This window comes from Bradyrhizobium sp. C9 (genome assembly GCF_002532045.1).
Lineage (GTDB): Bacteria > Pseudomonadota > Alphaproteobacteria > Rhizobiales > Xanthobacteraceae > Bradyrhizobium.
This window is the reverse complement of sequence record NZ_NWTG01000016.1, coordinates 114,133-170,325: the sequence shown is the minus strand read 5'-3', so window position 1 is coordinate 170,325 and position 56,193 is coordinate 114,133. Positions and strand designations below refer to the sequence as shown.

Genomic DNA, 56,193 nt, shown 5'->3' with positions numbered 1-56,193 from the left:
CATCTCGCCCTTGGTGATTCCGCACTTCACGGTAGGGCTCGGCTTTCTCATCCTCGCGGCCCAAGTCGGCCTGAGCCGCGGTTTTGCGGTCGTCGTGATCTGCCACGTCATCCTGGTGCTGCCGTTCGTGCTGCGCAGCGTTTACGTGTCGCTGAGGAATCTCGATCAGAGCTACGAACACGCTGCCGCGAGCCTCGGCGCCGGACCGCTTCGTGTCCTGACCACCGTCACCCTGCCGCTGCTGCTGCCTGGGCTCGTCAGCGGCTGGCTGTTCGCGGCGATCCTTTCGTTCAACGAGTTCACGGCCTCGCTGTTCGTGACCTCGCAGCGAACCCAAACGCTTCCGGTCGCGATGTACAATTACGTACGCGAGTTCGCCGATCCGTCGATGGCGGCATTGTCGGTCATGTATATCGTCGGCACTGCGGCCCTGATCGCCTTTGCCAATGCGTTCCTCGGGCTCGGCAAGGTTCTCAATATCGAGCAGTCTCACTAGGGAGCACGGATCTTGAAGCCGTCTGCGAGTGCTGAAGGTGAACACACGGCGGTCTATTTCGACACCGTGACCAAGCGATTTGATGATGTCGCGGCCCTGAACGCCGTTACGCTCGGTGTTGGCCGTAGCGAGTTCGTGACACTGCTTGGTCCGTCAGGTTGCGGCAAGACCACGCTGCTCAAGCTGGCTGCGGGCTTTCTGGGGCCGGACGGCGGTTCGATTTCGATCGAAGGCAAGCGCGTGAATGACATTCCGACCTACCGGCGCGGCATCGGCATGATGTTTCAGAACTACGCGCTGTTTCCGCATATGAGCGTGGCGGATAATGTCGCCTACGGCCTGAAGACGCGGCGCGTCCCCAAGGCAGACAGGGACAAGCGCGTCGCCGATGCGCTGGCGCTGGTCAAGCTGAAGGGCATGGAGAACCGCAAGCCCCGGCAATTATCCGGTGGCCAGCAGCAGCGCGTTGCGCTGGCGCGCGCACTCGTCATCAACCCGACCGTGCTGCTGCTCGACGAGCCCTTCTCGGCGCTCGACAAGAGCCTGCGGACCTCGATGCAGGTGGAGCTGCGGGAAATTCAGCGCAGGCTGGGTCTGACCACGATCTTCGTGACGCACGACCAAGGCGAAGCCTTGAGCATGTCCGATCGCGTGGCTGTGATGTCCGAGGGCCGTATCAGGCAACTCGGTAGCCCTGTCGACGTGTATCGCAGCCCAGCGGATCCGTTCGTGGCCAGCTTTGTCGGCGACAACAACAGGCTGCGCGGCCAGTTCGTGAGCATGCAGGCCAAGCAAGCCATCGTCGCGCTTGGCGATGCCCTGGTGAGGGTGCCGGGCGAGAGCCTGTCCGGGCTCGAGAAGTCGGCGGCGGTTGACCTGTTCGTCCGCCCCGAGCAGTTCGATGTTGTGGCGCCCGAGGAGCCATGCACTATCAAGGGCAGCGTTGTGGCCCAGATTTACCAGGGTGGCCACGTCGATCTTCAGATCGAGTGCTCTGGAGGTGCCGGGGAGCGGTTGCTGGTGCGATCCCCAGGCGAGCAGGCCGTCCTGCGTTGGCCAATGGGAGCACCTGTCGGCGTTGCCATTCAGGCAGATCAGTGCTCGGCGTTTCCCGCCGCCTGATCGCGATCGTCTTTCACAGCGGCGTGAGGGTGAAGGAATCAGGCTTGCGCTATATTGTGAGGCTTGGCTTGGCGGCGCCTGCCTTGTTGTTTCCTGCGGCGTTATCGTCACCGCCGTCACCTGGTGTCTGGTCGCGCAACTCTGGAGAGAATGCTTGAGTCAATCACAATCGATCACGGCGGCCGAGGCGATCAGCACGTATATCGAGGCAAAGGACCGAAACCGGCCTGAGCTCATGAAGCGTGCATTCGTGCAGGAGTGTGAGCTTCAGATGCAGCTCCTGACCGACGCAATCTCGTTTCCAAGCTCCGCTCACGGATTGGAGAGCGTAACCGATGTTCTCGTACGGAACTTTGGATTGCAGTATGAGAATGTGCGCACCTTCTGCCTGTCGCGCCCGGAGTCCAATCGCCTTCCACGGTTTCAATGCGACTGGCTGGTGGGGATGTCAAACAAGTCCGAGGGCGACGTACGCGTCGGATGCGGTGAGTACATTTGGGATTTTGATGCCGCCGGAGACGGTCGCGTCAAGCGGCTGCTCATCAAGATTGAGTTCATGTGCGTGCTGCCGGCGAGCTATCAGACGCCTGTCCTGCAGTGGCTTTCGGCCATCCCCTATCCCTGGACGTCATGCAGCGAGGCGGGCACAGGTTTGCCTTCGATCGATGCTTTGACGCCGATCGCTCAATTTCTTCAGCGCGGCGCGCGCAACTGACTTCGGCAGCGGGGCGCTGGACGGCGGGCTATCGAATTCAGGCTTCGATGGCGGACGATGGTATCGGCCACCGTCCGCCTGCGTCGTTACTGCGAGACCAACTCGCAGCCGCCCTCGCCGAGCGGGCGGAAGGCCTGCTCGGCGGGTATCGTCGCGACGATGTCGTAGTAGTCCCATCGCCGGCTCGAGGCCGCCGGTGTCTTGACGCGCGCCAGGTACATGTCGTGCACGAACTGGCCATCGGCGCGCACCGCGCCGCGAGCGAACGCGTCGGCAACCGGCAATTCGCGAATCTTGGCCGCGACAGCGAGGCCATCGTCGGAATTTGCGGCCTGCACCGCACGCAAATAGTGACGCACGGCTGAATAGACGCCGGCCTGGGTCATGGTCGGCATCCGTCCAACCTTCTCAAAGAACTTGTTGGCCCAGGCGCGCGACTCGGCATCGCGATCCCAGTAATATGCGGTGACGAACTGCAGGTTCTGTGCGGCCGCAAGGCCCATCGCGTCGACGTCGGTGAGGAACACGGTCGGTGCCACCAATGCCTGGCCTCGTGTGATGCCGAACTCGGCGGCCTGCTTCACCGAGTTGGTCATGTCGGCGCCGGCGTTGGCCAGCGCGATCACCTTGGCGCCGGACGCCTGCGCCTGCAGCAGCACCGAACTGAAGTCGGCGGTGTTGAGCGGGTGGCGCACCTCGCCGATCACCTTGCCGCCGCCGTTCTCGACCGCGCGGCGCATGTCGGCGGCGAAGGCGTGGCCGAACGAATAGTCCACCGTGATCAGGAACCAGCTGTCGAGCTTCTGCGCGGTGAGCGCCCGCGCGAGGCCGTAACCGTTGGTATAGCTCGTGTAGACCCACTGGAACGAGGTCCGGGTGCAGGCCTTGCCGGTGAAGTCCGACGAGGCCGACGCATTCAGCACGATCTTGTTGCGTTCCTTGGCGAGAGCGGTCACCGCGAAGCCGACGCCGGAATTGGAAATGTCGGCAACGGCATCGACTTTCTCCGTGTCGAACCAGCGCCGCACGATGCCAAGTCCGATGTCCGGCTTGTTCTGGTGGTCGGCCGAGACGATCTCGACCGGCACGCCGCCGATGCTGTTGCCGAATTCCTCCGCCGCCATCCTCGCTGCGACGACCGAGCCTTCGCCGCCGAGGTCGGCATAGGCGCCGGAGCGGTCGTTGAGGACGCCGATGCGGATCACATTGTCGGACATCGCGGCGTGCGCGACGTGAAGATGCAGCAGCGTCGCGGTCATTGCCGCGCATAGGGTCCTGAGAGTGGTTGTCATGGTCGGGTGCTCCTCCGGGGGCGTCTAGTTTGCCGTTCGGCTTTGTTGCGTGATACGCAACTTGCTGGCGCATCGATGTGCAGAACGAGCAGAATTGTCTGCAGTTTCAACATCGGACGCAACGAAAATTGCTTGTAAGGCAATTTTTGTTGACAAGGAAGCAAATTCAGAAGAGGTTCGGAGCAATGAAGACGCAGGACGAGACGCTGGCGAGGCTTGGAGCACGCATTCGCTCGCTGCGGGAGGAGCGTGGCATGAAGCTGAAGGATCTGGCCGACAGCACTGGGCTGTCCGACGCCTTCGTGTCGCGTCTCGAGCGCGGGCAGGTGTCGAGCTCCGTTGCCAACCTGATCCAGATCGCACAGGCGCTCGACATCGGCGTCAGCGAGTTGTTCGCCGCGCCGCAGGACCAGTCGCGCAGCCACGTTACGCTGCATCGCCATGGCGACGAGGGCGAAGACCAGAGCATCCCGAGCACCGGCTATCGCTGGCGATTGTTCGCAGGCGGCATGCCGAACGATGACCTGGAGGTGTTTCACCTCTCGTTCCCGCGCAAGAACCGGATGGACCTCATGGTTTCTCATCCGGGACAGGAATACTGCTACGTGATCAGCGGTCGCATCCGCTTCCACGTCGGCGCCGAGGTGTTCGATCTTTCGCCCGGTGAAGGCATTTTCCTCAATTCCGAGCTGCCGCACCGCGCCGACAACATCAGCGAGGACGAAGCGCGCATCCTGATGGTGGTCGCGAAGTCGCCGCAGAAGGCCGAGCATTTCGACTGGTGGCGCGTGCCGAGCGCCGCCGTCCCGCCTCGATCACCCAAGAGCAAGCCCCAAGGAGACTGATCCATGCAGACCGCAACCGCGACCGGCAGGCACCTGCCGTATGAGGCGAAGCACATCGACGATGTCGAGTGGGAGACCATCCGTTGGCCGGGCGAGACCGGCAAGATGCTGTTCCACCCGCGGCCGGAGCGGCCGACCGAGCCGAACGCGGGCATCCTGCGGCTCGAGCCAGGCGCGCATCATCCGATCCACAATCACGAGTTCGCACAGGTCTGGTACATCCTGAGCGGCGAATTCAGGATCGACGACAATGTGTACACGGCGGGCACGATGATCTTTCATCCGGACCCGCATTTCGAAGGCAAGTTCGAGACCGCGACCGGCGGCGATATCCTGATCGTGCAATATCCCGGTCCAAGCACCGGCGGGCGGCCGATCTATGCGGGGCGCTTCAACATGGAGCAGCGTCGCGACATCGCCGAAGAACGCACCGATCTCTGATCGATCGACCCAATGGGACGGCAGGCCATGGCGCTGATCACCTATCTCACCACCATTCGCTTCGGTTTCGGCGAGGCGGACGCGCTCGGCGATGAGATCGCAGCGCTCGGTATCCGTCGGCCGATGCTCGTCACCGACCGCGGCATTGTCGCGGCCGGCCTGGCGGAGCGCGTGACCGCCCCGCTCGGCACTGTGCCTGTCGTGTTCGACGCGACGCCGCCGAACCCGACCGAGCGTGCGACGCTGCAGGCGCTCGCACGCTATCGCGAGGCCGGATGCGACGGCCTCGTCGCGCTCGGCGGCGGCTCGCCGATCGATCTCGCCAAGGCGGTGGCGCTGCTCGCCACCCATGAAGGCCCGCTGGCGCAATATGCCGCGATCGATGGCGGTGTCGCGCGGATCACCGCCGCCGTTGCGCCGGTGATCGCGATTCCGACCACGGCCGGCACCGGAAGCGAGGTCGGCCGCGCGGCCCTCATCACGCTCGAGGATGGCCGTAAGGTCGGCCTGATCAGTCCGCATCTCATCCCGGCGCGGGCGATCTGCGATCCGTTGCTGACGCTCGGCCTGCCGCCTGCACTGACGGCCGCGACCGGCATGGACGCACTGTCGCACTGCGTTGAGACCTATCTGTCGCCGCGTTTCAATCCACCGGCGGATGCGATCGCCCTCGACGGCGCGGCGCGCATCGTCGGCCATCTCAAGCAGGCCGTGACGGCAGGCGATGACCGCGATGCCCGCGCCGAAGTGATGATGGGCGCGCTGCAGGGCGGCCTGTGCTTCCAGAAAGGCCTCGGCGCGGTGCACGGGTTGTCGCACGCGCTTGGCAGCCTCGCGTCGCCGAGCCTGCATCACGGCACACTGAACGCCGTGCTGATGCCTGCCGTGATGCGCTACAATCGCCCGGCGATCGCGGCCAAGCTACCGCGGCTGAGGCTGGCGCTCGGTCTGACCGAAGATGCCGACATCGCCGCGTTCTTCGCTACGCTCAATGCCGAGCTCAATCTGCCGCGCGGCCTGTGCGCCATGGGTGTGCCCACCTCGGTACTGGACGACATGGCGGAGAAGGCGGCGAAGGATCATTCCACCGCCACCAATCCGCTTCCTGTGGATGCCGACGGCTACCGCGCCATTTTCCGGGCGGCCTGGGAGTGAGTTGGCCGCAGCGAGTTGCGCATAGCAGCGGTCCGGCCCCTTCACCGCGTAGCGCGGTCTCGGGCGCGCACCGTTATCAAGACAGCTTTGCCGCTGACGAGGCAGGATGGTCCTGCTGACCACGGCCGACCCAGTTCGTGACGTCCCACAGAACGAGCCGCCGGCGGGGTGCTTCTGGAGTTTCCCGCTCTGTGTTATGCCTTTCGGCTGCGGGGCTGCGCTTCCTTCGAATACGCAAGCCTTGACCCGTCGGTATCGGTCGGGTCCAGTGCGGTAGGCGCGAGGCGTTACCGAAGGCACATGGCTACTCATATCCGATCGAGGCAAGCGTGAAATGATTCCGGCTCAGCCTGCTTCCTTTGCGTATCCCATGGATCGGTTAGCTGGCCGCCTGGCGGGCGTGGGTGGCATCAAGATTGCGGCGATCGGATCTTCGACCACTGCCGGGGAGGGCGGCATCGTCCCATATACGCAGCGACTTGAGACGGCTTTGCGGGCCCGTCACCCCGGTCGCCATTTCGATGTGCTTAACCGCGGCGTCGGTGGAGAAGAAGCGCCCGACGAACTGCGCCGCATCGACAGGGACGTCATTGCAGAACGGCCATCGGTCGTGATCTGGCAGGTCGGCACCAATGCGGCGTGGAAGAAGCAGGACCTGAATGCGACGGCCAAGGCTATCCGCGATGGCGTCGCGCGCCTGGCTGAAAGCTTCTCCGATATCGTGCTCATGGACCTTCAGTATCTGCCCGCCGTGCTCACGGACGACAAGATCGAGGGGGCGCGCGAAATGGTACGGCTTATCGAAGAGGCGGCGTTCGGCGCGAGCGTTCCCGTAAATCTCTTCAAGCGCTTTGATCTCATGCGTCAATGGCATGAGACCGAGAAGATCTCCTTCGACCGGATGGTCGACCCATCAGACCCAGATCGGCTGCACCAGAGCGACTGGTGCACGGTACGCGTGGCGGAGGCGCTGGCGGACGCCATGGTGCTGGCAGCAGCCAAGGCTATCCCATGCTGTCAATCTTGATATTGCCGAGGAGCGAGATATGAGCGCGCCGCGGAACGGAGATCCAGGCGCCGCGCACCGCGACGTGATCCATTGGCTGACGAGCGAAACGCACGATCAGCGCTTCATCGACAATATCTTCGCTGAGCTGTGTGTCCGACTGCGGCGCGCAGGAATTCCTGTCAAACGTGCGGCACTCCACGTCTTGATGCAGCACCCCCAATGGCGCGGCGCCCGGATTTTCTGGGCCGACGGGATGCGCGAGGCAACAATTACTCGGATCGACTACGATGTCGGGGAGCGGCCCGAATACATCGGCAGCCCAGTGCAGGAAATTCATAACGGTGCCGCCGAGGTGCGAGAGCACCTTGAGGGCGATCCTTCGCGAGGCCGCAAGCATCCAATCTATGACGGGTGGCGGTCGGAGGGCCTGACCGACTACGTGGCGTGGCCGATGTTCCACACGCTCGGCAAGCGGCACGTCGCGGCCTTTGCGACCGACCGTCCCGGTGGCTTCGACCCGGCCGATATCGCAAGCCTGTCAGCACTGTTGCCAATCTTGGCTCTCGTCAGCGAAATCCGCATCAAGAACAGGCTGGCGAGAACATTGCTCGAGACCTATGTCGGCACGCATGCCGGTGAGCTGATCCTGGCGGGGGCCACGAGGCGCGGTAGCGGGACGACCGTCCACGCCGCCGTCATGATCTGTGATTTGCGTGATTTTACCAAGATCTCCGACAATTGGCCGCGCGATGATGTCATTGATATTCTGAACGACTACTTCGATGCGATGTCGGAGCCAATCGCGCGGCATGGAGGCGAAATCCTGAAATTCATGGGCGACGGCTTGCTCGCCATCTTTCCGCTCAGCGCGCCACGGGCCTGCGAAAATCTGCTGCACGCCCTGTCTGAAGCGCGCCAGGCGATGGCCGCCTTGAACGAAAAGCACAAGGAGACCGGGCGTATGCCGCTCAACTACGGCATCGGCGTGCACGTCGGAGACGTCATGTTCGGCAACATTGGATCGCGCACCCGGCTCGACTTCACCGTCATCGGCCCTGCCGTGAACATGGCGGCTCGCCTCGAAGCACTCACCAAGCAACTGGGGAGAACGGTGCTGCTGTCTCGGTCGTTCGTCGACCTCGTTGAAAGTAATTTCGGTCTTGAACGTGTCGGGGAATATCCGGTGCGCGGGTTTAGCGACCCTGTCGAGCTTTTCACCTATCACGGCTGAGGGCGCCGGATGCGCGACTGTCGGTTCCTGCAGTCGCACAAGGTGTGCCATCGGGAGCTTTGCGCCGCCGGTGCGATCACCGAAACGCCGATCCAGAGGTCGGACGAGGGGCCACCTCGCGCCCTTTCAGACGCACCGCCGTCATGTCGTGGTGCCCGAGCGCCGTGTAGGCGGGCGCCTCGCCGAAGCGAACGACCTTCATGATCAGGCTCCTGGCCGCAGCACGACGCGGTTGCGCGATGATCCGATCACGGCGGCGTAGGCCGCCTTCGTCTCAGCAAGCGGGTAGATCGAGGACGGGATGATCGGATAGGGGCGCAGGAAGCCGCCGGCGAACCCTGGCAGCGCGCTGCGTAGCAGCTCTGCGCTTTCGATCGTGGAGAACGCAAGGGTGTCGACGCCGAGATAAGTGTGCCGTCCGCGATAGAATTCCAGGATGTTGAATTTGACGGTCTGGTTGATCGTGGCAATCAGGATCTGCCGCCCGGCCTTGGCAAGCGAATGATGCGCATCGTCGAAATAGGGATCGCCGACCGTGTTGAAGACGATATCGGCACCGTGGCCGTCGGTTAGTTCGCGCACACGTTCGGCGACGTCGGCGGTCGAGGAATTGATGATCTCGATCGGGGCGTTGGCGTGGCCTTCGTAAGGTTCATCCTTGCGCACCACGCCGATCACCCTGGCGCCTTGCCAGGTCGCAAGCTGGACCGCAGCCTGCCCGACCTTGCCGTTGACGCCCATGATGAGGACATGTTCACCGGGTTTCGGCGCGCCGGCCCGGCGAAAGCCTTCGATGGCCGTCACGAACGGTACGCCGATCCCTGCAGCCTCATCCATCGAAATTCCGTCCGGCTTTTCGACCACGGCTGCGGCTTCGACGACGACATGGCTGGCGTGCGTACCGTCGCGGCGGATTCCGAGGTCGCCCGACGAGCCGAACACGGCCTTTCCGATCAATGCGTCCGGCCCTTCGACCACCCGCCCGGAGAAATCACGGCCCGGGGTTCTCGGGAACACCGCATAGGGCATCAGTCCCGTGGCGGCCTTGACGTCCGACGGGTTGACGCCCGCAGCTTCGATCGCAACCACGACTTCGTGCGGCGCCCGCGTGAGCGAACGTCTCTCGATGGACGGCGCGATCGCCGCCGCATCGGCGGCTTTGGCATTGAGCCGTACGCAGGTCGCCTCGATCACGACATCCACCCCCGATCTGGTGATGGCACTCATAGCTCGCTCCTCATGACATTCATAGCTCGCTCGTAAGCCTGGATCGTCTTCGTGGGCAAGGGCAGGCCGACGATCCGCCTGCTGTCCGTGGCGACCGCGCCTCCGAGATCGTTGACGATGCAGGCTCTGGCTTGGCCGCGCAGCACCTTGTGCCCCTTATCATGGCGGGCGCTGGCGCCGCTTCATTCGACACCGGTATCACGGCGGCCCGCAGCAAATTCTGAAGGTCTCTTTCAGCGCCGCCGATGCCCGCTGGGGTCGTCCGCACACAAAATGGCCCTCGGTTCTGTTGGAAAATCGAGTCGTTCCTGAAGTGGAGATCGAGCCGTTTTCAAGGTGTCCGGACAAGGCCTTGATCGAATGGTGGGCCCGGCAGGACTCGAACCTGCAACCAAACCGCATTGATTCTTCTGAACCTTTTTGGGGCATTCGCGCGCGTTTGCCGCCCTTAATGGGATGGTTTCTGGAGCGAAACTGCCGTGGTTCGCCCAGCTTTCTACGTAGAAGGCAGCGGCTGATTTGGTGCTCGAGTTCAGCGCTTTGCTTGATCGTGGGTTCGCATTCCACTCTCTCCACCGCCCCACGCCCGCGCTTGGTCTGTGTGTCAGCTCATGGTGGCCAACTCGTTCATTAGCGAACGAAGGTTTCTGATTCGGCTCTGGTGGGCCGCATCAGTCCGCGACCTTATCGAAGTCGCACGCCATGAGTGCGGTTTCGGCCAGGCTGACGATGTCCACCCGCAGATCCGTGGTGGTCCCCTGACCGATAATGCCTTGCAGCGTCAGTTCTCCGCTGAGTGCTTCGATCATCCGTTTCATACGTCGCTGGTACTTGATGCTCGAGCATTCGTCGTCGTGTCTGAACATGTCGCAGGCTGCAATTTTGCGCTTTATCGGTGAATCGCCAGGGCCAAAATGAGATGTCCAACACGGACATGGATTCCCGAAAAGGTGCTGTCGGACCATATTGGGAGTGATTTTGGGACATGACCGATCGGGATCTCTGGCTGGTACCGTCGGCCGGTCGGGGCAAGTTCGCTGCAGCGTCAGTCCTTGAGCAGCCGCCGCAACAGCTTGCCGGCCGGAGAGCGCGGCAATTCGGTAACAAAGCTGACATCGCGCGGTACCTTGTAAGGCGCCATGTTCTGGCGCGCCCATGCCACGAGCTGCGCGGTGTCCAGTTCGGCACGCGGGACCAGGACGACGAAGGCCTTGACCACCTCACCCTTGGTAGCGTCGGGCGCGCCGATCACGGCCGACGCCGCAACATCGGGGTGCTTGTTCAAAATCGATTCGACCTCTTCCGGGAAGACGCTGTAGCCGGAAACCTTGATCATCTCCTTGAACCGTCCCATGAAGGTCAGATAGCCCTCGGCATCGATGCGACCCATGTCGCCGGTGTGCAGCCAGCCGTTGCGCAGCGCCTCCGCGGTTGCATCGGGACGATTGCGGTAGCCCTTGAAGACGCCCGGGCCGCGGATCACGATTTCGCCCGGGACGCCCGCTGGCTTGTCTGCGCCGGAGTCGGGATCGACGATCCGGATCTCGTTGCCGGGCACCGGCCTGCCATGGGTACCCCAACGTATTGCGTTGCGCGGCATGAAGGTGTCGACCGTGTGGGTCTCGGTCAGCCCATACGCCGCTTCGAAGCTCTCGCAGTTCGGCGCGACGGCCTGCCATTGCCTGGCAAGCGCCTCGGTCCAGTCGATGCCGAAACTGGTCACGGGATTGACGCGGAGGCTCCTCAGCCCGAAGTCGGAAATGTTCGGGAGCTGCGTGATCGCGACGTTCATCGGCGCCACGCTGTACCACCAGCTCACCTGATAGCGGTCGATCGCCTGTGCGGTCACCAGTGGATCGAACCGGTACAGCAGCACGGACGTCGCGCCGGCATAGACCGGTGCATTCACGCCCATCACCATGCCGGCGATATGATAAAGCGGCGCGATCGAGAGCAGGACATCATCGGCGCCGATCCCGTTGCAGTTCACAGTCGCGGCCGTCTTGAAGATGACGTTTCGATAGGACAGCATCGCCCCTTTGGGCCGGCCGGTGCTGCCTGACGTGTAGATCATCAGCGCGGTATCGTTCATGTCGATCGCGACATCGCGGGGCGACGCGCCGCTCGCCGCGACGGAGAGGAAGTCCTCAACTTCGCCGGCCGCATCGGCCGGCTCGGAGCCGGATGCGAGCAGTTCATCCGGGACGCCGATCGGCGGCCGCTCGGGCAGCAGGTCCGGGTAGCGGACCACGAAAACATGCTCGAGCTTTGTCTTGTCGCGGACCTGACCTACGATCGGCAATAGCGGTTCGGCCGCAACGATCACGCGCGCGCCGAGATCGTCGAGCTGGTAGGCGAGCTCGTGCTCCTTGTTCAGCGCCCCGCAGGGCGAGGCAATGGCGCCGATCTTCTGGATGCCGAATTGCGCCATCAGGTATTGCGGACAATTGTTCATGAACAGTGCGACCGGCTCGCCTTTGGCGACGCCGAGCTGTTGCAGGCGCGCCGCGAATGCATCACTCGCGCGGTCGAGCTCGAGGAACGTGATGGCGCGGCCATACCAGATGCAGGCCGGTTTCTCCGGCCGCTCACGGGCGTGCCTCCGCAGCATTTCGTGCAGCGGTCGTTCGAGGTTGTCGTTGGAAGCGCTCATGGTCGTTGTCGCCAGGTTCATGTGCTCAAATCGAGACGGAAAGGTGCAAACGGGCCGTTTCGGGAGTTATATTAGGACATTGGTACGCTCGGCTTGCCTGATCCGGCTCCTGCGTGCAGGACAGGCGGGAAAAGCGCTGCGATCCCCGCCGGGTGGTTGCGGCGAAGTCTGGTTATTCGGATTGAGCGAGCGATCTGCATGAGGAATACCAAGATGCGATCCTATCCGCGTCGCGTCAACTTCGAGAGCGGGGACGTCGAGTTTCGGTTGATGGGGCCTGCCGACGAGGCCGCCGTCCTGAAATTTGCCAACGCGCTTGCCGTGCACGACATGTTGTTCCTGCCACGGAATATCCGCGAGCCGAAGGTGCTCTCGGCATGGATCAAGGAGATCGAGCGCGGCTCGATCGTCAGCCTGCTGGTGGTCAAGGATGACATCGTGGTGGGGTGCGGCACGATCGTGCGGGACCCCATGTCGTGGTCGGCCCATGTCGGCGAGATCAGGACCGTGATCTCCTCGCCTGTGCGCGGCACCGGCATCGGACGGGCTCTTTCCAACGAGGCGTTTGACCTCGCGCTGTCGATGGGCCTGGAACGCCTAACCGTGCAGATGACGTCCGACCAGACCCGCGCGATCGCGATTTTCGAAGCGCTCGGCTTCCGTGCCGAGGCGCTGCTGCGCGATCAGGTGAAGGACCTCGAGGGCAAGACGCACGACATCGTCGTGCTTGGCGTCAACGTGGCGGACGTGCAGAAGCTCGAAACGGGCGGATCGTCCGGAGCGATCGACTAGCACAGGGAACTACCCGAGGAACGGCTTCGTCATCCTCGCGCCGCCCACATCCATGACGGCAACGGTCGCGGTCATGTCGGCTTTCGCCCGGCCGGATCTTCGTTCGGCCAGCGTTGCAAAAAATGCAACAAAAACGGGATGTCACGATCATTGATGCAAGGCGCCTTCTCGTCGATGCTGCGCAGGCAAGTTGGTTCACCGTTCACCGCATTGCCTCGCAATCATCTTCTGGAGGTGTCCAGCACTATGACGTCGACCTCTTCTCCTTCCGCAGACCTTCCCGCCCAGGCGGTCGATCCCGCGGCTCACGGCAAGCTCACGCTGTTCGTCGCCGTCCTGATCATCGTTGCCGTCGCCGAGACTGTCGGGATCGTCCAGTTCCAGATCGGACCGGGCAAGGTGCTGCTTCAACCGATGGTGTGGGCGCTGTTGATCGCGGCCGCATGGGGCCTCGCGGCGCGTTTTCTGCCTGCCGCCGTCCGGATCGGGCCCGGCCTGCAGACCTACGCGGGACAATTGCTCAACGCAGGTCTGCTGCTCTTCGTGATCAAGATGGCTTTCACGGTCGGCGGCGCGCTGCCGGAGGTGCAGAAGGCCGGTTGGGCGTTGATCTTCCAGGAACTCGGGCACACCTTCGGCACGCTGGTCCTCGGCCTGCCGATTGCGCTCCTGCTCGGCGTCAAGCGCGAAGCGGTCGGCGCGACTTTCTCGATCGGCCGTGAAGGCAACATGGTGATCATCGGCGAGAAATACGGCATGAACTCCGCCGAAGGGCGCGGCGTACTGGCCGAGTACATCACCGGCACCGTGCTCGGCGCGCTGTTCATCGCGCTATTGGCCGGATTTGTCGCCAGCCTGCACATCTTCGATCCGCGGTCGCTTGCGATGGGTGCGGGCGTCGGCTCGGGCAGCATGATGGCAGCCGCGATCGGCACCATCAACGGCCACAATCCGCCCGAGATGGCGAAGGAGCTGATCGCGATCGCCTCGGCGGCGAACCTGATGACCGCCGTCCTCGGCTTCTATTTCGCCCTGTTCTTCTCGCTGCCGGTGTGCTCCTGGCTCTATGACAGGCTGGAGCCCGTGCTCGGCCGGTTTTCGAACTTCTCGTCGGGAAGCCTCGGGCCCTCGATCGCCAGCGCCGGCGAGACAAAGCACGCAACGTTCGGTTTCTCCGACTCGCTGCTCGCCTGGATCACCGTTGCAGGCGGCGTCCTGATCGGCAATTCGCTCACCTACAAGGTTCCGCTACTGGAATCCGGGGCAGGTCTCCTCGTCGTGCTCGCGGTCGTGCTGCTGGTCGACGTCCTTGCCCGTCTGCTGCCGAAAGTGCCGCACATCCTCATCCTGGTCGCGGTCACCACCGTGCTCGGCATTCCCGGCCTGCTGCCGTTTTCCAATGCAATGATCGGCTCGGTCGACAAGCTGAACTTCCTGGCTTTCACGACCCCCGTGCTGACGCTCGCCGGCTTCTCGGTTGCCAAGGATCTTCCGATCTTCAGGAAGCTGAGCTGGCGTATCGTGGTGGTCTCGCTCACGGCCGCCGCGGGCACGTTCCTCGGTGCGACATTGATCGCCGAATTCTTCCATCGCTAACACACAGGCGGACCAACGCATGGCAAAGAAGTTTGGAATCGCGGACGATATCTGTGCCCGGATGCTGGATTGGCGTCATGACATCCATGCCAACCCGGAAACCGCGTTCCAGGAGCACCGCACGGCCCAGCTCGTGGCCGATGCGCTGATGGAGATGCAGATTCCGGTCCATCGCGGCCTCGGCGGGACCGGGGTGGTCGGAACGCTGAAGAACGGCGAAGGCCCGACGATCGCGCTGCGCGCCGACATGGACGCGCTCGATCTCCAGGAACTCGGGGACCGCGTCCACAAGTCAACCCGTACCGGCAAGATGCACGGCTGTGGCCATGATGGCCACACCACAATGCTGCTCGGAGCTGCGGTCCAGCTCGCCCGTCACCGGCCGTTCCGCGGTACCGTCCATTTCGTTTTCCAGCCCGCCGAGGAGAACGAAGGCGGCGGCAAGAAGATGGTCGAAGAGGGCTTGTTCAAGATGTTTCCCGCCGACGCAGTCTACGGAATGCACAACATTCCGAATATCCCGCGTGGAAAGTTCGCGATCCGGACCGGCGTTGCGACGGCCTTCCTCGATACCTTCGAGATCTTGGTGACCGGGAGCGGATGTCATGCCGCGACGCCGGAGAAGGGGATCGACCCGATCCTGGTGTCGGCCGATCTCGTCTCCGCGCTACAGGGCATCGTGAGCCGCCGCATCGGCGCAATGGACGCCGCCGTCGTGAGCGTGACCCAGATCCATGGCGGCGACACCTGGAACGTGGTACCCGAAACGGTTACATTGCGCGGCACGGTCAGAACGCTGGACGCCGAGATACAGGATCAGGTCGAGGCCGCCATGAAGCAGGTCTGCGCCGGCGTGGCACAAACCCATGGCGCAAGGATCGATCTGCGCTACATGCGAGGTTATCCGGGCGTGATCAACACACCTGCCGAAACCGATGCCGCAGCCTCAGCCGCCGCAAATCTCGTCGGCGTCGAACAGGTGCAAACCGACGTCAAGCCGGCGATGGGATCGGAGGATTTCGCCTTCATGCTGCAGGAGCGCCCGGGCGCCTATATCTGCATCGGCGCGGGCGAGACGGCAAACGATCCGCCGTTGCACAATCCATATTACGATTTCAACGACGCCATCCTGCCGCTCGGCGCCGCCTATTGGGTCGAGCTGGTGAAGCAACAACTGCCTGCTGCCTGATGCTTTCGGTCTTCGACATATTCAAGATCGGTATCGGCCCCTCGAGTTCGCATACGGTGGGGCCGATGCGTGCTGCCGGGCAATTCGCCCGCGCGCTCGAGCGCGATGGCCTGCTTTTCAGAACGGTGCAGGTTCGCGCCGATCTCTATGGCTCGCTCGGCGCGACCGGGCGAGGGCATGCGACCGATCTCGGCGTGATCCTCGGCCTGCTCGGCGAAAAGCCCGATACGGTCGATCCGGCACAGGTGGCGCCGCAGCTTGCGGACATCCGGCGTTCCGGCGAGTTGCGCCTGCTCAACCTTCATCCGGTCCCGTTCCGGCGTGGGCGCGATATCATTTTCCAGCCTGACAGCACGCTGCCGGAGCACCCCAACGGGATTCGCCTCGTGGCGTCCGCGGCCGACGGCGTGCTGTTGGCGGAACGCTATTACTTCTCGATCGGCGGCGGATTCGTGATCGAGCGTGGCTTGGGCGACGTGGCCGGTGGCCTGGGTGGCGAGCTTCCGGTCTGGCCGTATCCGTTCGGCACCGGCGCCGAGCTGGTGGCACGGGCGCAATCGAGCGGCCGCTCGATCGCCGATATGGTGCTGGCCAATGAGTGCGTGCATCGCACCGACGCTGACGTTCGCGTCGGCCTCCTGAAGATCTGGCAGACGATGAAGCAATGCGTCGACCGTGGCTTCGGGATCGACAATGCTGGTGCGGCCGAACCGTTACCCGGACCGCTCAACATTCGCCGTCGTGCGCCGGCTCTCTACCGCGAACTGTCGGCCCGCAACAGCGACACCGAGAGTGTCGATCCGCTGGCGGCGATGGATTGGGTCAATGCCTTCGCGATGGCAGTGAACGAGGAGAATGCAGCGCGCGGACGAATCGTGACCGCGCCGACCAACGGCGCCGCCGGCGTGATCCCGGCCGTGCTGCACTATTACGTCAAGTTCTGTCCGGGCGCGACCGATGACGGCGTCGTTACCTTCCTGCTCACAGCGGCTGCGATCGGCATGCTGTACAAGGCGAATGCCTCGATCTCCGGCGCGGAGGTCGGCTGTCAGGGCGAGGTCGGAGTCGCCTGCTCGATGGCGGCAGGCGGCCTGACGGCCGTGCTCGGCGGTGCGCCGGCCCAGGTCGAGAACGCCGCCGAGATCGGGATGGAGCACAACCTCGGTCTGACTTGCGATCCGGTTGGCGGATTGGTGCAGATTCCTTGCATCGAGCGCAATGCGATGGGGGCGGTCAAGGCCATCAACGCCGCTCGAATGGCGCTGCGTGGCGACGGCAAGCACTATGTCTCTCTCGACGCCGTCATCAAGACGATGCTGCAGACCGGCGAAGACATGAAGTCCAAATACAAGGAGACGTCGCTGGGCGGGCTCGCGGTGAACGTTGTGGAGTGCTGACCGGACGCACGGCGGCGCCGACGAAATACCTCGCGACCGAATTCGGCATCCGTGGATGCGGCCCGTGCGCGCGATGCCAGAGGCTGGGGATAGGGTAAGCCCGCCAGCTGCCGCCAGCATTGCGAATGATTTCGATTTAAGCAAGACTCCAGGCCTAGGGAGGAAGACGACCATGAGCGCTGGAAGGCGCCTGCGAGACGCGGTGCCGGAATGTCAACTACCGCCGGATTTCGACCAGCATGTGTATTCGGCGCAGTTGATTGCTGCCATCATCGCGGAGCTTAGCAGGCAACAGGTTCGATCGTCCGTGGCGCTGGCGGGCACCGGCTTGACCGAGGATCAGCTCGATGCGCATACGACGCGCATCTCGTACCGGCAGATCGACATCGTGGTCCGCAACGCATTGCGGCTCTCGAACGAGCCGACGATTGCACTCCAAGCCGGACAGCGCATGCGCGTGACGGCGCACGGAATGTACGGATATGCATTGCTGAGCAGCGCAACCTATGACGATGCGCGGGAATTCGCCAATCGATACCTTCGGGTCGTTGGCCCGCTGTGCGATGCGAAATACTCGTATGACGGCGCGGCGGTCGTCTGTGCGTTCGAGCCGTTGCATTGGCCCAATCCGACACAGGACGTGCATCGCTTCGCGGCAGAGTTCGCCCTGTCGTCGCATCTGACGACGATGAAGGACCTGGCGGGCGAGTCTTTCCGCTTCTCGCAGATTTCCCTCGCCTATGGCGAACCGGCGCATGCCGGCGCCTACGGGGTGATCTTTGACTGTCCGGTCCTGTTTCGCCAGCGCGGCAACGAGTACAGGTACCAGCTGTCGCAGGCCGACGGGCCGGTTGCGTTGGCGGATTCCCGCACCCACGGCATGGCGCGTGAGATGTGTGAGCAGGTGTTGTCCGAGGTCAATCATGCGGGCGGGATCGCTGCCGATGTCAGGCGGGTCCTGATCGAGCAGCCCGGCAGGTATCCGAACATCGAGGCGATCGCCGAGAGGCTTTCGATGCATCCTCGCGCGCTGCGGCGGAAGCTCGAATCGGAAGATACATCCTATCGTGAATTGCTCGCCGAGGTGCGGACGCGGCTTGCGATCGAATATCTGCGCAAGACCACGATGACCAACGAGGAGATCGCGAACCGGTTGGGCTATAGCGACGCCGCCAACTTCCGGCACGCCTTCATCCGTTGGACCGGCAAGAGCCCATCCGATTTCCGGGTCTCTTCGGCGAAGTGAAGGCCATGCGGGCAGGGCGGCGCTCCGTTTGAACCGCTTGTCACTCAACGCTGTCCAAAAGTCACCTCCGAACCGGCCTCGTCGAACCTCCTCGCGGTCGAACTCCATGCATAGATTGGTCTTCGACAGTAGGCGCGATGGCTGGTCAAGGAGTAAGGGACGCGTCGGGCGCTGATCGATTCTGCTCGAGGACGTCCTCCGAACCTCAGCTGCGCCGCATCGCCGCTGTGGTGCCCCCCGGTTTGGGCGCCTCGAGACTGGCCGCGCTTCTCACCCGAGGGGCGCGGCCTTTTCTCGTGCACGCAATGAAGGCGGCAGGCGTCGCCTCGTGGTCAGCGTATCATGCCAGGATCTTGCTTTCGCGCATCCCGGCGATAGTCGTGTCATCGTAGCCGGCCTCGCGCAAGATCTGCGTGCTGTGCTCGCCGACCGCGGGCGCCTTGCGCGGCTTCACCTTGGTCGCACCGTCGACAAAGAACGGGCTGTCGATGGTCAGCATCTCATCGTTCTCGAACGGCACCAGCACGCCGGCCGACAGCATTTGCCGGTCGGTGCACAGGTCGCCCATCTCGGCAACGCATTCGAAGACGATGCCTGCTTGATCGAGGCGCGCCCGCCATTCGTCCCGGTCCCGTATCGCGAATGCCGCGTCGAACAGGGCGATCAGTTCTGCGGAACGAGCGAAGCGATCGGCCTGCTTGGCAAAGCGCGGATCAGTGAGCAGGTCGTCAAGGCCCAGGCATTTCGCGACGGTCGGAAAGTCGCGCTGCTCGTTGACGATCGCGAGCAGCAGCCAGCGGCCGTCGCGGCAGCGGTAGTAACAACCAAGCGCATTGAACAGATTTTCACGCGGCGGCCGCGGCGTGAATGTCGCCCCGCACAGCGCCGCCTGCGCCATGATGCCGTTCGACCAGACGCCGTTGGCGAGCAGCGAGGAGCCGACCTGGGTGCCGCGGCCGGTGCGCTCGCGCTGATACAGCGCCACCGCGACGGCCGCGAACAGCGAAACGCCCGACGGATGATCGCCCATGCCGGCGAGCGCCCGCGCCGGCGGCGTGCTGGCGTCGCTCCGCACCATGTCCATCAGGCCTGAACGCGCCCAGTAGGCAGTGACGTCGAAGCCCGGCTTTCCTGCCTCGTCGCCGGTCTCGCCATAGCCGGTGAAGGATGCGTAGATCAGCCGGTCGTTCGCCGCGGCAAGCCGCTCATAGCTGATCGCGAGCTTCCTGCGGACGGCGAGCGGATAGTTGGTGATGAAGACATCGGCGGTGGAGGCCAGGCGATGCAGCACCGCCTGGCCCTCGGGCTTCGATAGATCGAGCGCGAGGCCGCGCTTGTTGCGGTTGTCGAGCAACCAGCCATAGGGTTGGTCGGATCTCGGCATGCCCGGTAGCTTCGGCACCTGACGGAACGCGTCGCCTGCGCCGGGCGGTTCGATCTTGATCACGTCGGCGCCGAAATCTCCCAACAGTGTCGCGGCGGTTGGCGCAGCGATGAAGCTGCCGCAGTCGATGACCTTCAAACCTTCGAAGATGCTCATGTGAGTCCGTCTCCGCTTGATGCCCGAGGATCACCCCAGGCTCGTCTGGATTCCGAAAGATGGCGAGCGCCTGTGTCTGCGAGCGCGTGCAGCCCCGAGGACGAGCCGACTATGTCCGATCCCCGCCGTTGCGGGCCGTCAGTACATGCAACAGCGCCACCTGTGTGTCGTCGCGTTCACGCTCCATCAGCGGGATCGGCGTCTTGCCGAAAGATGCCGCAGCCTGGTCGATGATCCTGCGCTGTAGCGCCTCGTCGAGATCGACCTGCGGGATCACCTTGAACGACGCGGCCATGTTCTTGCCGAGGTGTTGGAAGAACGATTCGAGCCCTTTCGGTCCACCGCCCATGTGGAACGAGCTGAACGGTCCGTTCACAGCCCAGCGCAACCCGATCGAGCTGGTGACGATGTCGTCCAGCTCGTCGACCGTGACGACGCCCTCCTGCACGAGATAGCAAGCCTCGCGCATGATCGCGCGCTGCAGCCGGTTGGCGACAAAGCCCTGAATTTCCTTTTTGAGCACGCGCGGCACCTTGCCGAGCGCCTCGTAGAATGCCACGGCGTCGGCGGTCGCCTGCGGATCGGTGTGTTCGCCGGGAACGACCTCGACGAGCGGGATCAAGTGCGGCGGATTGAAGGGGTGACCGACGAGTAGCCGGCTTGCATCCTTCATCTCCCGCGCTTGCTCGGTGGCCGGCCGTGCCGAGCTCGAGGACAACAGCAACGCATGGCTCGGCACCGTCGCCTCGATCCGCGCCCAGAGCTGTTGCTTCCATTCGGGTTTCTCCGGGCCGTTTTCCTGCACGAGGTCGGCGCCGGCGACGGCGCGCGCGAGATCCGGCTCAAAGCGCAGGTTGCGCTCCAACCCCTCATGCGGCAGGCCGAGCTTCAACAAGGTCGGCGCGATCTTGATCAGGGCGTCCTTGACCACGGCCTCGATACCGGGCTGCGGATCGTTGATTACGACATTGAGCCCGTGCGCGAGAAACAGCGCCGCCCAGGAGGAGCCGATGACGCCGGCTCCGATAACGCACACATTGCGATAGCGGGTGAGCGCCGCGGCGCGATCTGCGGATGATGGCATGGCTTTCTCCGACGTGTCCGCTTATCGCGGCTGATCGAGATAGTTGTGGCAGCGCTTGGCGCGGGACAGCGTCAAGTCGGTCATGATGTGGCTGCACGCGACGATCTCGCGCACCGGAAAATCGGCCATCGGGGCCAATGCATGGGCGAACAGCTCCAGCCGGGCAGGGCCGGTCCAGGCGCCCTTGACGGTGATGTCCGTGATCTCGGAACGCAGCAGCTCGCAGATGCGCGGCTCGCCCGCCGGCTTTGGACTGTCATAGGTCCACAGGATCTTCAGCATGAAGGTCGGTACGCAGATCTCGGCCTTTGCCTTTTCGAGGTCCAGCGCACGGTGCTTGTAACCCATCGTCGCGGTGGCCACGCGGAGGCTGCCGTAGTCCATGGTGCCGACCAGTGTATCGGAATCGACATATAGCTTCGGCTTGCCGATCACCTTGGGATAGCCGCTGATTTCGCGGCCGGACGCCAGCGCCGGCAGGCTATCGAGGTACATCGCGTGAAGGTACTCACCTTTTTCGGCGCCAAAGCGCACCTGGACGGCTTGGCCGCATTCGGTGTAGTCGCCGAGACCGGAGGTGTCGGGCATCCGCATGATTTCCCAACGGACCAGTGGGTCGTCGATCTCCAGCGGCTCGGGAACGACGGCGCGCAACGCCTCGATGTCGGTGCGATACAGAATGTTGAGATATTCGCGGTTGGTGAACCGAAACGGTCCGCGGGGAAATGCCGGGGCGCCGATTGGCGTCGTCAGCTGCTTGAGAATGTCCTCCCGTCGCATCCGCTCCTCCCCTGATAGCGCTTGCCGTGGTCCGTGCGGGCCTCCGGCTGCGTGCCGGTTGTCGAGCAAGGCATCGCAAGCCTAGCGATCTCGCAAAGCGGAGAAAGGTGCGATTGGACCGCCGACCGGGTGACTTCCGGACGTGGAATGCGGTGCGCGCACCGCCGGGGTAGGCGATCATTGCGTCGCGTACGTGATCGGGCTTACGTTCGGAAGAGCAGGTCAATCGCGGAGCAGGAACGCGCTGAATGCCGGGGACATGCGGTCGGAATGACTAATTCGCACGCAAGCCAATCGCCGAGCCGAATGCTCCCCGGCTTCGCGCAGCGAATATTTCCGCCGCATTCGATCGCGGCCATTGCGGCCGAGCTTCGCGAGCAGGGCATTGATCCATCAGGAGTTCTCGAGGGTACCGGGCTTGTGATCGGCCAACTTGAGTCCCATACGACGCGCATATCGTATCGGCAGCTCGACACGGTGATCCGCAATGCGCTGCGGCTGGCAAGCGACCCGGCCATTGCGCTGCGCGCCGGAGCGCGAATGCATGTCACCGCCTATGGCATGTACGGATACGCGTTGCTGAGCAGCGCAACCCACGCCGAGGCCCGCGACTTCGCGGCGCGATACATCCGCGTGGTGGGTCCGTTCTGCGATTTCGGCCTCTCTTATGATGGTGAGACGGTGGTGGCGACGTTCCAGCCCATGCATTGGCCGAATCCGACCGAAAGCGTGCATCGCTTCGCGGTGGAGTTCGCGCTGGCCGCGCATCTGACGACCATTCGCGACCGATCCGGTCAGAGCTTCGGGTTCTCGCGCGTGCTGCTCGACTACGCACCGCCGCCGTCGACAGCGGCGTATCGTGGTCTTTTCGAATGCCCGGTTCTGTTCAATCAGCATCATTGTGGATACGAATACGGACGCAATGACGGCCCGCGGGCGCTGGCAAATCCGCGCACGCACGCCATGGCGCGGGAGATGTGCGAGGAGATCCTCGGCGAGGTGAACCGCGCCGGCGGCGTTGCGGCAGATATCCGTCGGATCCTGATCGAGCAGCCGGGCAGCTATCCAAGTATCGAGGCGATCGCCGAGCAGCTCGACATCTATCCCCGCGCGCTGCGGCGCAGGCTCGAGGCGGAGGGAACCTCATACCGCAGCCTGCTTGCAGAGGTGCGCACGCGGCTTGCGATCGAGTATCTGCGCAAGACGCGCATGACCAATGAAGAGATCGCGAGCCGCCTCGGCTACAGCGACGCGGCCAACTTCCGCCACGCCTTTTTGCGCTGGACCGGCAGAAATCCATCCGAGTTCCGGGGCGACGAGGGTCTTTAGACCCCCGAGATAGTCAAGGGGGCGCCTCGCCGGCCCTGTCCGGAGTTCACCGGCAAACTGGTTCAATCGAACCTTTTGTGCGGCCGAAGCGCGCGTAAGCTCGGCGCCGTGGTTGCGCTCGCGATCGCGTTCTCCCAACCTGGACCGCCTCCCTCGGCGGTCTTTCTTTTGGCCGGTCTTGTCCGGAACTCACCTCCAAACGCGATCAATCGAACCTTCCGCTGACGGGGCCGGCTTACTAGCCTCCCGGATTGCCGAGCGGAAACAGGCGTGGAAGGCGGACGAGGGAGCTCGTGTATCACCCGTCACCAAATCTCGTGCAGTGTCGCTATTCGCCGCAACGGATCGCTGCGGTGGTGGACGTCCTGTCCGAGGACGGCATCTCCGCGTCGCGCGCGCTCGGTGGGACCAATTTGAGCAGTGCCGACTTGAGGGATTCGTCGGTACGCGTCTCCTATCGGCAGGTCGCGACGGTCTTTCGTAATGCGATGCGGCTGTCGCGGGATCCGGCGATCGCGTTTCGCGCCGGAGAACGAATGCATGTCATGGCTTACGGCATGTATGGCTATGCGATGCTGAGTAGCCCGACCCGGGCCGAAGTCATCGACTTCGCGGCCAAGTACGGTCGTATCCTCGGAACGGTCGCCGACATCGACTTCACCCGCAAGGGCGATACCGTGAGCTGTCTGCTCGAGCCCCTGCTCTCGCGCGATCCGGCCGATGACGTCTATCGGTTCGCGCTCGAGTTCGCCTTTGCGACCTATCAGACGTTGAGCCGCGACGTCTATGGCAGCTCATTCCGTTTCTCGAAGCTGAGCGCCGCCTATGCACCGCCGCCGCATGCTGCGACCTACGATCGCATCTTCCGGTGTCCGGTCCGGTTCGACCAGTGCAAGAACGCGCTGGAATTCGACGCGGCCTGGATCGACCGTCCGGCGGTTGCCCCCGACGAGATGACCAGGGCGATGGCAGGTCGAATCTATGACGAGCTGCTCGATCACGACGCGCAGGACGACGGCCTTGCCGCCGACATCCGGCGACGGCTCGTCGAGCATCCCGGTCGCTTCCCGAGTATCGAGGCCATGGCGGCGGAGCTTGCGATTCATCCGCGGACCTTCCGCCGCAGGCTGCAGTTGCAGCGCAAGACCTACCGGCAGATCGTCTCCGAGGTCCGCATGCAGCTCGCGGTCGGCTATCTGCGCAACACGCAAATGACCAATGACGAGATCGCCGCGCGGCTTGACTACAGCGACGCGGCGAACTTCCGCCACGCCTTTGCCCGCTGGACCGGCAAGAGCCCTTCGGACTTCCGCGATGACCGAGCATCGAGCATCGCAGCAGGCGCGCAAGATTCATTGGCGGATGTCCCAAACTAACCGGTCAACCGGGCCAATTGCACCTTTTACGGGACTGACCTGCTCGATAGCGTTTTGAGACCAAGAAGATGCGTGGTTGCGCGATCGGGGCCGCATGGAGCCGCTCGCGGAGCGAGGCAGCAATCACAAAATGTCGGGTCGTGCGCGCTGCGTGATCCGGGAGGGGACATTCTGACATGAATACGGTCGTCGACCGCTCTGCGCCGCCGTCGCAATTGCTGCTCGCGCTCGAGGTGCGCGGGATCTGGGAGCTGCAGGCGTTCTTCGCAAGCTACCCGCTGCTTCGCCGCGCGCCGCGCGGCGACGGGCATCCGGTCCTCGTATTGCCGGGGCTTTCCGCCAGCGATATCTCGACGCGACCGCTGCGCACCTACCTGAAGGCGCAGGGATATGCGGTCCATGGCTGGAAGCTCGGACCCAATCGCGGACCGCGTCCCGGTGTCGAGGCCGCGATGGACGCAAGGCTGGCCGAGCTCGCCGAGCGCTACGATCGCAAGGTCAGCCTGATCGGCTGGAGTCTCGGCGGAGTGTTTGCGCGCGAGATCGCACGGCGCGCGCCCGATCTGGTCCGCCAGGTGATCACGCTCGGCAGCCCCTTCGCCAACGAGCCGAAGGCAAGCAATGCCTGGCGGCTCTACGAGATCCTGAGCGAACGCCAGGTCGACGACTGGCCCGACATGATGAAGTTGCCGCCGCCGGTACCGAGCACGGCGATCTACTCGCGCACCGACGGCATCGTCTCGTGGTGGGGTTGTCGCGAACAGGATGCCGACCGGACACAGAACATCGAGGTCGAAGGCAGTCATTGTGGGCTCGGACACAATCCGGCCGTGCTCTACGCAATCGCGGACCGCCTCGCGCTCGGGGAGGGCGAATGGTCGCCGTTCGACCGCAGCGGTCTCCGCGGCATGGTGTACCCCGATCCGGATCGAGCCGATGACAGCGCCACCCTGTTTCGGCCGCGCTGGCCGGCGGCCTGACGCGCAAGTCTACGGTCGGCGTTCGCCGCCCCGCCCGCCAGGCAACACAAGCAGGCAACATAAGGAGGACACCGATGGGGACCGATAATGGGCAATCCGACGCAGCCGGCATGGGCGCGATGCCGTGGCTCGGTGACTTGAAGAAAATGGCCGAGAAGTTCGCGCTGCCCGGGTTCGATATCGCAGCACTGGTCGAGTGGCAGCGCAAGGACATGGAGGCGTTGGCGGAGGCGAACCGGCAAGTCTACGAAGGCGTGCAGGCGTTGGTCAGCCGGCGCAACGAAATCCTGCAGGAGACGCTCGCGCAGTGGCAGGCGGCGATGCAGGGCTTCGCAAGCGGTGAAGGCATGTCGAAGCAGACCGAGACCGCCAGGCAGCAGGTCGAGAAGGCGGTCGCTGATTTCCGCGAGCTGTCGCAGCTGGAGGCCCAGGCGCGCAACAACGCCTGGAAAGTCATGCAAGACCGCATGCAGGAGAACCTCTCGAATCTTCAGAAGCTGTTGCAGCCGAAATAATGCTGCGGGTGTGAGGCGCCAACCATCGGGGGAAAGCCATGAGTCTGGCCAAGTTGCAGGACTTGACGGGGCGCGTCGCGCTCGTCACGGGCGGATCGCGAGGTCTCGGTCTTCAGATCGCCGAGGTACTGGGCGAACTCGGCGCCAAGGTCGCGATCACCGCGCGCAAGCGGGATGAGCTTGACGCTGCGGCTGCTCACCTCAAAGGGCTTGGCATCGAGGCGCTCCCGGTGGTTTGCGACATGGGCAGGCTGGAGACAATCGCGCCGATGATCGAGCAGGTCGTGGCCGCGCTGGGTCCCGTCGATATCCTTGTCAACAACGCCGGTACGTCCTGGGGCGCCGCTACGATCGAGCACACGCTCGATGGCTGGAACAAGGTGATCAACCTGAATGTAACCGCGATCTTCATCGCCACTCAGGAGGTCGGCCGCCGCTGCATGGTGCCGCGGCGGAGCGGCAAGGTGATCAACATCGCGTCGATCCAGGGACTCACGGGTTGCTATCCGGAAGGCACGCCGACGCTGGCCTACAACACGAGCAAGGGCGCGGTCGTCAATCTGACCCGCACGCTCGCCAATGAATGGGCGCCGCTCGGCATCAACGTCAATGCGATCGCGCCGGGATATTTTCCGACCAAGATGACCGCGCAGCTCGACCAGAGCGCGACCGCGCAGATGGCGCCGATGAATCGCGAGGGAGGCCCCGAAGATCTCAAGGGTGTCGCCGCGCTGCTCGCCTCCGATGCCTGTGCATTCATCACCGGCCAGACCATCGCGGTCGACGGCGGCGTGACCGCCGTCTGATCCGAGAGACCATAGAAGGGAAACATCTCATGACCGACATGCCCTGGATCCGATCCTATCCCGATGGCGTGCGCTGGGACATCGAAATCACTGCCGGACCCGTGCAGAAGATACTGGGCGATGCCGTCGCCAAATGGCCGGATCGTCCCGCGATCGATTTCATGGGCAAGCGGATCACCTATGCCGAGCTCGGGCGGCTCACCGATCGCGTGGCCAAGGGCCTGCAGCTCCTCGGCGTGAAGCCGGGCGTTCATGTCGGCCTCTATCTGCCCAACACGCCGCACTACATCATCTCGTTCTTCGGCATCCTCAAGGCCGGCGGCACCGCGGTCAATTATTCGCCGCTGGATGCCGCCAAGGTGCTCGAGCACAAGATCGAGGACAGCAAGACCGATATCCTGATCACGCTCGACATGGTTTCGCTCTATCCGCAGATGGCGGCGATGCTGGGCAAAACCAGGTTGAAGAAGCTGGTGGTCGGTTCGCTCGGCGAGATCACGGCCGACCCCGACACCGTCGTCAACGAGATGAAGGCGGCCAGGCAGCTGAGCGAAGTCGCCTGGGATGATCATCACATCAGCTTCGGCCAGCTGACCCACAATGATGGTGCCTACCAGGCCTATCCGATCGACAATCCGCGCGAGACGATCGCCGTGCTGCAATACACCGGCGGGACCACGGGCCTGCCGAAGGGGGCGATGCTCACCCACGCCAACCTGACCAGCGCGTGCCAGCAGTACCGGGCGACGACGGCCGGCTCGCCGCCGGTGCTGGTCGATGGGCAGGAGCGATTCCTGGCTGTCTTGCCACCGTTCCACATCTACGCGCTTTCCGTGAACGTCCTGTTCGGCGTTTTGATGGGCGCGGAGATCATCCAGCATGTCCGCTTCGATCCGAAAGCCGCGCTCGAGGAGATTTCGTCGAAGTCGGTCAGTGTCTTCTGCGGGGTGCCGACCATGTTCACCGCGCTGATCAACCATCCGGAGACGCCGAAGCACAGCCTGCGCGCGTTGAAATATTGCGGATCAGGCGGCGCCCCGTTGCCGCTCGAGGTGGCGCAGCAATTCGCCTCGATCACGGGCTGCAATCTGAGCGAAGGCTGGGGCATGACCGAGACTTCGCCGAGCGGCACCTACACGCCGGCGCAGCATGGCGCCATGCGCAAGGCCGGCTCCTGCGGCATGCCGATGCCCGGAATCGTCATCAAGTTTCTCAACGTCGACGATGCCAGCGGATACGTCCCGCTCGGCGAGCGCGGCGAGATCTGCATCAAGGGCCCGAATGTAATGAAGGGCTACTGGAATAAGCCGGACGCCACCGCCGAGGTGACGACCGCAGACGGCTACCTGCGCACGGGCGACGTCGGTTACATGGATGAGGATGGCTTCATCTTCATCGTGGACCGCACCAAGGACATGCTCCTGTGCAGCGGGTTCAACGTGTATCCCCGTGTCCTCGAAGAGGCGATCTACAAATATCCGGCGGTCGAGGAGGTCGCTGTGATCGGCATCCGCGACGAGTATCGCGGCCAATCGCCGAAGGCATTCATCAAGCTGAAGGCGGATGCCAAGCCGTTCAAGCTCGAAGAGCTGCAGGCGTTCCTGAAGGACAAGCTCGGCAAGCATGAGATGGTGCAGGCGCTCGAAATCCGCGCCGAATTGCCGAAGACCGCGGTCGGCAAGCTTTCGAAGAAGGAGCTGTACGACGAGGAGGAGCGCGCGGCCCGGGCGCAGGCCTGAGATCGCGCGAACCGGATCGGCAGCGGCGGACAGGCGTCGGGCCCGGCCGCAATGCAATGACCGCGACGCGCGAGACATCGGCACACGGTCATCAAGACGGCGGTCGCCGTCACAATGTCATGGGAGGGAAGAATGGATCAACTCAGCAGCATGGATGCGTCGTTTCTGCATCTCGAAACGCCGGAGACGCCGATGCATGTCGGCAGCCTGATGATCTTCGATCTCCCCGAGGGCTATCAGGGCGACTACTACGAGGATGTCAAGGAGATGCTCGGCAAGCGTCTCCATCTCTCGGGATTGCTGAACCGTAAACTGGCGCAGATGCCGTTCCAGCTCGCAGAGCCGGTCTGGATCGAGGACGATGATATCGAGCTCGATTATCATGTGCGGACCGTCACCTTGCGGCGGCCAGGCACCATGGCGCAGCTCGAGCAACTCGTTGCGCGGTTGCATGCCTCGCTGCTCGACCGCAGCCGTCCGCTATGGGAGATGTATGTCATCGATGGCCTCGAGAACGGCCAGGTCGCGTTCTACACCAAGGCGCATCACAGCGGCGTCGACGGCAAGGCCGGTGTCGAGCTCGCCAAGGTGCTTTATGATGTCTCGCCCAAGATGCGCGAGGTGCCGCCGCCGCGGCGCAAGCGCGCCACCGTGCAATACCAGCTCGGCGTGACCGAGCTGTTGCAGGCGGCGGCCAACAACGCGGCCCAGCAATACCGTAAGCTCGCGGAGCTCCTGCCGACGGCGGCCAAGGCGCTCGGCACGGCCGCCACCGTGATGGCCAGCCAGCGGTCGCAGAAGGGGGAGCGCTCGCTCAGCCTAGGCCTGGCTCCGAAGACGGTGTTCAACGACTCCATCACCAATCAGCGCTCCTACAGCACGATGTCGTTGCCGCTTGCCGACATCAAGGTCCTCGGCAAACGTGTCGGCGGTACCGTCAACACCATTGTCATGGCGATGTGCAGCATCGCGCTGCAACGCTTCCTCGCCGAGCGCGGCCTGCTGCCCAAGGAGGCCCTGATCGCGATGGTGCCGGTTAGCCTGCGTGCCGAAGGCGACAAGGCGATGAACAACCAGGTCTCGGCGGTACGCGTCGACCTGGCAACCGACATCGATGACCTGCCAACCCGCTTCAAGGCGATCCACGCGTCATCCGAGGCGGCCAAGGCCGTCGTGCGCGAGCTCAAGCCGGTGCTCGGTGTCGATGTGCCGATCACGGGTTCGCCGTGGCTGATGACCGGGCTCGCCTCGCTGCTTGGCCGCTCCAACCTCGCCAGCCGCATGCCGGCAGCGGGCAACGTGCTGATCTCCAATGTGCCGGGACCGGGGCAGCATCTCTATATGGCCGGCGCACGGATGGTGCATTATTTCCCGGTCTCGATTCCCTATCACGGCAGCGCGCTGAACATCACGGTGCACAGCTATGCGGGCCTGCTCGAGTTCGGCCTGACCGCGTGCCGGCGTGTGCTCACGCAGGACGAGTCCTACGAGATGATCGAGCATCTCCGGGCGGCCTTGCGCGCGATCGAAGCCTTGCCTCCGGTCGAGGCCGAGATCGTCGAGCTGACGACGCAAGCTGCGGCTCAGTCGAAGGCGGCATCGGCGGCCGCGGCGTCGGTGACGGTCATCCAGCCCGACGAGTTGCCGCCGGCCGCCGCAAACGACAAGGCGAGCCGGGCCAGCTAGGCGCCGGCGCCTTCAACGCTTCACATCATCTGAGCCGGGGCGCCATCGCGGTCTCCCGCTCGGCGTCGGAATCAAAAGAACATTCGGAGGAAACCAGGATGCACCCACCCGCCGCAAAGGGATCGCTGTCGGTACTGGAAAGCCCGGCGCACAAATCCCTGTTCTCGAAGATCGATTGGCGTCTGATCCCGCTTCTTCTGATCGCCTATATGATCGCCTATCTCGATCGCATCAATATCGGCTATGCACAGCTGCAGATGAAGCAGACGCTGCCGTTCGACGACGCGGTCTACGGTCTCGGCGCAGGCATCTTCTTCGTGGGATACTTCCTGTTCGAGGTACCGAGCAACCTGCTGCTGGAGCGGATCGGCGCGCGCAAGACCCTGCTGCGTATCATGGTGCTGTGGGGGCTCGCCGCAACAGCCATGATGTTCGTGTCGACACCGTTCCAGTTCTATCTCGTCCGGTTTCTGCTCGGTGTGTTCGAGGCCGGCTTCTTTCCCGGCGTGATCCTGTACTTCACCTATTGGTATCCGTCTGCGCGGCGCGGGCAGGTGATCGCCACCTTCATGTCGGCGACAACGATCGTGTCCGTGATCGCCGGCCCGCTGTGTGGCTCGATCCTGAAGTATCTCGACGGTGCCGGCGGCCTTCATGGCTGGCAGTGGCTGTTCCTCGTCCAGGGTCTGCCGGCATTGATTCTAGGCATCCTGGTTTACGCATTGCTCGAGGACAAACCCGAGCGGGCCGCGTGGCTCTCGAAGGACGAGAAGGCCTTGCTCGAAGACACTTTCCGGCATGATGAGAAGGACGTCGAGAGCGAGCCGTCGGGAACGTTCGGGCAGATGCTGAAGGACCCCAAGGTCTATGTGTTGTCGTTCGTCTATCTGCTTCTGCTCGGCGCGACCTACACGATGGTGTTCTGGATGCCGACCTTGATCCAGAGTTGGGGTGTCAAGGATCTGTTCCTTGTCGGCGTCTATGCCGCGATCCCGAATGCCGCCGGCGTCATCGGTATGATCCTGATCGGCCGTCACTCCGACAAATGGCACGAGCGCCGCTGGCATTATGCTGCCTGTGTCGCGATCGCCGCGTTCGGCCTGTTCATCACCACGATGCTGCAGGGCAACCTCGTCGGATCAATCCTTGCATTGTCCTTTGCGGTGATTGGAATTGCGTCGGCGACGCCGCTGTTCTTCGCGCTGACCAGCGAATATCTCTCCACCGGCGCCGCCGCCGGAGGGCTTGCACTGATCAGCAGTCTCGGAAACCTCGGTCCGGCGATCAGCCCTTCGATCAACGGACTGATCGTCCGGAGCACCGGCGACAACATCTACAGTATGTACTTCGTGATGGCGCTCTACGTGCTGTCGGCACTGTTGTTGCTGCTGTCGATGCGGCCTGCGCCCAGTGCGCGCCTCGCCATGGCGTGAAGACGATTCGAGCGACCCGGTCCGCACGGAGCCGGGGCGCTCCACGCTCCGCGGGAATGCTGTCGGTGATCGAGCGAGTATCGGGACGCATGCGATGAGGATCGTTCTGCTGGGGCCGCCCGGTGCGGGCAAGGGAACGCAGGCGAGGCGGCTGGTCGAAGAGTACGACATACCGCACCTTTCGACCGGCGACATGCTGCGTGCCGCAGCCGACGCGGACACCAGCATCGGACGGAAAGTCAAGGACACCATGATGAATGGTGGGCTCGTTCCGGATCAGCTCGTGATCGCCGCGGTAGTCGAACGCATCTCGCAGGCCGACGCCAAGCATGGCTTTGTGCTCGACGGCTTTCCGCGGACGATGGCCCAGGCGGTCGGCTTCGACGATCTGCTCGATACCGAAGGTCTTGCGATCGACCATGTCGTCGAGCTCAAGGCCGACGAGACGGTGCTGCTGGACCGGATCGAGACACGGGTCCGCGAAGCGCGAGCGCAGGGCGCAGCGGTGCGCGCCGACGACAATCACGAGACGCTCAAGCTGCGTATCGACGCCTATAACGAGCAGACGGCACCGCTGGTCGATTACTACCGATCGCGGAATATCCTTCGAACCGTCGACGGACTGCAACCGGTCGAGGCCGTCGCCGTCGACGTCGTCAGGGCGATCGGCCAAGATCGGTCGGTGATGTGATGCCGGCCACGCAAAGTCGCGATCCACGATCCCGGCTGTCCGGCTATCCCGACCGGATCGAGGTGCTGGAACCATTGCGCAAGTCGCTTGGCGAGGTGAAGGAGACGGCCCACCAGTTCGAGCAGGCCCAGCTGTTGCTGCGGGCGATCGAACGGTTCTCCCGCTCATATGCCGCCGACCGGAACTGCGCCGCTACATCCGCCGAGCTGGCGCGGCGCGACGAACGTCGCTTGGCGCGGCGGCGGCTTGTAGCACGCGCCGTCCGTGGATTGCGCAAAACCGTTCTGGCAGCGAAGGGAGGCACCTCATGTCGGTGAACGGAAATGAAGGTCAATGCGCGCTGGTGACCGGCGCATCGGGCGGCATCGGGCTCGAGCTCGCGCGCGTGCTTGCAGCCAATCGCTTCAGCCTCGTGCTGCTGGCGCGCAGCCGCGACAAGCTGCAGGAGCTCGCCCGCGAGCTCAAGGCTAGTCACGGTACCAAGGTGACGATCGTGGCTGCGGATCTGAGCGAGTCGACGGCGCCGCAGGCGGTGTTCGATTCGCTGCAGGACGCCGGCGAGCGGATCGACCTGCTGGTGAACAATGCCGGCCTTCTGTTCGAAGGACGCATCAGCGCAATCGGCCTCGATGAACAGTTGCGGCTGCTGCAGGTCAATGTCGTAGCCATGACGGCATTGACTCGTCTCTTCCTCGCGCCGATGCTCGAGCGCAACAGTGGACGGATCCTGAACGTTGCGTCCGTCGCGGCGTTCATGCCGGTGCCGAACCTTGCGGTCTATGCCGCGTCAAAGGCCTATGTGCTGTCGTTCGGCGAGGCATTGTCGCAGGAATTGAGCGGCAGCAAGATCACGCTGACGACGTTGTGTCCCGGCGTGACGGACACCGGAATGGTCCATGGCACCAATCTCGGCAACATGCCAAGCATGATGATCATGGATGCGAAGACCGTCGCGCAGGAAGGCTACCGCGCCTGCATGGCGGGAAAGCCAGTGCATGTCGCGGGGCTTGCCAACGAGCTGGCGGTCCAATGGATCAAGTATCAGCCGAGTTGGCTGTTGCGGGCCATCGGCGGGGTGTTCGGAAAGGCCGCACCGCCGAACTGACGTTTCGTGCCAGCCGGGCAATTCACTGTTGCAGGGCTGCTCCTGAGCATCAACAACGGACGCTACTCATGGGACGTGACGAGCAGACCGTCGAACCACCCTCGCTCGCTTTGCTGGCCGCGGAAGGGCGCGGTTTTCTCGACATTCCGGCGCTGCTTGCCGTGGCGGCGCCGCTCCTGATGGCGGCGCCGCGCGGGCAGCGGCATTCCGTCATGGTTCTGCCCGGGTTGGGTGCCGACGACCGCTCGACATTGGCAATACGCGCGTTCCTCGAATTCCTCGGTTATCAGGTTCATGGATGGGGCCGCGGCCGCAATGTGCGCGCGCCGGACGCGGATCTTTCCGCCGTGGCGGCGCGGGTCATCGAACTCGAAAAGCAGGGCGGCTCGAAGGTCAGCCTGGTCGGCTGGAGCCGCGGCGGCATCATCGCGCGCGAGGTTGCGCGGCAGATCCCCACGGCCGTGCGGATGGTCATCACACTTGGCAGTCCGTTCGCAGCTCCAGGTGCGAGCAACGTCCGCGCGATCTGGCGGCTTCTGACCGGCCAGAAATACCAACCGCCGACCACTGAGCGGATCAGCCGTCTCGCGCAACCGATCCCGGTGCCGGCAACATCGATCTATACCCGCACCGACGGCGTGGTGGCGTGGCGTGCCTGCCTGGAGCAGGAGGGTGGGGAGCGTGAAAACGTCGAAGTGAACACGACGCATCTCGGGCTTGGCTTTCACGCGCCGGCGCTGTGGGTGATTGCCGATCGCCTCGCCCAGCCGACGGAAAGCTGGAAGCCGTTTCGTCCGCCTCCGCAGCTCGCGATCTGGTTTCCAGCAACGCTTCGCCGCGATTGAGGTCGTAAGGGTCGCCTGAGTCTACCGCGCACCGCTTCCCGGTGATCGCATCTCGGCGACCATCATCCGCAGCAGCTGCATCGCGGCGGGCGGCAGGGTGCGTCCCTGACGCGAGACCACGTGGGTGCGGCCACGATGCAGCAGCGCATTCTTCATCGGCAGCGCCACCACCTTGGCGGCATCGGCCTCCGTCATCGCAAGGCTCGATGCCAACGCATAGCCAAGCCCGGCGGTCACGTAATGGGCGAGCGCGTCGAACGAGGCGGTGGTGAACGCGAAATTGAGGCGGACGCCTTCGCTGATCTCGGCGGCCTGGACATGCTGGCGCAGGCCGTAGTTCGGATGCATCGCGGCTCCCGGGTAAGGTGCGAGGTCGGCGAGCTTGAGCGGCCGGCCGAGCCGGGTCAGCGGGTGCCCGCGCGGCACCACGGCCCTGATCGGATGCGGCTGCGAATGATGCGAGCGCAGTCGATCATCGCGCGGCGGATTGAACAGGACGCCGATATGCGCGCGTTCTTCCACGACCTGCTGGACGATCTCGTCTGTGCTTCCGATATCGAGGCTGATCGTGATCTTCGGGTGGGTTTGCATGAAGCGGCTCAAGCTGCTCCTGGCCAGCCAATCGACATAACCTTCGCCCGTCACGAGATCGATATGACCCGACTCGACCTTGCGGATGCTGTCCATTTGCGCGAGCAGCGCCTGTCGTTCGCCCTGCTGGCGGTGCAGGTAGGCGGCGAGCAGTTGGCCGGCGTCAGTCGGCGTAACGCCGCGGCCGCGCCGTTCCAGCAGGCGCGCGCCATATTCCTTCTCGAGTAAGCCAACCGCCCGGCTGACTGCCGAGGCGTCCATGCCGAGCGCGCCGGCCGCGCCGCGCACGGAGCCGCTATTGAGCACCTCCATGAAATAGTGCAGTCGGCGCGGCTCCAGCTTGGCGTTCATCGGCATGACCCTGATCATTGCAAACAGTGCAACGAATATTCAATCGCGCGGCCATTTATGCAAGTACGTCGCGGGCGGGGTCTCGATGACGGATAGGCGTCGGGAGCTGGACTTGCGATCCGGGACTGGCCGGCTGCTGGCGCCGGCGGGCTTCGGCAGATTTCAAAGCGACCCGGCTGCCGCTATTGGGGACCCGCCGCGATAGGAGCCGCGATGCGTCTGTCCCCGGATCATAGTTGCTGTGAGCATACGCTGAACTGGCATAAAAAGGTGAGGTCGCGTTCAGGAAATGTCGTATGACGATGACTGAACTTGCCGACGCGCTATGGAGGAGTCGACGCCCGCAAGGCGCATGCAGCTTCAAAGTGCCGCCTCGCATCCCCGCTATCTGATCTGGCCCGCCTGTACCTTGGCGATGAAACGCGCCGTCGCGTCTGCCACTTCCTCCGGTGCCTCCTCTTGAAGGAAGTGCGAACCGTTGACGATAAGCGTCTGCTGGTTAGGCCACGCGCGACAGAATTCGCGCTGAGCGCCAATCAGAAACCCCGCGGGCTCCGCATCGATGAACAGCTTTGGGATCAAGCTGGTCGACAACCAATTTGAATACGTTTCGACAATCTCGCAGACGTCGGCCGGCTCTCCCGCGATCGGTAGTTCACGCGTCCATGTCAACATCGGTTGACGAGACGCGCCCGGGTTGCGGTAGTGTCGCCGGTATACCTCCATGGCATCCTTCGAGATATTGCGGAGCGGTAGCAGATATTCGATGAAGAGATTCTTCTGGAGAATGAGTTCTTCGCCCTGAGGTGTGCGTTGGGCCTGAAAAAAGGCGCGCGTTGCTGCCGGCCACTCATCCCAGGAGTAGAAGGGTCTTACTATTCCTTCCATGTAAACGATTGCCTTGACGCGATCTTGGTGGCGAAAAGCCCAGTCAAAGCCGAGCGCCGATCCCCAATCGTGAACGACGAGAATGACGTTCCGCGTGAGGTCCATTTCTTCGAACCACGCATCAAGATATCGGCGATGGTCGACGAAACGATAGGAGCCGTCGGGTGCGGGCCCGGAGTTACCCATACCGACGAAGTCAGGGGCAAGACATCTTCCGAACTGGACGATGTGCGGAATGATGTTTCGCCACAGGTATGACGGCGTCGGATTCCCATGAAGGAAAACGATCGGGTCACCTTCTCCCACATCTACATAGGCCATATTCGTATTGAGGACGTTGATCCGCTTCCGGTAAGTCGGATCTTCGGTGGAAACTGGATGCATGTATGTTTCTCTGTGAGGGAGCGGTTCGAGTTGGCATCGCGTGAGACAATCAGATGCTCAGTCGAGCCGGCGTGACGAGGAAGTGATTGTCTCGGTGGGGGACTATGGCTCGCCAGCTCGGAATGACAACGCAGATTTTCTGGCGTTTCAGATTAGAGAATCTATACCGGCGATCGGGATTCTCCGCCGCCCGGGGCGTTCGGAAAGTTCAAGGCAAGCGCGCGTCGCCTTGCGCCGGCCACGGTGCGACGTCGAGAGTGTGCAGGTCGTTGCACAAGTGCTGTCATGTTTTCGTGAAGAGAACAACCTTGCTGCTGGGCATGATCACGGACGTCTATGTTCTTGCTGGCCGGGGATGACCCGTCTGTTCGGCATGTCGTTTTCGATCCGTGCGGCTTTGCCATACGGCAGATGCCGTCAAGTTCCGCACGCGGAAGCGCAATTTGTATGCGCTGGTGATCGGTTCTTCCGACGCTGCTCGGGAGATGCTGGCAACTAAGCCAATCGACTTCTGCAAAGGGCATGGAGGGCTTGCTATGTTGGTCCGCGACCGCATGAATGCCCATCCGTTCTCGGATGCCATTCGTGTCTGTTTGCCAATCAGCTCGAGGAAGGCGTCTTTCATTAGCCGGGATTATCTGGCCGGCGCCTCCGGCATCTATATAATTCGAGCCTCAAGGGAGTCGAGCGCTTGGAGCCGTCGATGAATGAGCTGGAGCAGGCCTACGCGGAGACAGCAAAAGCTATCGTCGCGAGTGTGTCCGATGTCATGAATGGTGACTGGAACGATCGGGTGTGGGAGCGGATCGTCGTAAACTACGAAACTCTCCTGCATACTCCTGAGACGACGAGCAGCACGATTGCCTTCTCGATTGCGCGCTCTTCGGCCGGCAGATTTGAAAAGGTCGACTTTCGTCTTTCAGATGAAGCCGAAAGGCTTGGAGAATGTTGCGGAGGTTGTGCATGGCCAAAGCGGTCTTTACTGGACGGCTTGCGATGTGACGATCGAACGCGACGGAACATACAAATTCGCGTTCTCCTACGATCCTCCCTATCGTCTTTCTGGACATCTGGATGACAGGCGCTTTGCTGATTATCTGGAACGCTATCTCAATGAGCGAAAGGCTTGAGTTCGATCATGATCGCCAAACGACTTCCCGTTGCTCTCGCTCTGCTGAGGGACTCGCCTCGAGGGAATAGCATGATGATCATGTTCATGCGTTACAGCGCCATGGCCGCGACTGGAGCGATGGTGATCTGTGGATTACCGGCAAGCGGTCAGGAGAAGGGGCCCTCGAAATGGTCGGGCTTCTGTGACCTTGACGTTGGGCCGCCGAAGCCCTGCAGGATCAGTGATGAAATGTCGGCCGATGGCCAGCACGACCTGCGTTTCGTATTCGCGGGCACCGCTGTCAGCTTTTTTGGCAGAAATGCCGGTCCCTGGTGGCAGGGCGAACTCAATGGGAGGCCGGCTATGGGATATGAGCGATATCGTGGTTACGTGGTGTTCTCCACCACGGATTTGAAGACAACGTTCGAATGGTGCGGCAAGCTCTCCGCGGGCCCGCAATGCTGAGTTGCGGTCATCCCGTCGAGTGAGGGTATCATGAGATTGATGCGATCCGATCTGACATGGAACTCGGTGTTTCCTCTTGCCATTGTCTTGGCAAGCGTTCCGGCCGGCGCACGCGCAGAAACAATCCTCGATTCCAGGATCGATTTTCAAGGTCCGGTATCGCTCAAGATCGGTTCGGGCAGCGCCGACGTGTCGATCAAGAGTATCTACAATACCGGAACCAATCCCTCAGGGTCCTTGCGGATCCAGGTATGGGCCGTGCAGGCGGCCAAATCGGGAAAAAGCCCGGACATTCAAGGCTACAAAGTGGCGGAGATCTATACGAAGGACCTGTCTGGCGGTGCGGATGTGTTAGGTCCCAATCAATCCTTCGACGATCTCGATCTTCATTTAAAGTTCAGGCCGCCGACCGATCCGACTTACACGTCATACGTCCTGGTTCTGGAAGAGCGTTTCGCCAACTGCAGTCGTCCTGATCACTATTGCGGTGACGCCTATGTCAACGTCGCGCCGTCCGGGTAGTGGAGGAATGTTCGGCCCGGCGGATTCAAGATTCCCAAGCGTCTCGAATCATCGACGCGCTACCGCGCAAGGCTCCGGCATGGTCCTCAAGCACGTGCTGAGGGCAAGCTATTCGGCGTAGGGCAGCGATCGCCATCGTCAACGTGAGCGGTCGCTCATCAAGTCGATGCCGCAACAATGGTGCGGGCCTTCTCCAGCAACTCGAACAACTGATCGTATTCTTCCGCCGACAGGCCGTCGCGAAGTGGTTGCTCCGTCGCCATCGCGATCTCGTGCATTTCCTTCATCAGCTTCTCGCCCTGCGCCGTCAGAAACAGCGAATTGCGCCGCCGGTCGCTGGAGGATCGGCCGCGGATCGCCAATCCGCGCTTTTCAAGCTCATCGACGATCATCACGATCGCCGACTTGTCGAGGTTGCCGATCCGGGACAACTCGACCTGCGAGTAGCCGGGGTTCGCCGATATCAGCACCATCATCGTGAGGGAGCCGGGGCGAAGGCCGTAGGACACGAAGGCCTCCTCGACCCGCTGGCTCAGCAGGTGGTGTAACCGCCGTACGCGGAAGCCGAGCCGCTGGCCATGCAGGCCAAGCTGTAATTCCTCTCCCTTGATGTCCTCGCGCGGCGGCGTTTCCGGCAATTCAACGGTGCTCAACGTCGTGGTCCATTCCTCAAGAGGGCGCATGGCTCGTTATGCCCGCCATCTCAGGTCGCCTCAAGGTCGATAAATGATCTTATTTCAGACGATCTTATTGACAACTAAAATTTTTGATGCAGAATTGGGCACAATTCGGACGGTGACAGTCCGAAACTGAGCAAAAGAGCCGCCGTCTAAGGCAGCAAGGGAAGGATTCGTGGCGTTATGAATATCGCTATTTCCGCTCCTGCCATTATCCAGAATCAGATCATCTGCCTCAATCCGGTAGGCTATCCGCCGAAGATCACCAGCAAGTCGCTCGCACCGCGGCTCGGGAGCCTCGATGGAAAGACGATCTACCTGATCGACAGCCGCTTCGATGACTCCATCGAACTTCTGAAGGAGGTCGCCAACTGGTTTGCCGGCCATATGCCATCGGTCACCGTCAGGCTCGTTTCGCTTGCCGGCTATTACGGCCGCGACGACCAGGAATTGTGGACCGAGATCAAGGCAAACGGACACGCCGCGATCATCGGCGTCGGCCATTGCAGCACTTGCTCGCCGGCGGTTTCGACCCATGCGGTGACCCTCGAGACCAAATTCGGAATTCCGACGGTCGCGCTTCATACGGCGACCTTCGACAAGGTCGTGCGCTCGGTGACCAGGATGGCCGGCTTGCCCGATGCGCCGACGGTGTTCGTGCCGCAACCGGTGATGGGAAAGAGCGCGACTGAATTGCGTTCTTATGTCGAAGGCGACGACCCCGTGACGGGGCGTCCGGTGATGCGCGAGATCATTGAAGCCCTGACCAGCCATGCGGCGAACCGTCACCCGGTCGAGGCGGACCGATCGACGCCGCGCCTCGTCGAGCCCGCGACCGAAGCCGAGCTGCACGAGATCTTTCTGCGCAATCATTGGACCGACAAGCTGCCGATCGTGCTGCCGACCGAGGAGCGGGTTGCGGCGATGCTCGCCGGCACCAGCCAGCCCGCCGACAAAATCGTCGGCCGCATGCAGCCGACGCATAATCGCGGAGCGTGGGAATACACGGTCGAGAAGGTTGCCGTGAATGCCGTGATGGCGGGAGCCCGCCCCGAGTATTTTCCGGTGATCCTGGCGCTCGCCGCCTCGCAAGTGACGGCGCGTGGCAGCACATCGAGCTCGGGCTCTGCGATGGCGGTGGTCAACGGCCCGATCCGCCACGAGATCGGCATGAATTGCGGCATCGGCGCAATGGGACCGTACAATCACGCCAACGCGACGATCGGGCGCGCCTACGGGCTGTTGTCGCAGAACCTGCAAGGCGGATCGGTCCCTGGCGACACGTTCATGGGATCGCTTGGCAACGCCTACACCTACAACAGCGTTACCTTCGCCGAAAGCGAGGAGCGCAGCCCCTGGGAGCCGCTGCATGTGCAGCGCGGCTTCAAGGCGGAAGACAGCGTCGTCAGCGTGTTCTTTGGCTGCCGCTCGACGACTTTCGGTCTCGGCCTGCGCAAGGAATACTGGCGTGAGCATGTGCGCGACATGCTTGTTGCGGTCGACACCGTGACGGCGCCGGTGCTGCTGCTCGATCCGATTACGGCGCGCCAATTCATCGACCGTGGCGGTTTCGACACCAAAGACAAGTTGATCCGCTTCGTTCACGAGACGGCGCAGATGCCCGCCGGCCGCTACTGGGACATGCAGCTCGTGCAGAACTACATCTATCCGAACGCCACGCTCGGCGTCGAGCCGCTGGCGACGCGGCTGAAGGCTGCGCCGGATGCGCTGATCCCGATGTTCCTCGAGGAGGAGATCAACGTCGTCGTGGTTGGCGGTGAGACCAACGGCTACTGGCAGATCATGGGCGCAAAGAACCGCGCCACCGTATCGGTCGACGACTGGCGCTGAGCAAACATCCGCAGGCACAAACCGTCATGCAAGACGCAGACGTCGTCGTCATCGGAGCGGGCGTAGCCGGCCTGACCGCGGCCATGATTGCGGCGGAGCGTGGCGCAAATACGCTGGTCATCGAACAATCGATGCCGGGCGGCCAGGTTGCGACGATCGAGAGGATCCGAAACTTTCCGGGATATCCGGATGGCGTCGCAGGATATGAGCTCGGTCCTCTGCTGCAGCAGCAGGCGGAGGCGGCCGGCGCTGCCGTTCGGCTCGACCGCGTGTCTGCGCTCGTTCCCGGCGACGGCGCCTTTCGCGTGGTCTGCGGCGAAGATGAAGTCGTGGCCCGCACCGTGATCATGGCCGCCGGGTCGTCATTGCGCCAATTGGGGGTCGCGGGTGAAGCGGAGTTTGTTGGCCGCGGCGTCTCGCACTGCGCGGCCTGCGACGGCCCGTTGTTCACGGGCCAGGCGGTCGCCGTGGTCGGCGGCGGCGATTCGGCAGTCGATGAGGCGCTGGTGCTCGCGGGCCATGCGTCCGAGCTCACGCTTGTTCACCGCGGACGATCGCCGTCCGCTCGTTCCCCCGCGATCGCACAACTCGCCGCGCTGCCCCATGTCAGCATAGTCAGCGACGCAGATGTCGTTGCGATCGAAGGCGATCGGCAGGTGAGGGCGATCGTCATCCGCCGCGGCGAGCAGATCGAACGTACCACGTGCGGCGCGGTGTTCGTCTATCCCGGGCTCGAGCCGCGCAGCGCTTTGCTGCGGGACCTCGTTGCGCTCGACAGCGATGGCCACATCGAGACCGACCTGATGATGCGGACCTCGCTGCCGGGCCTGTTCGCTGCTGGCGACATTCGAAGCCGTTCCGTGCGCCTGCTTGCGTCGGTCGCCGGCGACGCCGCGACGGCCGCGATCTCGGCGATTCGATATCTGCAGACCGATAGCGACAAGAACTGGGATTGCTGGCAGGGAGACGATCTTGGCGTTGGAAAGCGAAGTCGTAGCGCATCAGGCCGCTGAGCGGGCCTTTACGTTACCGGCGTCGTCGCGCGCCTGGTACAGCGTCGTCGTGCTTTCTCTGGTCTCGATGATGTCGAACATCGATCGCGGTATCGTCAACCTGCTGGTCGGACCGATCAAGCGCGATCTGCATCTGTCCGACACCGAGATCAGCCTTCTGATCGGCCTGACCTTTTCGTTCGCCTATGTGCTGTTCAGCTTTCCGCTGTCGCGGCTTGCCGATACCCGAAGCCGCAAGGTGATCCTGACCACGGGTTTGACGCTGTGGAGCCTTGCCACCGTGCTATGCGGCCTCGCTCAGCAGCTCTGGCAGCTGTTCGCGGCACGCGCGCTCGTCGGGGCCGCCGAGTCGGTCAAGGGGCCGTGCTCGATGTCGATGATCGCGGACCTCGTGCCGCACGACAAGCTGCCGCGCGCCTTTGCGATCTTTCAACTGGGCATCACCGGTGGCATGGCCGGCGCGCTCGCGCTTGGCGGGGGTCTGCTCGCTGCCTTTGCCGGCCTGCCGCCCTTGTCGCTCCCGGGCGGTATCGTCGTGCGCGACTGGCACCTCGTGCTGCTCGCGACCGGATTGCCAGGGCTGCTGCTCGCGCTTGTGATGTGGGGAACCGTGCACGAGCCGGAGCGGCGCGACCGGAGATCCAGGAGCGCAGTGCCGCTGCGCGACGTCGTGCGCTTTCTCCGTCTGAACTGGAGGTTCTACGCGCCGCTGTTTCTCAGCATCGCCATCGCCTCGGTCGAGAGTTACGGATTGCAGGCATGGCGGCCGGCCTTCTTCCAGCGGACCTATGGCTGGGGGCCGGAACGGGTCGGCCCGCTGCTCGGCGGTGCCATCCTGATCGCGACGCCGCTCGGGCTGTCCCTCGGCACGCTGCTGGCGGAATATCTCAACAAGCGGCGGCCACAGGACGCGCTGGTGGTGTCGTGCCTGCTCGCCTACGGCCTGACCTTGCCGATGTTCGTTGCGATGCCGTTGATGCCGGATCCATGGTTGTCGCTTGCGCTTGGCTTTCTCGGCTTTACCGCCTTGAGCATGACGGCTCCCGGCCAGAACGCGGCAATCCAGATCGTCACGCCGAACGAGATGCGCGGCCAGATCAGCGCGCTCTATCTGTTCTCGATCAGCGTGGTCGGCGGCGGTTTCGGTCCCACCGCGATCGCGCTGATTACCGACAGGTTCTTTCATGACGAAGCCATGCTGCGCTACGCGATGGCCGGATTCACGCTCATGGTCGGCCCGGTCATCCTGCTGCTGATCCTGAGCACGTTGAAACCGTATGCGCTGGCGTATCGGCGCATGCAATCGCGCGGCAGACCACCATAGCGGCTTCGCCGCGGCAAATGATCAAGAAGGCGAGAAAATCGCCGAACCACGGGAGGGAGCGATGTTGAGAACGGCATTGATAGGACTTGCGCTGACCCTGTTCGCCGCGCCCGCGGTTCAGGCGCAAGACCTCCAGCCCCGGCCGCTGCGCTTCGGATGGCAGGCCTCGACGCCGGTTGCGCCGTTCTGGGTCGGTTTCGAGCAGCGGACCTACGAAGCCCAGGGGCTGAAACTCGATTTGCAGAGTTTCAACGACAACGCGCCGGAGCTCGAAGCGCTGACGGCACGACAGGTCGATCTTGCAGCCGTAGCGCCTGTGCCGACACTACAGATGACGTCGCTCGGCGCACCGCTCAAGGTGATCGCGGCCGTCGAATATGCGTTCACCGACAAGCAGGGAAACCGCTGGTCGGCGGTCAATCTGACCGCTCGCAAGGACACCGGAGTGCAATCGCTCAAGGACCTGGCTGGCAAGCGGATCGCGGTGTTCGGCTTGTCGTCGAATTGGTACCTCGCTCTCCGCGACAGGTTCCGGGAAGCCGGCGTCGACCCGAACGGCGTCAGGTTCCTGAGCATGCCGTATACGCAGATGGAGGGCGCGCTGGTTCACAACGAAGTGGATGCCGCCGTCATGACGGCGATCGGCGCCTACCATGTGTCGCAACGCATACCAACCACGCAGTTGATGACCAGCGATGAGATCACGCAAATCGCGATCGATATGTCGCAAGTCATCACCGCGCGCGCCGACTGGCTCAGGGATCACGAGGAGGAGGCCGTGCGGTTCCTGATGGGGATGCTGACGACGCGGAAATTCATCGAGGACGATGTCACGCAAAATGGTGGCGTGAAGGTCAAGGAGATCATGGCGAAAGCGTTGAAGCTCGATACCGACACCAACGAGGCCTTCTTCAAGCTGCGCATCGCGTCAACCGGCCGCGAACGGGATCTGTTGAACCCTCTCGATCTGCCCAAGGCGACGTTCGTAGCCTACGGCAAGATCCTGACCGAGTCCGGTCAGCTTCGCGGCAAGCCGGTGGTGACCTACGAGCAGATCGTCGACATCAGCTACCTGCGCAAGGCCTATGGGCGGCTCGGCATGAAATGGGACGAGGACAAGGTGGTCAGCCAATGACGAGCGCGGCCATCACTCATCCCGATGCGGCTGCCGTTCACGTTGATGTGCGGCGGATCAGCCAGCGCTTCAGCTCGGGCCGAGGCCGCGACTTGCTGGCGCTCGACCGGGTCGATCTGCAGGCGCATCGCGGCGAATTCGTCAGCATCGTCGGCCCGTCGGGCTGCGGCAAGTCGACATTGCTCTACATCATCGCAGGCCTGCTCCGATCCAGCGACGGCGAGGTGCTGGTGGACGGTAAGCCGATCGTCGGCCCGGACCCGGACCGCGGGCTGGTGCTGCAGAATTCCAGTATCTTTCCGTGGCGGACGGTTGCCGAGAACGTCGCATTCGGCCCGCAGATGCGTGGCGTTGCGGAGAGCGAGCGGCGTTCGCTGGTAGCGCGCTATCTCGACATGGTCGGCTTGAGCAAGTTCGCGAACTTCTATCCGCGGGAGCTCTCCGGCGGCATGAAGCAGCGCATCGCGATCGCCCAGATGCTGGCCTGCGGCCCGAGCGTGTTCTTGATGGACGAGCCGTTCGGTGCGCTGGATTCGCTCTCGCGCGAGGTTCTGCAGGATCAGTTGCTGCAACTATGGGAGCGCGACCGCAAGACCGTGCTGTTCGTGACCCACAGCATCGACGAGGCGGTGCTGCTCTCGGACCGGATCGTCGTGATGTCGCCACTGCCGGGACGGGTCAAGGAGGTGGTCCGGGTCGATCTGCCGCGTCCGCGGCAGGAGACGCGCACGCTGCCGGAGTTCGGCAGGCTGCGCGGCCATATCTGGTCGGCGATTCGCCAGGAAACCATGGAGGTGATCGGATGACGATCGTGACGGTATCCGATTCCGCCTCGCGTGCTGAAGGCGAGGGGCCGGGTGCGCCAAAGTCGCCCGCCGCCGAACTCCACCGGATCAGGTTTGCGGCGGTCGTCCGCTACTATCCGGTGTTCCTGATCTTTCTGATCTGGGAAATCCTGTCGCGCCTCGATCTGCTCGATCCGATGTTCATGCCGCCGCTCGAGGATGTCGCCAGAACCTTCTACCAGGAGGTCTTCGTCACCCATGAGCTCCTGCATCACATCGGGGTCAGCTTCATGCGGGCCGGTGCCGGGCTCGGTCTGGCCGCGGTCGCCGGCATCGGCGCCGGCGTCCTGATGGGGCGCGTCCGCGTCATTGAAAGCTTTCTCGACCCGCTGATCTCGGCGCTGTTTCCGACACCCAAGCTCGCGCTGTTCCCGCTGATGATGATCTTTCTCGGGATCGGTGATGCCTCCAAAATCGGACTGATCTTCCTCGGCTGTTTCTTCCCGATCGTGATCAACACCTATACCGGTGTGAAGAATGTCGACAAGTTCTTCATCTGGAACGCTCTGACCAAGGGCGCCAGCCAGCGCCAGCTGATCTGGCATGTCGTCCTGCCGGCCGCGCTGCCTATCGTGTTTGCCGGCCTTCGCGTCGCCACCTCGACGGCATTCCTGCTGATCGTCGCGTCCGAGCTGATCGCGGCCAATGACGGTCTCGGCTATCTCATCATGTTTGCCGAACGCTCGTTCGATCCCGCGCTGATGTGGAGCGGCATCCTGGTCATCGCAGGCATGGGATTTGCCGTTGACCGGCTGTTGCTCGCGCTGGGTGGGCGCCTGTTCGTCTGGCAGGACAACAACAAATAACGCAAGAAAAACGGGAGGCTCCAATGACCGTCTCAGCGTCCGAAGCGACACGTGCAGGTGCGAAAGTCACCGCGATCGGGCTTGAGGTGCAAAGCGCCGGCGGCATGAAGTACCGCAGGGTCGGCAAGTCCGGACTAACTGTATCCGAGATGGGTGTCGGTTGCTTTTCCTTCGGCGAGTTCGTCGATGCGAAGGGCGCCGAGGCCGTGGTGCACCACGCGATGGACCGCGGCATCAACTATTTCGACACGGCCGACAGCTATGGCATCGGCACGTCCGAGGAGAGGCTCGGCGCGGCGCTGTCCGGCCGACGGGAACGCGCGGTGATCGCCACCAAGTTCAGCAACCGGATGGATCACGGTCCAAACGATATCGGGACGTCGCGGCTTCACATCGTGCGGGCCTGCGAAGCGAGCCTGCGGCGGCTCAAGACTGATTACATCGATCTTTACCAGGTGCACTGGCCGGACCGCCGCACGCCGATCGAGGAGACGCTCGGCGCGCTGGACGATCTGGTCCACGCTGGCAAGGTGCGGTACCTCGGCGTCGCCAACTTTTTCGAATGGGAGATCTGCGAGGCGTTCTGGATCGCCGAGAAACACAATCTTCAGAAGTTCATCTCGACACAGGACCACTACAGCCTGCTCTACCGCGACATCGAGAAGCGCATGGTGCCGTTCTGCGTCAGGTATGGCATCGGCATGAACTCGTACTTTCCGTTGGCAGGAGGGTTGCTGACCGGCATGTACCGGCGGGATGCGCCGGCAATTCCTGGCACGCGTGCCGCCGCGAGCCCGAGCTACGCGGCATGGAACAGTCGGCGCAACTGGGACGTCCAGGAGAAGCTCAAGGCGTTCGCCGAATCGAGGGGGTGGACGCTGCCACAGATGTCGCTGGCATGGCTGTTGTCGCGTCCGGCGATGTCGACGGTCATCGCCGGAGCGGACAAACCCGAACACATTTCCCAGAACATCGGGGCACTGGAGATCGCGTTCACGCCCAAGGATCTGACCGAGATCGACCGCTTGACGCTGGTGGATGAGGATCGCAGCGTGGCGCCGGTCTATCGCAAGCTGCGGCCCGAGAAGGTTCACGAATTCGAGCCGATGCAGGTCGCGAATGCGCGCGGCCTGGGTACGCGTTAGCGTTTCCCGTAGCGATGCAGCACCTCCGGTCGGCGAAACGCAGTTCTACTTGATCAGCGGACACTCGCTCTCGGAAAGCGGCCGGAATGCCTGGTCACCCTGAATGGTCGCCAGCGCCTTGTAGTAATCGCAGGCCGTGCGCAATGCGCTGTTCGCGCGAACCGACCTGCTGAGACGGGTGCAAGCCCTGTTCGACCAGGCCGACGTGATCGTCACGCCGACGGTCTCGGTGCCGGCCCTCCCTGTCTCGCAGCGCGCCGACAGGCCCCTCATGCTTATCGAGCGCATCGTCGGAGTTCAACTTCTTGTCGAGCCGGATCTGGGGCGGTGAAAGGTCTCCGCGGAGCGCGGACCGCTCCCACAAAAGTGCACGTTTCTGGTGCGGTCGTCGCGCTGCGGGCAACGAGAATCCGGTAGGACATTGATCTCTTTGGTGGGCCCGGCAGGACTCGAACCTGCAACCAGACCGTTATGAGCGCCGGAAAGATGCATAGGTTCGTTGGAAACTCATGATTTTTTCGGCAGTTTGATAACGTTCGTCTCGGTTTGTTCACTGCGTTTCTGTGGCGTAGCTGTGGCGGTAGATCGCCGCTTTGGCTTCGCTGTCATCTTCTCGACAGCGTCCGCCAGGAAGTCGGGATGATGATGGCCATAGACCCTCAGCAGGGTCTCCACTGACATGCCGAGATAGCCGGCGGCCTGCCATGGCTCGGTGCCGTTTTGCATCAGCCAGGTCGCAGCGGTGTGCCGGAGGGTGTGCGGCGAGATGCCCTTGCCCAGCTTTGCGAGCTTCACAGCGCGCGCGAAGGCCGTCTTGACCGACGCCACCGGCTGGCCATTGAACTCGACGAAATGGCGCTTGATGATGCCGCGCGCGTGCCAGCGCCGCAGGTGCGCCAGCAGGCGAGGAGGGATCGGCATGGGCGGCTGGCGCTTGTTGGTCTGCGCCTGTCCCTGCCGGCGCCGGTAATAGACGCCCCGCTCCAGGTCGACGAAGGACCGCCCGATAGCCGCGATCGGCGAGGCTGAGGCGATCGCACCAGCCCGGGTTCCGCTATAGATGCCTATGACGATAAACCGCGCCAGATGGCGCAGGGGCCGCTTCTCGGTCTCGATCTTCTGCCCCTTGTTCGGCCCGCGGTGCACCGTCTGGATCTCTCGGGCCCGCCAGCAGACCCAAATCAGCCTGGCGGCCATGTCCCGCGTCAACCATCCATCGCGAGGCTCGCCCTTCTTCGGCAGTTTCACCTTGACTATGCCGCGGTGCAGTCCCTCGTCCGCGTGGTGGGTAATTGCCGATCGCAGGTCTTCCAGGTCGCGGCGAGCTCCGCCCTTGTTGCCCCGCTCCTTGACGTATTCGTTGGACTTCGCCTTGTTGACCTCACCCAGCATCAGCTTGCCCCAAAAGGCGTTGAGGCGCTTCATCCTGGAAACGTACTTCTTGGAATCGGGGGCGTCGTCGCCGTAAAGGTCCGGCCGATCATCGACGAATATGGACAGCACATCGGCGATCGGGATGGTGTCGATGTCACGTTCCTTGCGCTGCGGCGAGTATTTCCCGTCGATGTATGCCTTTAGCGCTCGCTCAGCCTTTGCAACTTCATGCTCAAGGCATCCTGTGCCGCGATACTTGGGGCCATCTCGGATGATCCAGGTCGCTCGGTGGGTGATCCTTCCGGAGGCGTCGCGCCGGGCAGGGCGAAGCTCGAGCCTGGCTCCTTTGCTTCTACGCGGCATTTCCTTCGCATCTCCTCAATACCGGCCAAGGTCACAAAGTGCTTGCCGGCGATCTTCTCAGGGATCAGCCGGCCCCGGTTGATCTCGCGGCGCAGTCCGGCGACCGTCATACCGCCCTTAGGAAAGGCGATCCTGACGGCGTCTGCAAGCCTCATGGGGGCGGTTTTGTCGACCTCGGCCATGACTTCAGGCGTAATACCTTGCCCGGCGCGCGAACGGGTCGAAGGCTTCCGGGTTCGTGTCTATGATCTCGCCGTAGATGTCGATGACGGCCGGCGCGAATTGCTGTCCAACGAGTCTCATCCCGGCAATATCGGAGTGGGTGGCGATCACCGTGACGTCGGCTTGGATGGTCCCGACGAACTCGTCAGCGGCACCGAATATGTATGAGATGTTCTTCGGCTTCTGGCTTAGAAGGACTTTGGCGAAGGTCCAAGACCAGAGCGGGTTTGCCTCGAAGCAGTAGACACGCTTCGCCACCCTCGCAATGTGGAGGGAAAGCAGGCCGATACCGCCGCCGATCTCGACGACAGTCTTTCCTTCGATCCGTGGCTTTAGATGCTCAACCAAAGCGGCCGCGGTCTCATCGTCAATTACGGTCAGCACGGCGGCTGAATTGATGTTGTGACGGTCCCGGTACTCTTCCATTTCCTGCGAACCCTCGAACTGGTTGTAGATGTCCGACAGAAGCATCTGCAGCATCGGCTGATCGACTTCCGCAGTGCGATTTCCCATCTTCATTTGGGAGGACGGACGCGACGAGCCTGGGGCAGGGGCCGTCGCGTCCGTCGTGCCGATGTCAGTAGTGGGGCGTGCCGACATCGGGAGCTTTACCGAAATGAAGGGTTGGCGAGCGCTGTCATAAGGCGCTTGCTCAGAGCTGCTATCTGATAGGGATTGAACTCGATCCGGTATTCGGGACGAGCAACTTCCCACTTGGCTAAAGTGCGAATGAGGTGGGCAGCTTTCTGGCAATCCAGCCGAGACGTAAGCTTGATTGAAAAGCAGGCCTCGAACGTCAGGCTGTGAAGTGCGGACTCGCGCGCCGCAGTTTCGACACGGAGAGCGTAGAGGCCAGATAGTTTCTGATCCTCCAGCAAAGCGTCAGTACGGGCCTTCAGCGTTTTGAGACGTTCGATCTTTTTTTCTTTGATGCAATTGATTTCGATCCAAGCTTGCCCTTGAGCGCGAGCCTCTTTGATCCAATCGTCAAAGTACCTGATCACCTCGCTGGCGAAGCTTGTTTCTCTACCTTCTCGAGGAAGCACAACGAGGGGGAATGACTTCGTTCTGTTCGCCGGAAGCTGCTTGCACAGCTTGGCCAACCGTTTCCTCGCCGCGACAATATCGCGATATGCGCGTTCCACGTCATCGAACACAGCCGAAGCTGAGTTTTTGTGTCGCCGATTTTTCCGGATTGATCGAACCAATGTTGCCGCTCGACGAAGGTATTCAGCGCAGAACAAATCCGAGAACGACTTCTGATTCCTTAGGGGCGCCGAGGGCTCCGGAAATCGGCGTTTCGACTGCTCCTCTCGGTTCCGAGCAGCGAAGTGGTTCCTTGCTGGAACGGCTGGAACAAAGATCGGCGGAGCTGGGACTGATTGTGTGGCGATCATTGGATACTCTTCAATCAAAAATGCTAGCGTTCGGATTGTGAAATAGCGTCGAGCGATGCAGGCCCTTGAAAACCTCGCCGCTCTCGACGAGTTTAACGATGTCGTCACAACGTTTCCGATCGCGGCTCTTGATCGCTGCTGTACTGATAGCAGTTGCGCCGATCAGCCCCTGAATGATGCCGCCGATCTCCAGGAGAAAGCCGAGCGCGACGGCATCGATCGCGCGCCCCTTGCTGTCTGGGCGCAGTTTGCGCGCGGCTTTAGCCATGTCGTCAACGATGACACCAAGGTCGGAGGCCCCGCCGTTGTACATAAGCATGGGAAGGAAGGCGCGGGCGTACTCGCCGCCTGTTTTCAGGTCTTGGCTATAGTTCCCGGATGGAATGACATTCCAATAGCACGGTTCGCGATTTTGCGTGCCATTGAGAAAGAACGGCAGTTCATTCCTCAACTTGATCGGATCGGGCATCTTAGCTTTACGTGCCTTCCGCCCTGCAATCTTGGTTCGACGCCGGATCGGGGTGCTCAAGTTCGGTGTTTGGTGCGCAAGTGCAGTCATTGCCATAGCCCCTTGTCGATGGTCTCGATGAGTGGAGTGTCGCCTTCTCGAAATGCGGGAAGGTCGAGCGAAAGCGGTCCGAACTTGTTATGGTCGGACCGGAAGCTGGCGCGCACGAACTGGGCGACGTGTTGGGCGATAGCATCGGGCCGGATATGACCGGCGAACACCGCCTCGACCATGTCACTGACGATGTCTTGGCGCTGATCCCGTGGCAGCCCGCGCGGGACGACAGCGTTGATGCGATCGAGGAGATCGACCGCAGCCAGACGAATGATTGCGGGCTTCGCCGGCTTGATGATCTCGACTTTGCTATTGACGCGGCCCTGCTTCCAGGCGGCGTCCATTCGATTTGCGATCTTCGGGTAAAACAGGCGTATCGCGCGCCAGCGCCCGACACTGCCAATCACGGGATAGATGTCTGCCATCTGACCGGTGCGTCGGACGGTCTCAAATGCCGCCTCCAGCCGCTCGCGGCCGACAGCCTGGAGCACGTTCTTGGTGTACCCAAAATAGAGTGTGCCATCCTTTGATGCCCGGTCCCGATATCGCTTTTGGGATTCGAGCTTCATCGTTGCAGCCTTCTCGGGATTTGCTGCTCGCCATGCCTCCCGCTGGCTTTTGATCCGCTCAGGATAGCGCCTCTGGTAGCGGACCTTGGCCTCTCTCAGGCAGGCGACGCAGATCCGATATCCCCGGCGCGGGTGGTGCCGCAGGTTGTCGCCGACCAGGGCATGGCCGCGCTTGCAGGTCGTTAGCGAAACCGCAGGAGGTTGCGAAAGCTGCAGGTGGTCGCCGGGCATCATGGCAGCGCCCTCCGCACGAACCGATACGGGCGCACCTTGCGGTACTGGAGCGGAATGGTCGGATCCGGCATCGCTGGCTGATCGCCGGTAGCGATGAACGGATCGCCGTTGAACATCACCACTTCAGGGTAGGCGCCGCCGACCTCGACCACGACGTGGCCGGTCTCGGTGAAGCGGTCGTCGACGCCGATCAGCCGGATGGCTTGAGAGCGGACGGTCACTGAGGCCTCCGTCGGAAGGCAGCACAGATGCTACCGGACTGGTCCAGATCGATATCTGAGCTGATCTGCGTGTGGCCGCGATTGCAGGCTGTCACGGAGCCCGTAGGCTCTTGGGAAATCTGGCTGCGGTTCCGGACCATCGGCGAGCTCCAGTCTGTCGATGGAGTGTATAAAGCATAGCTTTAGTTGATAGTCAAGCAATGCTTTACATTGCGACCGCAGGGCATAGCGGCGCCGGCTTGACCCGGTTACAGGTCCAGCGTCGTGCGCCTAACGCGCCCCACGAGGATCTGCTCAGCTTCGGTCTGGTCTTTGAGGTAGATCGGTTCGTGGATGGGATTTGTCGAATAAGGCTGCAGCCGCGCTGGATCGGAACGCCATATTCGATACGCCACTTTTCCGCGGTGGCAGAACACATACGGCTTTCCAGGCACCAAGACTCGGTCGGCCTTGTTCACGGCGATAATCGACCCTTGTGGGGAGATCCTATCCATTGGGTCGCCTTGGACAGTGAGGGCGATATATTCACCGCGACCGAGATTGCTCATAATGATCAAAGGGTACTGCTCTGACGCGGTCGGCGTCATCGGCGCGGACAATTTGCTGGCGGGTAATGCGTCCATCAACCGAACAAACACCGTGTGACGGTCGTTCGGCGTTGGTGCCGCATCCATGGCTTCGCCTCCTAGAAGCCATCCGGTCGAGATTCCCAAGAAGTTAGCGATCGTTATGAGCTTGTCGGACTCGGGAGTTGCTTCGCCTCGCTCCCAGCCCGATACTGCTTGTGGAGTAACCCCCAGCACGTTCGCCAATTCGGCCTGGGTTACTCGCCTTCCGATGCCAAATGCGCGAGCTTCGGCAATGCGTTTTCCGATCGATTTTGTATCCATATCAGCATGATAAAGCATGGCTTTACTCTGTAAACAAAGCAACGCTTTACTTTAAACTCAAGCTATGCTTTATACGGCGGCATGGCTGAGAAAGACCAAGCGCTCCTACTTGCAATCAGAGCCGTCGGAACCGGTGACGCTCTGGCCGCCGGACTTGCGATTACGCCGCAAGCTATATCTCAGTGGAAGCGGGTGCCACTTCGCCGGGTCTTAGAGGTCGAGCGATTGACAGGAATCCCGCGGCATATTCAGCGGCCAGACCTGTACCCGCCGCCTAATGCACCGAGAACCCCATCCGCCGATAGTACAGCGGACCGTGCCTATCGATCAGATCAGCATCCCACGCCCGATACCGCGCGATCGCTAGAGCTAGGTGCAACTGCCGCGACGGCGGCGCCGGTTGCCGGCGATGTCGGTGCCGAACCTTCATCACTGGATCCTCTTCAACAGGCGCCGGTCGGCGCTGAACAATTGTGATCGGACGTCGCCAAAGTTTCCTAGGCCGCGGCGACGGCCGGCTGAGTGTGAGTAGCGTCAGGCGTAACCGCCATCCGTGCTCTCTCCAGACAAGGAGAAGCACGGATGGCATCGGAAAAATCCGACAAGGCATCGGAAATGAGCCGATCAACGACTTTGGATGAGGCTTCGAGCCTCCTGCGACAGATCGCTGGCGATGGCGAAGCCGGAGAGTCCATCAAGGGCATATTCCGGCGCCTGCAGCGCAAGCTGACGGGGTGGTCGCCGGGCCGTATCCGGGACGTCTGGTACCGAGACCGGCGCGTGCGTATCCGCGCCGAGGAAGTCGAACAACTCCGTGCGTTGGCCCCGCCTGCGCAGAATGCCGGGACAGATGATGCGCTTACCGAACTCCGTAGCCGAATTGCTCGCCTCGAACTCTTACTGGAGGCGGCGAGTTCGCCGATCCCTCGCTGAGGGACTGCTGCGATTGGGCGTGGCGGGCTCGCATTGGGCCGAACGTGTCGCATTGTGGATTGATCCTTCGGTCGAAACTGAACTCCGGAGGCTAAGCAGTGGCCGCTGAGATCAAGCAGCTTGAAACGCGCGTGGATCGGCTGTGGCGCGAGTTTTGTGAGGCTCGCGAGAAGGCTATGGCTTCCAACTCGATCGAGGATGGGTTGGCCGCAGGCCGCTCGTGGTCACGCTTCCTTGCCGAGTTTGTCGGTGACCGAGAGACCCGAGCGGCAGTCCATGGCGGGGTTCCGAGCCGCCAATGACCGTTCCGCCGATACCGCCTCATAATATCGAGGCCGAGCAGGCGCTGCTCGGCTCAATTCTGCTGAACAACAAGCGCTATGGCCTGATCGCCGGTACCATCGATCCGAACGCCTTCTTTGAGCCCCTTCACGCTCAAATCTTCCATCAAGCAAGCCAGATGATCGCCGCCGGCAAGGTGGCAAACGTGATCACGCTTAAGGATGCCTTCCCGGATATGCAGATCGGGCGGGGCATGACCATCGCGCAATACCTTGCCCGGCTGTCGAGCGAGGCCGCGGTCACCGAGCCCGAGTTACAGACGTTCGTCGGTGTCGTGCGCGATCTCGCACAGATGCGCGCGGTGATCGGCGTCGCTGGTGATCTCCAGCGTTCGTCGGCCGACGGGGTGCTGCCTAACCTCGCGATTTCCAGCGCCTGGGACCAGCTCGACGAGCTCCGGGCATCAGCAACGACCGATCCGTCTGTTCGAGGCTCGTTCCGCGATTTCGTGCCGCTCTTGCTCGATGAGGACGGCTCCTACGTTGTCCCCTCTGGACTGGCGGATCTGGACCATACGATTGCCGGCGGCTGGAGATCGGGACGCCTCTACATCCTCGCAGGGCGTCCCGGCATGGGTAAAACGGTGCTCGGAGCATCCGCCGCACGGCGCATTGCTCGGAAGGGGGCTGGCGTGTCGATTTTCTCGCTCGAGATCGACACCAAGGAAATAATGGCGCGGCTGGTAGCCGACGAGCTTGCTCACACCCAGATGCCGATCCCGTACCGCGATATCGTCGCGGGTTCCCTTGACGAGGGCGCGCGAAATCGCGTGGCCCAAGCGGCCGAACGCATGTCGAAACTGGCAATCCGCATCGACGCATCGGGTGGCTTGTCGATGGCGGAGATTGAAGCTCGATCCCGGATTGACCGCGATGTCTTCGCCCGGGCGGGCATGCGCCTGGGTGCCGTCTTCGTCGACTACCTCGGCCTCATCAAGTCGTCGGATCGGTACCGCGGCCAGCGCGTACACGAACTGGGCGAGGTGGCGCTTGCCGGCAAGACCATGGCCAAGCGATTGGATTGCGCGGTCGTCATGCTCTCGCAGCTGAACCGCTCGGTGGAGAACCGGGACGACAAGCGCCCGACAATGGCGGACCTTCGCGATTCCGGGAACATCGAAGAGCACGCCGACTTTGTCGGACTGATCTACCGGCCGTTCTACTACATCGAGCGGTCACCCGGCTGGCGCGACCTTGACCCAAACGTGGTGGAGCAGGGCGAGCAGCAGCGCGACAAGCTGGAACTGATCGTCGGTAAGAATCGTCTGGGTTCGACGAAGCTGATCAAGCTGTGGTGCAATCCAGCCCTCTCTGCGGTCGACAACTTGTCGAGGTACGGCTCATGAGCGAGCGCGGGTTCTATGTCGTCGATCGCGGCTTTTGGCAGCATCCGTTCTTCGCGCCAGAGCCCTACACAGAGCGTGAGGCGTTCCAGTGGCTGATCGGTGAGGCGGCGTATCGGTCGCGCAAGCGCAACGTCGCTGGTTCGCTTGTCGAGCTCCAGCGTGGTCAGCTTTGCGCATCCGTCCGCTTCATGGCGCAGGCGTGGGGGTGGAGTAAGTCGCGCGTAGATCGTTTTTTGAAACGCTTAAAAACCGAGACGATGATCGGGACTGAAAATGAGACACGTCGCGGGACGCACCCACTCATCATAACCGTATGTA

Annotated in this window: 58 protein-coding genes (2 of these 58 cut by a window edge); 40 read left to right on the top strand and 18 right to left on the bottom strand. The window is 62.7% G+C overall.

Annotation, left to right across the window (positions count from 1 at the left end; genetic code table 11):
• From CO675_RS27325 to CO675_RS27315, 3 genes are all read left to right on the top strand, one after another.
• Positions 1–496: the 3' portion of an ABC transporter permease gene (locus tag CO675_RS27325; RefSeq protein ID WP_097674936.1), read on the top strand. It extends 326 nt beyond the left edge of the window; only the last 496 of its 822 coding nucleotides appear in the window; its start codon lies off the left edge, out of view; its stop codon occupies positions 494–496.
• A gap of 12 nt (positions 497–508) precedes the next feature.
• Positions 509–1,618 carry an ABC transporter ATP-binding protein gene (locus tag CO675_RS27320; RefSeq protein ID WP_198964755.1) on the top strand — a complete coding sequence of 370 codons (1,110 nt, stop codon included), beginning with the start codon at positions 509–511 and terminating at the stop codon, positions 1,616–1,618.
• A gap of 154 nt (positions 1,619–1,772) precedes the next feature.
• Complete coding sequence (locus CO675_RS27315) at positions 1,773–2,333, top strand: hypothetical protein (protein ID WP_097674934.1); 561 nt, start codon at positions 1,773–1,775, stop codon at positions 2,331–2,333.
• A gap of 86 nt (positions 2,334–2,419) precedes the next feature.
• On the opposite strand, the gene CO675_RS27310 is transcribed toward CO675_RS27315, so the two are convergent.
• Entirely contained in the window at positions 2,420–3,625 is a 1,206-nt protein-coding gene (locus tag CO675_RS27310) for an ABC transporter substrate-binding protein (protein WP_097674933.1), read from the bottom strand.
• 77 nt (positions 3,626–3,702) lie between these two features.
• On the opposite strand from CO675_RS27310, the gene CO675_RS27305 reads away from it, so the two are divergent.
• From CO675_RS27305 to CO675_RS27285, 5 genes are all read left to right on the top strand, one after another.
• Positions 3,703–4,470 (top strand): helix-turn-helix domain-containing protein, encoded by a 768-nt coding sequence (locus tag CO675_RS27305; protein WP_158231310.1) that lies wholly within the window; start codon positions 3,703–3,705, stop codon positions 4,468–4,470.
• 3 nt (positions 4,471–4,473) lie between these two features.
• Positions 4,474–4,911, top strand: a complete 438-nt coding sequence (locus CO675_RS27300) for a cupin domain-containing protein (RefSeq protein WP_097674931.1) — start codon at positions 4,474–4,476, stop codon at positions 4,909–4,911.
• Between the two features lie 27 nt (positions 4,912–4,938).
• Entirely contained in the window at positions 4,939–6,066 is a 1,128-nt protein-coding gene (gene gbd, locus CO675_RS27295) for a 4-hydroxybutyrate dehydrogenase (RefSeq protein WP_097674952.1), read from the top strand.
• Between the two features lie 334 nt (positions 6,067–6,400).
• Positions 6,401–7,093, top strand: coding sequence for an SGNH/GDSL hydrolase family protein (locus CO675_RS27290; protein WP_097674930.1), 693 nt, complete (start codon positions 6,401–6,403; stop codon positions 7,091–7,093).
• Between the two features lie 19 nt (positions 7,094–7,112).
• Positions 7,113–8,306, top strand: a complete 1,194-nt coding sequence (locus CO675_RS27285) for an adenylate/guanylate cyclase domain-containing protein (protein WP_097674929.1) — start codon at positions 7,113–7,115, stop codon at positions 8,304–8,306.
• 76 nt (positions 8,307–8,382) lie between these two features.
• Here CO675_RS27285 and CO675_RS41800 read toward each other — a convergent pair whose 3' ends face one another.
• From CO675_RS41800 to CO675_RS27270, 4 genes are all read right to left on the bottom strand, one after another.
• Positions 8,383–8,508: a hypothetical protein gene (locus CO675_RS41800; protein WP_283808125.1), complete on the bottom strand. Its 126-nt coding sequence runs from the start codon at positions 8,506–8,508 to the stop codon at positions 8,383–8,385.
• 2 nt (positions 8,509–8,510) lie between these two features.
• Entirely contained in the window at positions 8,511–9,533 is a 1,023-nt protein-coding gene (locus CO675_RS27280) for a quinone oxidoreductase family protein (protein ID WP_097674928.1), read from the bottom strand.
• A gap of 671 nt (positions 9,534–10,204) precedes the next feature.
• Positions 10,205–10,399 (bottom strand): hypothetical protein, encoded by a 195-nt coding sequence (locus CO675_RS27275; protein ID WP_097674927.1) that lies wholly within the window; start codon positions 10,397–10,399, stop codon positions 10,205–10,207.
• 179 nt (positions 10,400–10,578) lie between these two features.
• The gene (locus CO675_RS27270) at positions 10,579–12,186 is read right to left on the bottom strand and encodes an AMP-binding protein (protein WP_097674951.1); all 1,608 of its coding nucleotides are present in this window, start codon (positions 12,184–12,186) and stop codon (positions 10,579–10,581) included.
• A gap of 198 nt (positions 12,187–12,384) precedes the next feature.
• Here CO675_RS27270 and CO675_RS27265 point away from each other — a divergent pair, with 198 nt between their 5' ends.
• The 5 genes from CO675_RS27265 to CO675_RS27245 all read left to right on the top strand — a co-directional run bounded on the left by CO675_RS27265 (position 12,385) and on the right by CO675_RS27245 (position 18,406).
• Positions 12,385–12,978, top strand: a complete 594-nt coding sequence (locus CO675_RS27265) for a GNAT family N-acetyltransferase (RefSeq protein WP_097674926.1) — start codon at positions 12,385–12,387, stop codon at positions 12,976–12,978.
• A 246-nt stretch (positions 12,979–13,224) separates the two neighbouring features.
• Positions 13,225–14,574 (top strand): DUF3100 domain-containing protein, encoded by a 1,350-nt coding sequence (locus tag CO675_RS27260; RefSeq protein ID WP_097674925.1) that lies wholly within the window; start codon positions 13,225–13,227, stop codon positions 14,572–14,574.
• A gap of 19 nt (positions 14,575–14,593) precedes the next feature.
• Positions 14,594–15,763, top strand: coding sequence for a M20 aminoacylase family protein (locus CO675_RS27255; RefSeq protein ID WP_097674924.1), 1,170 nt, complete (start codon positions 14,594–14,596; stop codon positions 15,761–15,763).
• Positions 15,760–17,160, top strand: a complete 1,401-nt coding sequence (locus CO675_RS27250) for an L-serine ammonia-lyase (protein WP_283808126.1) — start codon at positions 15,760–15,762, stop codon at positions 17,158–17,160. The genes CO675_RS27255 and CO675_RS27250 overlap by 4 nt, the downstream gene beginning before the upstream one ends.
• Positions 17,161–17,233: 73 nt before the next feature.
• On the top strand, positions 17,234–18,406 hold the full coding sequence (locus CO675_RS27245) for an AraC family transcriptional regulator (protein WP_245452936.1): 1,173 nt from the start codon (positions 17,234–17,236) through the stop codon (positions 18,404–18,406).
• Positions 18,407–18,746: 340 nt separating this feature from the next.
• On the opposite strand, the gene CO675_RS27240 is transcribed toward CO675_RS27245, so the two are convergent.
• The 3 genes from CO675_RS27240 to CO675_RS27230 all read right to left on the bottom strand — a co-directional run bounded on the left by CO675_RS27240 (position 18,747) and on the right by CO675_RS27230 (position 21,810).
• On the bottom strand, positions 18,747–19,946 hold the full coding sequence (locus tag CO675_RS27240; protein WP_097674921.1) for a CaiB/BaiF CoA transferase family protein: 1,200 nt from the start codon (positions 19,944–19,946) through the stop codon (positions 18,747–18,749).
• A 109-nt stretch (positions 19,947–20,055) separates the two neighbouring features.
• Positions 20,056–21,030 (bottom strand): 3-hydroxyacyl-CoA dehydrogenase NAD-binding domain-containing protein, encoded by a 975-nt coding sequence (locus CO675_RS27235; RefSeq protein ID WP_097674920.1) that lies wholly within the window; start codon positions 21,028–21,030, stop codon positions 20,056–20,058.
• Positions 21,031–21,051: 21 nt separating this feature from the next.
• Positions 21,052–21,810: an acetoacetate decarboxylase gene (locus CO675_RS27230; protein ID WP_097674919.1), complete on the bottom strand. Its 759-nt coding sequence runs from the start codon at positions 21,808–21,810 to the stop codon at positions 21,052–21,054.
• Positions 21,811–21,957: 147 nt separating this feature from the next.
• Between CO675_RS27230 and CO675_RS27225 the strand changes: the two genes are divergently transcribed.
• The 12 genes from CO675_RS27225 (at position 21,958) to CO675_RS27170 (ending at position 34,315) form a co-directional block, all read left to right on the top strand.
• Positions 21,958–23,139 (top strand): AraC family transcriptional regulator, encoded by a 1,182-nt coding sequence (locus CO675_RS27225; protein WP_245452933.1) that lies wholly within the window; start codon positions 21,958–21,960, stop codon positions 23,137–23,139.
• A gap of 293 nt (positions 23,140–23,432) precedes the next feature.
• A complete protein-coding gene (locus tag CO675_RS27220) occupies positions 23,433–24,515 on the top strand; it encodes an AraC family transcriptional regulator (RefSeq protein ID WP_245452932.1) in 1,083 nt (360 codons plus the stop codon).
• A 176-nt stretch (positions 24,516–24,691) separates the two neighbouring features.
• Complete coding sequence (locus tag CO675_RS27215) at positions 24,692–25,495, top strand: esterase/lipase family protein (protein ID WP_097674917.1); 804 nt, start codon at positions 24,692–24,694, stop codon at positions 25,493–25,495.
• Between the two features lie 74 nt (positions 25,496–25,569).
• Positions 25,570–26,010, top strand: a complete 441-nt coding sequence (phaP, locus tag CO675_RS27210; protein WP_097674916.1) for a phasin family protein — start codon at positions 25,570–25,572, stop codon at positions 26,008–26,010.
• Positions 26,011–26,048: 38 nt separating this feature from the next.
• The gene (locus tag CO675_RS27205) at positions 26,049–26,816 is read left to right on the top strand and encodes an SDR family oxidoreductase (protein ID WP_097674915.1); all 768 of its coding nucleotides are present in this window, start codon (positions 26,049–26,051) and stop codon (positions 26,814–26,816) included.
• A 29-nt stretch (positions 26,817–26,845) separates the two neighbouring features.
• Positions 26,846–28,555, top strand: a complete 1,710-nt coding sequence (locus tag CO675_RS27200; protein WP_097674914.1) for a long-chain-fatty-acid--CoA ligase — start codon at positions 26,846–26,848, stop codon at positions 28,553–28,555.
• 132 nt (positions 28,556–28,687) lie between these two features.
• Positions 28,688–30,241, top strand: coding sequence for a WS/DGAT/MGAT family O-acyltransferase (locus CO675_RS27195; protein WP_097674913.1), 1,554 nt, complete (start codon positions 28,688–28,690; stop codon positions 30,239–30,241).
• A 98-nt stretch (positions 30,242–30,339) separates the two neighbouring features.
• Positions 30,340–31,674: an MFS transporter gene (locus CO675_RS27190; protein WP_097674912.1), complete on the top strand. Its 1,335-nt coding sequence runs from the start codon at positions 30,340–30,342 to the stop codon at positions 31,672–31,674.
• Between the two features lie 94 nt (positions 31,675–31,768).
• Entirely contained in the window at positions 31,769–32,365 is a 597-nt protein-coding gene (locus CO675_RS27185; protein ID WP_097674911.1) for an adenylate kinase, read from the top strand.
• A complete protein-coding gene (locus CO675_RS27180; RefSeq protein ID WP_097674910.1) occupies positions 32,365–32,682 on the top strand; it encodes a hypothetical protein in 318 nt (105 codons plus the stop codon). The genes CO675_RS27185 and CO675_RS27180 overlap by 1 nt, the downstream gene beginning before the upstream one ends.
• Positions 32,673–33,470 carry an SDR family NAD(P)-dependent oxidoreductase gene (locus tag CO675_RS27175; RefSeq protein ID WP_097674909.1) on the top strand — a complete coding sequence of 266 codons (798 nt, stop codon included), beginning with the start codon at positions 32,673–32,675 and terminating at the stop codon, positions 33,468–33,470. Before CO675_RS27180 ends, CO675_RS27175 begins: the two co-directional genes overlap by 10 nt.
• The gene (locus CO675_RS27170; RefSeq protein ID WP_245452931.1) at positions 33,395–34,315 is read left to right on the top strand and encodes an esterase/lipase family protein; all 921 of its coding nucleotides are present in this window, start codon (positions 33,395–33,397) and stop codon (positions 34,313–34,315) included. Before CO675_RS27175 ends, CO675_RS27170 begins: the two co-directional genes overlap by 76 nt.
• Before the next feature lie 21 nt (positions 34,316–34,336).
• Here CO675_RS27170 and CO675_RS27165 read toward each other — a convergent pair whose 3' ends face one another.
• A complete protein-coding gene (locus CO675_RS27165; RefSeq protein WP_198964754.1) occupies positions 34,337–35,263 on the bottom strand; it encodes a LysR family transcriptional regulator in 927 nt (308 codons plus the stop codon).
• Between the two features lie 378 nt (positions 35,264–35,641).
• Entirely contained in the window at positions 35,642–36,529 is an 888-nt protein-coding gene (locus CO675_RS27160; protein ID WP_097674907.1) for a haloalkane dehalogenase, read from the bottom strand.
• 923 nt (positions 36,530–37,452) lie between these two features.
• On the opposite strand from CO675_RS27160, the gene CO675_RS27155 reads away from it, so the two are divergent.
• From CO675_RS27155 to CO675_RS27145, 3 genes are all read left to right on the top strand, one after another.
• Positions 37,453–37,659, top strand: a complete 207-nt coding sequence (locus tag CO675_RS27155; protein WP_097674906.1) for a hypothetical protein — start codon at positions 37,453–37,455, stop codon at positions 37,657–37,659.
• Between the two features lie 71 nt (positions 37,660–37,730).
• Complete coding sequence (locus CO675_RS27150) at positions 37,731–38,105, top strand: hypothetical protein (RefSeq protein WP_143279137.1); 375 nt, start codon at positions 37,731–37,733, stop codon at positions 38,103–38,105.
• A gap of 30 nt (positions 38,106–38,135) precedes the next feature.
• Positions 38,136–38,627, top strand: a complete 492-nt coding sequence (locus CO675_RS27145) for a hypothetical protein (protein WP_143279135.1) — start codon at positions 38,136–38,138, stop codon at positions 38,625–38,627.
• 158 nt (positions 38,628–38,785) lie between these two features.
• Here the strand turns inward: CO675_RS27145 and CO675_RS27140 are convergent, their stop codons facing one another.
• Positions 38,786–39,310, bottom strand: coding sequence for a MarR family winged helix-turn-helix transcriptional regulator (locus tag CO675_RS27140; protein ID WP_097674903.1), 525 nt, complete (start codon positions 39,308–39,310; stop codon positions 38,786–38,788).
• 177 nt (positions 39,311–39,487) lie between these two features.
• Here CO675_RS27140 and CO675_RS27135 point away from each other — a divergent pair, with 177 nt between their 5' ends.
• From CO675_RS27135 to CO675_RS27100, 8 genes are all read left to right on the top strand, one after another.
• Positions 39,488–41,155: a UGSC family (seleno)protein gene (locus tag CO675_RS27135; RefSeq protein WP_097674902.1), complete on the top strand. Its 1,668-nt coding sequence runs from the start codon at positions 39,488–39,490 to the stop codon at positions 41,153–41,155.
• Between the two features lie 26 nt (positions 41,156–41,181).
• Positions 41,182–42,168 (top strand): NAD(P)/FAD-dependent oxidoreductase, encoded by a 987-nt coding sequence (locus CO675_RS27130; protein WP_097674901.1) that lies wholly within the window; start codon positions 41,182–41,184, stop codon positions 42,166–42,168.
• Complete coding sequence (locus CO675_RS27125) at positions 42,128–43,492, top strand: MFS transporter (protein WP_143279133.1); 1,365 nt, start codon at positions 42,128–42,130, stop codon at positions 43,490–43,492. Before CO675_RS27130 ends, CO675_RS27125 begins: the two co-directional genes overlap by 41 nt.
• Positions 43,446–44,627 carry an ABC transporter substrate-binding protein gene (locus tag CO675_RS27120; protein ID WP_097674899.1) on the top strand — a complete coding sequence of 394 codons (1,182 nt, stop codon included), beginning with the start codon at positions 43,446–43,448 and terminating at the stop codon, positions 44,625–44,627. The genes CO675_RS27125 and CO675_RS27120 overlap by 47 nt, the downstream gene beginning before the upstream one ends.
• The gene (locus CO675_RS27115) at positions 44,624–45,433 is read left to right on the top strand and encodes an ABC transporter ATP-binding protein (protein WP_097674898.1); all 810 of its coding nucleotides are present in this window, start codon (positions 44,624–44,626) and stop codon (positions 45,431–45,433) included. Before CO675_RS27120 ends, CO675_RS27115 begins: the two co-directional genes overlap by 4 nt.
• Positions 45,430–46,278, top strand: a complete 849-nt coding sequence (locus CO675_RS27110; RefSeq protein ID WP_097674897.1) for an ABC transporter permease — start codon at positions 45,430–45,432, stop codon at positions 46,276–46,278. The genes CO675_RS27115 and CO675_RS27110 overlap by 4 nt, the downstream gene beginning before the upstream one ends.
• Positions 46,279–46,301: 23 nt before the next feature.
• Entirely contained in the window at positions 46,302–47,423 is a 1,122-nt protein-coding gene (locus CO675_RS27105; protein WP_097674896.1) for an aldo/keto reductase, read from the top strand.
• Positions 47,424–47,559: 136 nt separating this feature from the next.
• The gene (locus tag CO675_RS27100; RefSeq protein WP_097674895.1) at positions 47,560–47,754 is read left to right on the top strand and encodes a hypothetical protein; all 195 of its coding nucleotides are present in this window, start codon (positions 47,560–47,562) and stop codon (positions 47,752–47,754) included.
• 176 nt (positions 47,755–47,930) lie between these two features.
• Here CO675_RS27100 and CO675_RS27095 read toward each other — a convergent pair whose 3' ends face one another.
• From CO675_RS27095 to CO675_RS27065, 7 genes are all read right to left on the bottom strand, one after another.
• Positions 47,931–49,160 carry a tyrosine-type recombinase/integrase gene (locus CO675_RS27095; protein WP_097674894.1) on the bottom strand — a complete coding sequence of 410 codons (1,230 nt, stop codon included), beginning with the start codon at positions 49,158–49,160 and terminating at the stop codon, positions 47,931–47,933.
• A gap of 186 nt (positions 49,161–49,346) precedes the next feature.
• Complete coding sequence (locus CO675_RS27090; protein WP_143279132.1) at positions 49,347–49,862, bottom strand: hypothetical protein; 516 nt, start codon at positions 49,860–49,862, stop codon at positions 49,347–49,349.
• Positions 49,863–49,990: 128 nt separating this feature from the next.
• Positions 49,991–50,779 (bottom strand): hypothetical protein, encoded by a 789-nt coding sequence (locus CO675_RS27085; RefSeq protein ID WP_143279131.1) that lies wholly within the window; start codon positions 50,777–50,779, stop codon positions 49,991–49,993.
• A gap of 10 nt (positions 50,780–50,789) precedes the next feature.
• On the bottom strand, positions 50,790–51,338 hold the full coding sequence (locus tag CO675_RS27080) for a hypothetical protein (RefSeq protein ID WP_143279130.1): 549 nt from the start codon (positions 51,336–51,338) through the stop codon (positions 50,790–50,792).
• Positions 51,335–52,144 (bottom strand): hypothetical protein, encoded by an 810-nt coding sequence (locus CO675_RS27075; RefSeq protein WP_097674890.1) that lies wholly within the window; start codon positions 52,142–52,144, stop codon positions 51,335–51,337. Before CO675_RS27075 ends, CO675_RS27080 begins: the two co-directional genes overlap by 4 nt.
• Positions 52,141–52,365, bottom strand: a complete 225-nt coding sequence (locus CO675_RS27070; RefSeq protein ID WP_097674889.1) for a hypothetical protein — start codon at positions 52,363–52,365, stop codon at positions 52,141–52,143. Before CO675_RS27070 ends, CO675_RS27075 begins: the two co-directional genes overlap by 4 nt.
• Positions 52,366–52,613: 248 nt before the next feature.
• A complete protein-coding gene (locus CO675_RS27065) occupies positions 52,614–53,273 on the bottom strand; it encodes an XRE family transcriptional regulator (RefSeq protein WP_097674888.1) in 660 nt (219 codons plus the stop codon).
• Between the two features lie 63 nt (positions 53,274–53,336).
• On the opposite strand from CO675_RS27065, the gene CO675_RS27060 reads away from it, so the two are divergent.
• From CO675_RS27060 to CO675_RS27040, 4 genes are all read left to right on the top strand, one after another.
• A complete protein-coding gene (locus CO675_RS27060) occupies positions 53,337–53,732 on the top strand; it encodes a transcriptional regulator (RefSeq protein WP_097674887.1) in 396 nt (131 codons plus the stop codon).
• Between the two features lie 105 nt (positions 53,733–53,837).
• Positions 53,838–54,188: a hypothetical protein gene (locus tag CO675_RS27055; protein ID WP_143279129.1), complete on the top strand. Its 351-nt coding sequence runs from the start codon at positions 53,838–53,840 to the stop codon at positions 54,186–54,188.
• A 298-nt stretch (positions 54,189–54,486) separates the two neighbouring features.
• Complete coding sequence (locus CO675_RS27045; RefSeq protein WP_097674884.1) at positions 54,487–55,875, top strand: replicative DNA helicase; 1,389 nt, start codon at positions 54,487–54,489, stop codon at positions 55,873–55,875.
• Positions 55,872–56,193, top strand: the 5' end (the start) of a protein-coding gene (locus CO675_RS27040) for an LvrA C-terminal domain-related protein (protein ID WP_097674883.1). It continues 674 nt past the right edge of the window; only the first 322 of its 996 coding nucleotides appear in the window; its start codon is at positions 55,872–55,874; its stop codon lies beyond the right edge, outside the window. Before CO675_RS27045 ends, CO675_RS27040 begins: the two co-directional genes overlap by 4 nt.

Coding starts and splice junctions, on each gene's coding strand:
- CO675_RS27310 (WP_097674933.1), bottom strand. CDS start 3,625: ATGACAACCACTCTCAGGACCCTATGCGCGGCAATGACCGCGACGCTG.
- CO675_RS27300 (WP_097674931.1), top strand. CDS start 4,474: ATGCAGACCGCAACCGCGACCGGCAGGCACCTGCCGTATGAGGCGAAG.
- gbd (WP_097674952.1), top strand. CDS start 4,939: ATGGCGCTGATCACCTATCTCACCACCATTCGCTTCGGTTTCGGCGAG.
- CO675_RS27290 (WP_097674930.1), top strand. CDS start 6,401: ATGATTCCGGCTCAGCCTGCTTCCTTTGCGTATCCCATGGATCGGTTA.
- CO675_RS27285 (WP_097674929.1), top strand. CDS start 7,113: ATGAGCGCGCCGCGGAACGGAGATCCAGGCGCCGCGCACCGCGACGTG.
- CO675_RS41800 (WP_283808125.1), bottom strand. CDS start 8,508: ATGAAGGTCGTTCGCTTCGGCGAGGCGCCCGCCTACACGGCGCTCGGG.
- CO675_RS27280 (WP_097674928.1), bottom strand. CDS start 9,533: ATGAGTGCCATCACCAGATCGGGGGTGGATGTCGTGATCGAGGCGACC.
- CO675_RS27275 (WP_097674927.1), bottom strand. CDS start 10,399: ATGTTCAGACACGACGACGAATGCTCGAGCATCAAGTACCAGCGACGT.
- CO675_RS27270 (WP_097674951.1), bottom strand. CDS start 12,186: ATGAGCGCTTCCAACGACAACCTCGAACGACCGCTGCACGAAATGCTG.
- CO675_RS27265 (WP_097674926.1), top strand. CDS start 12,385: ATGAGGAATACCAAGATGCGATCCTATCCGCGTCGCGTCAACTTCGAG.
- CO675_RS27260 (WP_097674925.1), top strand. CDS start 13,225: ATGACGTCGACCTCTTCTCCTTCCGCAGACCTTCCCGCCCAGGCGGTC.
- CO675_RS27255 (WP_097674924.1), top strand. CDS start 14,594: ATGGCAAAGAAGTTTGGAATCGCGGACGATATCTGTGCCCGGATGCTG.
- CO675_RS27245 (WP_245452936.1), top strand. CDS start 17,234: ATGCCAGAGGCTGGGGATAGGGTAAGCCCGCCAGCTGCCGCCAGCATT.
- CO675_RS27240 (WP_097674921.1), bottom strand. CDS start 19,946: ATGAGCATCTTCGAAGGTTTGAAGGTCATCGACTGCGGCAGCTTCATC.
- CO675_RS27235 (WP_097674920.1), bottom strand. CDS start 21,030: ATGCCATCATCCGCAGATCGCGCCGCGGCGCTCACCCGCTATCGCAAT.
- CO675_RS27230 (WP_097674919.1), bottom strand. CDS start 21,810: ATGCGACGGGAGGACATTCTCAAGCAGCTGACGACGCCAATCGGCGCC.
- CO675_RS27225 (WP_245452933.1), top strand. CDS start 21,958: ATGCGGTGCGCGCACCGCCGGGGTAGGCGATCATTGCGTCGCGTACGT.
- CO675_RS27215 (WP_097674917.1), top strand. CDS start 24,692: ATGAATACGGTCGTCGACCGCTCTGCGCCGCCGTCGCAATTGCTGCTC.
- phaP (WP_097674916.1), top strand. CDS start 25,570: ATGGGGACCGATAATGGGCAATCCGACGCAGCCGGCATGGGCGCGATG.
- CO675_RS27205 (WP_097674915.1), top strand. CDS start 26,049: ATGAGTCTGGCCAAGTTGCAGGACTTGACGGGGCGCGTCGCGCTCGTC.
- CO675_RS27200 (WP_097674914.1), top strand. CDS start 26,846: ATGACCGACATGCCCTGGATCCGATCCTATCCCGATGGCGTGCGCTGG.
- CO675_RS27195 (WP_097674913.1), top strand. CDS start 28,688: ATGGATCAACTCAGCAGCATGGATGCGTCGTTTCTGCATCTCGAAACG.
- CO675_RS27190 (WP_097674912.1), top strand. CDS start 30,340: ATGCACCCACCCGCCGCAAAGGGATCGCTGTCGGTACTGGAAAGCCCG.
- CO675_RS27185 (WP_097674911.1), top strand. CDS start 31,769: ATGAGGATCGTTCTGCTGGGGCCGCCCGGTGCGGGCAAGGGAACGCAG.
- CO675_RS27180 (WP_097674910.1), top strand. CDS start 32,365: ATGCCGGCCACGCAAAGTCGCGATCCACGATCCCGGCTGTCCGGCTAT.
- CO675_RS27175 (WP_097674909.1), top strand. CDS start 32,673: ATGTCGGTGAACGGAAATGAAGGTCAATGCGCGCTGGTGACCGGCGCA.
- CO675_RS27170 (WP_245452931.1), top strand. CDS start 33,395: ATGGATCAAGTATCAGCCGAGTTGGCTGTTGCGGGCCATCGGCGGGGT.
- CO675_RS27165 (WP_198964754.1), bottom strand. CDS start 35,263: ATGCCGATGAACGCCAAGCTGGAGCCGCGCCGACTGCACTATTTCATG.
- CO675_RS27160 (WP_097674907.1), bottom strand. CDS start 36,529: ATGCATCCAGTTTCCACCGAAGATCCGACTTACCGGAAGCGGATCAAC.
- CO675_RS27155 (WP_097674906.1), top strand. CDS start 37,453: ATGAAGCCGAAAGGCTTGGAGAATGTTGCGGAGGTTGTGCATGGCCAA.
- CO675_RS27150 (WP_143279137.1), top strand. CDS start 37,731: ATGATGATCATGTTCATGCGTTACAGCGCCATGGCCGCGACTGGAGCG.
- CO675_RS27145 (WP_143279135.1), top strand. CDS start 38,136: ATGAGATTGATGCGATCCGATCTGACATGGAACTCGGTGTTTCCTCTT.
- CO675_RS27140 (WP_097674903.1), bottom strand. CDS start 39,310: ATGCGCCCTCTTGAGGAATGGACCACGACGTTGAGCACCGTTGAATTG.
- CO675_RS27135 (WP_097674902.1), top strand. CDS start 39,488: ATGAATATCGCTATTTCCGCTCCTGCCATTATCCAGAATCAGATCATC.
- CO675_RS27130 (WP_097674901.1), top strand. CDS start 41,182: ATGCAAGACGCAGACGTCGTCGTCATCGGAGCGGGCGTAGCCGGCCTG.
- CO675_RS27120 (WP_097674899.1), top strand. CDS start 43,446: ATGCGCTGGCGTATCGGCGCATGCAATCGCGCGGCAGACCACCATAGC.
- CO675_RS27115 (WP_097674898.1), top strand. CDS start 44,624: ATGACGAGCGCGGCCATCACTCATCCCGATGCGGCTGCCGTTCACGTT.
- CO675_RS27110 (WP_097674897.1), top strand. CDS start 45,430: ATGACGATCGTGACGGTATCCGATTCCGCCTCGCGTGCTGAAGGCGAG.
- CO675_RS27105 (WP_097674896.1), top strand. CDS start 46,302: ATGACCGTCTCAGCGTCCGAAGCGACACGTGCAGGTGCGAAAGTCACC.
- CO675_RS27095 (WP_097674894.1), bottom strand. CDS start 49,160: ATGCCGCGTAGAAGCAAAGGAGCCAGGCTCGAGCTTCGCCCTGCCCGG.
- CO675_RS27090 (WP_143279132.1), bottom strand. CDS start 49,862: ATGCTGCAGATGCTTCTGTCGGACATCTACAACCAGTTCGAGGGTTCG.
- CO675_RS27085 (WP_143279131.1), bottom strand. CDS start 50,779: ATGATCGCCACACAATCAGTCCCAGCTCCGCCGATCTTTGTTCCAGCC.
- CO675_RS27080 (WP_143279130.1), bottom strand. CDS start 51,338: ATGACTGCACTTGCGCACCAAACACCGAACTTGAGCACCCCGATCCGG.
- CO675_RS27075 (WP_097674890.1), bottom strand. CDS start 52,144: ATGATGCCCGGCGACCACCTGCAGCTTTCGCAACCTCCTGCGGTTTCG.
- CO675_RS27065 (WP_097674888.1), bottom strand. CDS start 53,273: ATGCTTTATCATGCTGATATGGATACAAAATCGATCGGAAAACGCATT.
- CO675_RS27060 (WP_097674887.1), top strand. CDS start 53,337: ATGGCTGAGAAAGACCAAGCGCTCCTACTTGCAATCAGAGCCGTCGGA.
- CO675_RS27055 (WP_143279129.1), top strand. CDS start 53,838: ATGGCATCGGAAAAATCCGACAAGGCATCGGAAATGAGCCGATCAACG.
- CO675_RS27045 (WP_097674884.1), top strand. CDS start 54,487: ATGACCGTTCCGCCGATACCGCCTCATAATATCGAGGCCGAGCAGGCG.